This window comes from Micromonospora sp. NPDC050276 (assembly GCF_044459545.1).
Classification (GTDB): domain Bacteria; phylum Actinomycetota; class Actinomycetes; order Mycobacteriales; family Micromonosporaceae; genus Micromonospora.
Genome location: NZ_JBITJA010000008.1, coordinates 356,467 through 412,510, shown reverse-complemented (window position 1 = coordinate 412,510; position 56,044 = coordinate 356,467). Strand labels below are relative to the sequence as shown.

Below are 56,044 nucleotides of genomic sequence, written 5' to 3'. Positions count from 1 at the left end.
GGTGTGGGCTCTGCTTACGGTCGCCCTGCAATTGACCGCTAGCGCAGCCGCCGATTTGTTGGACCTGTGTAGTCCGGGCATTCAGAATAGATTCCTTGTCCGGGTGCTTGCGTCGATAAAATTGCGAACTTCGCTTGCCGTAGCGTCGGCGCTGCGGCAGAATGTAACCGTGAGCAATCGATTACCACTTTTCCGTCCTGGTGAGATTCGTCTTGGTTAGAGTAACCGGCACTCGAGTTCCATGCACGGCCCTTGCCGGTGATACGAGGGTGATCACAAGGGCGTCTGACGTTCCAATTCTAAGACTTGCGGGAGAGGTGAACGCCGTTCTTTCTTCCGATGGTAGATGGTTGGATGCTCAGGTAGGCCTTCTCGGGCAGCGACGGCTCTATGAGATCCGGGTAGGTCGCTATGGCGAGGAGAGGGTCATCCGAGCGGCTGCGGAGCATAGATGGTTGCTGCGACCGAAGGTGGCGCATCAAAGGGTTGAGACAACGACGGTCGGCCTCAGGGTGGGCGATCGTTTGGCGTATTCGTTCCCTCACCCGTTGCCGGGAGTGGTGCCTTCGCGGGCCGGAATTGCACGCGGGTTCGTCTTCGGGGACGGTTCGATCTCGGGTGACGCCCTAGCTCATGCATCTTTCTTCGGAGAAAAGGACGAAGCTCTCATCCGATATTTCGACGACACTGATCGCTTAAGGACTTACTACTACAAATATCTCCCAGGCATGCCAGGGCGAAAGCTTCATGTTTCCTCACGTGAGGTTACCGAACGGCTGCTGGCGAGCGGTGAGGTGAAACGATACCGACGGTTGGGAGGGCTCCCCCGAGAGTGGAAGCGGGAGTACCCTGCACTCGACGGCAACGCCGAGGCGATCTTCGGTTGGCTTTCCGGCTACTTCGCCGCTGATGGCGATGTCGGAATTTCGGGTCGTCCTTCAATCTGGTCAGCAGATCGGAGGAACCTGGAGTTCTTCAAGGAGGCATGCTCAACAATCGGTGTCTGGACTCTCCCTATCAGGGAACGGATTCGTAGAGGTTTCGGGAGGGTCGATGCTAAAATATTCCTGATGGGGATCTCCCGGGCGGACCTCACTGGCGACTTCTTTCTGCTTAACGAACATAGAGAACGTTGGACTGCCAACCGAAATGCCGTGGAGCGGCGGGGATGGACTGTCCGTGGGGTTCGCGAGACCGAGACAGTCGATAGTGTTTTCGGCATATCCATGGCGGCGAGCCCACCGCTCGCCCTGGAAGGGAACATTCTCACAGGTGGCTGCGCTTCGTGAGTATCGTGCCCTGGTGGAGGCCGCCAACCGATTGTAGGTGTGTCACTGTGGCGCACGGGCTGCGTCCACTTGAAGGCTTGCAACCGTGACCTGGGCATTATCCCCGGGTCGATGGGCGCCGGGTCGTACATCGTGCGGGGGCGGGGGAACCCGGACGCGTACTGCTCGGCGTCGCACGGGGCGGGGCGTCGGATGTCTCGGGCGCAGGCCAAGCGGACGTTCAGCACGGCGGACCTGGCCACCCAGACCGCCGGGGTGGAGTGCCGCAAGGACGCCGGGGTGGTCGACGAGATCCCCGGTGCGTACAAGGACATCACCGAGGTGATGGCCCAGCAGGAGGACCTGGTCGAGGTGGTCGCGCACCTCAAGCAGGTGGTCTGCGTGAAGGGCTGAGCGGCCGCGCGGGCCGGTGACCCGGCCCGCGCGGCACCGCCTCAGAAGCCGACGAAGACCCGGCGCAGGTCGTCGAGGGTGACCGAGCCGGTCACCTGGACCCCTTCGGGGGTGTGCTGGGGGCCCAGCCGTCCGGTGGCCAACCGCAGCCACGCCTCGGCCGGGGCCGCCAGCTCGCCGTCGGGACGCTCTGGAGCGTCGACGACCTCGACCTTGTCGCCCAGCCGCAGCCCGAACGTTCGCTCGGGCGCGTGCAGCCGGACCAGCAGGGTGGCCTCCCGCCCGGCCAACTCCTGCGGTCGGCTGGTCCAGGCCAGCATGCCGCCGATCTGGTCGAGCAGCAGCGCCACCGCCCCCGGCGTCACCGCCGCGAACGGGTTGAACGCCACCTCGGCGTCCCACTGGTGCAGGGCGAACTCGCTGAGCCGGAACCGGCCCGCGGTGGCCACGTCGACCGGCTCCGGCAGGAAACCGAGGTCGATCCGCATCGAGGCCCGGGTCTCGGCGTCCAGCGCCTCGTACGCCTCGACCAGCCGCTCGTTGGCGGCGAGGAAGCCGGCGGCGTGCTCGGCCGGGGACATCGCGTCCCAGCGCGCCCAGACGCCGCGGTTGAAGTCGCCGTCCGGGCCGGGCGCGCCGGTGCGGGCGGCGTCCAGCGACGCCAGGTTGATCTCGGCGCCGCTGCCCAGGTGGCTCAGCACCTGCGACACCTGCCACTCGCTGGCCCCGGACGGTCGGAGCAGGTCGTCTTCCTTGAGGTCCCGGACGAGCGCGGCGAGCTCCTCGTGGCCCGCGCGCAGAGCTGTGATGATCTGGTCAGCAGGGGTCGACATGGATCTCCTCAAACGGATTTTCGACGATGGTCGGGACGTTACCGGACGTGGCCGCCGGCCGGGCCGCCCCAGGGTCGGGGGCGCTCCGGCCGGCGGTCACGTCGGTCAGGTCAGCCCATGTGCACGGTGTTGCCGGTCGGGATGTCCTCCTTGCGCACCTTCACCAGCACCAGGGTGGCCAGTCCGGCGAGCACGATCAGCGCCGCGCCCCAGGCGAAGGCCACCCGGTAGCCGTGCACCAGCGCCTCCACCTGGTTGACCGGGTTCGGTGCGCGGCCGACCAGATAGGCGGCGACCGCGCTGGTGTAGAAGGTGTTCAGCAGGGCGGTGCCGAGCGAGCCACCGACCTGCTGGGTGGCGTTGAGCGTCGCGCTGGCCGCGCCGGCGTCGTGCTCCGGCACCCCGACCAGGGCGAGGCTGGACAGCGGGACGAAGGTGAAGCCCAGCCCAAGGCCCAGGATGACCTGCGCGGGCAGCAGGTGGGTGAGGAACGGGGTGTCCACGTCGATCTGGGTCAGCACCAGCATGCCCACGGCGGCGAGCGCCGCACCGGCGGCCATCAGCGGCTTGGCGCCCAGCCGGGGCATCAGCTGGCTGGCGCCACCCGCGGCGATCAGCACGCCGGCGGTGACCGGCAGCGACGCGAGACCGGCTTCGAGGGGCTTGTACTGCAACACGACCTGGAAGTAGAAGGTCAGGAAGAGGAACGCACCGAACAGGCCGGCGCCGATCAGCATCGAGGTGAGGAACGCCCCGCCCCGGTTGCGGTCCAGCAGGATCCGCAGCGGCAGCAGCGGGTGGCTGGAGCGCAGCTCGATCACCACGAAGGCGGCGAGCAGCAGCACGCCCGCGGCGATGAAACCGAGTGTCGCGGTGGCGTCCCAGCCGTCCTCGGCCGCCTTGGTGAAGCCGTACACCAGGGAGACCAGGCCGGCGGTCACCACGATCGCACCGGGTACGTCGTAGCGGGTGTTGCCGTGGGCCCGGCTCTCCGGCACCAACGGGAGCGCGAAGGCGATGGCGATGGCGGCGACCGGGATGTTGACCAGCAGGCACCAGCGCCAGTCGGCGTACTCGGTGAGCACCCCGCCGAGCAGCAGGCCGACCGCCGACCCGCCGCCGGCGATCGCGCCGTACACGGCGAACGCCTTGGCCCGTTCGGTGGCCTCGGTGAAGAGAACGGTGAGCAGCGCCAGCGCGGCCGGGGCGAGCAGCGCGCCGAAGGCGCCCTGCAACGCGCGGGCGGCGAAGAGCATCCCACCGGTGGTGGCCAGACCGCCCAGCGCGGAGGCGAGCGCGAAACCGGTCATACCGACCAGGAAGGTGCGCTTGCGCCCCCAGTAGTCGGCGATGCGACCGCCGAGCAGCAGCAGACCGCCGAAGGCCAGCGTGTAGGCGGTGATCACCCACTGCCGGTTCGCGTCGGTGATCCCCAGGTCGGCCTGGGCCTGCGGCAGCGCGATGTTCACGATGGTGGCGTCCAGGACGACCATCAGCTGTGAGACCGCGATGACCGCCAGTGCGATCCAGCGCCGCGGGTGCGGTGCGCCTGTCGACGCTCCGGCGCTGGGCGCGCCGGGGGCGGTCGAGGTGGTTCCGGGCATGGTGAAGCCTTCCGTGTTGCGAAGTGTCGGTGAATCAGGCCGGCGACGGACGGTCGTGCTGATAGCGGAGCACCGGGATCAGCACCTGATCGACGACCTGGGTGAGGAACGCGTCATCGGCGGGTAGCCCGTGCGCGACGATGCGGGACATGGTGAGCGCGGGTGCCAGATCGTGGAACAGCTCCCGCTCGCCGGCCTCCGGCGGGATCTCCCCGCGGGCGGCGGCCCGGACCAGGATGGCGGTGCTGGCCACCCGCCCCGCCGGCAGCACCTGGTGGCGCACCAGACGTTCCAGTTCGGGGTTGGTCCGCATGGCAAAGGTCAACGCCTGCATCAGGTCGCAGTCGGCCACGCAGATCGCGGCCGTGACCCGCAGCAACTCGATCAGATCCCCGCGCAGGGAGCCGGTGTCGGGCGGGTTGTGTACGCCCACGTGTCGGTCGCGCAGGGCGGCGACGACCAGCTCGGCCTTGCCGTCCCAGCGCCGGTAGATGGTGGCCTTGCTGACGTGGGCGCGGGCGGCGACGGCGTCGATGGTCATCCGGTCGTAGCCGACCTCGCGGAGCAGGTCGATGACCACGGTGAACAGGTCGCTGTCGGTGCAACGCGGAGCCCGGGCGGCCGGCACCCCGGCACCCGCGCCCACCTGCTGACCACCCAGCATCCCAACCCCCCGTGAAACGATCTCGTACTGACCCTAGTTCGCGGTTTGCCGATCGTGCAGGTTTTCGTGAGTTCCGTCGCACGGAGTGGGCGAAACGATCGCGTTTCTATCGGGAGTCCGGCGGGTGAACGGGGTGGTCAGGTGCCGGGGGCGAGGACCACCGGCACGGCCATCGTGTTGATCCGCGCGCCGTCCCGGGCGGACACCTCGTACACCTCGACCGTGCCCTGCTGCTCGCGGACCGTGCGCCAGGTGAGCACGACCCGGTAACCGCCCCGGCAGCCGTTGCCGCAGCTGGCGGTGCCGAAACCGGTGGCCACCTCCTGGCCGGCGGCGTTCAGCACCCGGATGCTCACCGTGGCCTCGAACACGGTGGCGGTGCCGGTGACGACGAGCGGGGCGGAGACGCGTTCGCCGGGGATCGGGCTGGTGACCACGATCGGTGGCAGCAGGTCCGTGTAGTCCGCCCGGTCGACCGGGGCCGCGTCGTCGAGGCGGATCTGACGCACGGTGGGGAACTGGGTGAGCGTCCACACCACCTGCGCCTCGCGCAGCCGTCGGGTGCCCGGGTCGCCGACGGACGGGACCCGCAGCGTCGCCACGCCGTCGGCGATCCGGGTGACCTCGACGCCGCTCGGAAGCAGGGTGGTCATCCCGGTGGCGGCCTCGGCCGGGGTCGGCCCGGCGGCCAGCTCGGTGAGCGCCAACCGGGACGTCGCGACGGTGGCGGGCCGGGTGCGCCGGGTCGGCACGAGCAGCCCGGCGCGGACGTACCACAGCTCGATGGTCACCGGGTCCGGCCGGCGCGTGCCGGTGGACGCCGGCGCCGACGGACGCGGCGGTCGGTCGGCGGGTGGCGGCGTCGGCTCCGCGGCCGGGGTCGGGGTGGGTGCCGGACCGTCGGTGGGTGCGGCGTTCGGCGGCGGCGCGGTGGGCGCCGGCCCCAGGTCACCGGAGCGGGGCGTGCCGCAACCGGCGAACAGGAGCACCGCGACGAGCGCCGGTACGCCCCACCCGGCCCTGCCCCGGCGGCTCATCCCGCACCACCCGCCAGGCCAGCGGTACGCCCGGCCGCCTCGGCGCGGTCGTCCCGGCGCGGCACGTCACCGTGCGACCGGGCGGGACCGTCGGCGGGCAGCTCCAGCCGGAACCGGGTGCCCTCGCCCGGTTCGCTGCGCACACCCAGCACGCCGCCGAGCAGCGCGGCGTGCTCGCGGGCGATGGCCAGCCCGAGCCCACTGCCCGGCGCGGAGCGGGACGTGTCGACCTGGTGGAACCGGTCGAACACGCGGGGCAGATGCTCGGCCGGGATGCCGGGCCCCTGGTCGGTGACCTCGAAGGCGACCAGGGGGCCCGCGCCGGTCACGCTGGCCGTGATCTCTCCACCGCCGTGCTCGACCGCGTTGGCGACCAGGTTGGCCAACACTCGCTCCAGCCGACGCGGGTCGGTGCGCAGCGCGACCGGGTCGCCGGTGACGCGCACCCGCTGCGACCAGCCGCGCGCCGCGACGATGCCGTGCAGCAACGCCACCGCGTCCACCGACTCGACGGCCAGCCGCTCCCGCCCGGCGTCCAGCCGGGAGATCTCCATCAGGTCCTCGACCAGCCGGCGTAGCCGGACCACGTCGCCGACCAGCAGCCGGGCGGCCGGCCGGGCGTCGTCGGGCAACTGGTCGAGGTGCTCACGCAGCAACGACGCCGCGGCCACCAACGCCGTGACCGGGGTACGCAGCTCGTGCGCGACATCGGCGGTGAACCGCCGCTCGCGGGCCTGCGCGGCCGACAGCGCCGCGATCTTCGACTCCAGCGCCTCGGCCATCTCGTTGAACGTGGCCGCCCAGACACTGAACTCGTCGCGCCCGCGTACCGGCAGGCGGGTGGCGAGCAGGCCCTCGGTGAGGGCTCGGGCGGCCCGGCTGGCCCGGCCCACCGGCTCCAACGTGCGGCGGGCCAGCGCGTGACCCACCCCGGCGGCGAGCAGCACCACGAGCACCCAGCCGGCCACCAGCGCGGTCCGCAGCTGGCCCAGGTCGGTGGCGACCTCGTCCTCCACGGTGAGGATGTACAACTCGGCGGTCGAACCGGGGATGCGCCCGCCGACCACCAGCAGCCGAGGACGTTCCGCCGACGCCGAGCGCTGGTAGCCGAGCCGCCCGTCCGCGACGACGGCCCGCAACCGGGTGCCCAGCACCGGGGCGTACGCGGGGTGCGAGGCACGGGCCGGACCGTCGACGAGCACCACGTGCCGACCGCTGGCCTCGAAGCTGGTGAGCAGTTCGGTGCTGCGCTGCTCGGTCAGCGGCAGGAACTGCCCGGCGAGGACAAGGTGGTAGCGGGCGTCGGCGGCGGCCTCGTGCAGCGACGCGTCCAACCAGGACTGCCGCAGCAACAGCCCGGTCCCGCCGGCGAGCAGCCCTGCCGATACGCCGGCGACCAGGACGAACGCGATCGTCAGCCGACGCCGCAGGCGGCCCGGAAGCACCGCGTGTCCGGCCATCGCCGCCCCCCGTCAGGCCGTCGCCAGTTTGTAGCCGGCACCGCGTACGGTCCGGATCAGCCGTGGCTGCGCCGGGTCGTCCTCGATCTTGGTGCGGAGTCGTTGCACCGCGACGTCGACCAGTCGGGAGTCGCCGAGGAAGGCGTGGTTCCAGACCAGGTCCAGCAGCAGCTCCCGGGTGAAGACCTGACCGGGGCGGCGGGCCAGCTCCAGTAGCAACCGGAACTCGGTGGCGGTCAGCTCGACCTCCCGGCCGTGCCGGCGGACCACGAAGCCGCCCGGGTCGATCGCCAGGTCGCCGACCTCGATGATCGTCGACGGGGCCGGCACGCTCACCCGGCGCAGCACGGAGCGGACCCGAGCCACCAACTCGGGCAGGTCGAAGGGCTTGCGCAGGTAGTCGTCTGCGCCGCACTCCAGCCCGACGACCACGTCGATGGTGTCGGTGCGCGCGGTCAGCATCAGGATCGGCACCTGACTGGTTCGCCGGATCTCCCGGCAGACCTCCAGGCCGTCCAGGCCCGGCAGCATGACGTCGAGCACGATGAGGTCGACCGGGTGGGCTCGAAACGTCGCCAGGGCCTGCCGCCCGTCGACGGCGGTGTCGACCCGGAAGCCGGCGCGGCGCAGACCGAGGGCGGTGACCTCCCGAATGGAGGAGTCGTCCTCGACCACCAACACGCGGCCTTCCATCACCCGAGGGTAGACCCGGCGCCACCGTGCGTAGTCCTGGCAAAACGGCCGACATCGGTGGCCGGCTGGCCCCCTGCCGGGCACCGTCCAACCGCTACGGTCAGGTGCCTTCGGCACCCCTGAACCAGCTCACACGAAAGGGCACGACGTGAAACGTCATGGCTGCGTGATCCGACTCCGCCCCGAGCAGCGGGAAACCTACCTGCGGTTGCACGCCGCCGTCTGGCCGAGCGTCGAGAAGACGCTGCGCGAGGCGAACTTCCGCAACTACACCATCTTCCTGCATGACGACCTGCTCTTCGGCTACTACGAGTACGTCGGCGACGACTACGAGGCCGACCTGCGGCTGATCGCTGCGGACCCACAGACGCAGGAGTGGTGGAAGCTGACCGACCCGTGTCAGGAGTCGATCGCCGAGCCCGGCTCGGGGGACTGGTGGGCTCCGATGCGCGAGGTCTGGCACCTGGCCGACGAGGCTTAGGTCGACGGTGTCGATCATGGAGTTGTGGTGCCCGTTGCGGGGACTGGTGGTCGCTTTGTCGCCCACCACAACTCCATGATCGGCGAGGCGGGGAGTTCGTCGACAAAATTTGGGCGTGCTTGTCGATTGGGAGCGGTGCAGTTCGTAGCCCTGGTGAGAGCCCGGCATCGCAACGGGCCGCACACCCACTGGAGGGCACGATGACCGCCACTGCGAACACGACCCACGCCACCACGTCGACGGTCGGTGCGCCGATCCGGACCGGTGTCGCCGCCACGGTCGCCGCGAGCATTGCCACCATGGCCGTCGCCGCCGCCGGCGATCTGGCCGGAATCAGCCTCGACCTGGGCGGCGCCCCGATTCCGGTGACGGGGTTCGGCGTGCTGACCGCTGTCTTCTCGCTGATCGGCGTGATCATTGCCGCGTTGCTGGCGCGTTTCGCCCGGTGCCCGCGGCGCACGTTCGTCCGCACGACTGTGGTGCTGACGGTCCTGTCCCTGGTGCCGGACGTGATCGCCGACGCCGGGACGGCCACCAAGGCGCTGCTGATGCTCACCCACCTGGTCGCCGCCGCGATTGTGATCCCCACTGTCGCGCGACGCCTGGCCGCCTGACCTGTCGCCATCCCATCATCGAGCTACCGGAGGATCGTCATGAAGCAGTACCTGCTGTCCGTGCACTTCGTCGAGGGCGCGCCGACGCCGTCCGACGAGGAGATGCAGACCATGTTCAGGGAGACGGGCCGGATCAACGACGACATGCAGGCCGCGGGCGCCTGGGTCTTCGGCGGGGGACTCACGTCGCCGGACAGCGCCACCGTCGTCCGGGTCGAAAACGGCGCCACCACCATGAGCGATGGGCCGTTCGCCGAGACGAAGGAGCACATCGCCGGGTTCTGGGTCATCAAGTGCACGGACCTGGACGCGGCGCTGGCCTGGGCCGAGAGGTGCTCGGCGGCCTGCGGCCCGGTCGAGGTGCGCCCCTTCGACGACCTGTCCCAGGCCTGACCAGGAGCCGGTGTCCCGACATGGACCTGGCGAGCATCTACCGCGCCGAGTACGGCCGCTGCGTCGCCACCCTGGCCCGCCTCCTCGGTGACATCAACCTCGCCGAGGAGGCCGTCCAGGACGCTTTCACCACGGCGCTGCAGAAGTGGCAGACCCTGCCGCCGAACCCGGGCGCCTGGATCGTGACCACCGCCCGCAACCGTGCCGTCGACCGGCTTCGCCGGGAGTCGACCCGCGAGGCCCGGCACGCCCAGGCCCTGCTGCTGTATCACCAGGATGAGCTCCAGGAGGTGGGACCGGTGAGGGACGACCAACTGCGACTCATCTTCACCTGCTGTCACCCGGCGCTGGCGCCGGAGGCCCGGACGGCTCTCACGCTGCGCCTGTTGGGCGGCCTCGAAGTACCGGAGATCGCCCGGGCCTACCTGGTCCAGGAGGCGACCGTCGCCCAGCGGATCGTGCGCGCCAAGAAGAAGATCCGTGACGCCGCCATCCCGTACCGGGTACCTGCCGAACACGAGCTGCCGGACCGGCTGCCGCCGGTGCTCACCGTTCTCTACCTGATGTTCAACGAGGGCTACGCGTCCACCGCCGGCCCGTTGATCAGAACGGACCTGTGCGCCGAGGCGATCCGGCTCGCCCGCGAACTCGCCGCGTTGATGCCCGACGAGCCCGAGGTCCTGGGGCTGCTCGCCCTGCTGCTGCTGACCGAGGCACGCCGCCCGGCCCGGCTCGACCCGACCGGCGAACTGGTGCTGCTGGCCGACCAGGACCGGTCACTGTGGAACCGGCCGCTCATCGTCGAGGGTCACGACCTGGTCCGCCGTTGCCTGCGCCGCAACCGGCCCGGCCCGTACCAGATCCAGGCCGCGATCAGCGCGGTGCACACCGACGGCGTCGCCACCGACTGGCCACAGGTCCTGGCACTGTACGACCAACTCTTCGCGCTCGTGCCAACCCCTGTCGTGGCGCTCAACCGTGCGGTTGCCGTCGCCGAGGTGCACGGACCGGCGGTGGCCCTCGCCGCGTTGGAGGACGTCGACCTCCCGGACTACCACCGGCTGCCGGCCACCCGGGCCGAACTGTTGGCCCGGCTCGGACGCGACGACGAGGCCCGAGCCGCCTACGACCAGGCCATGACGCTGGCCACCAACGAGACCGAGCGGGCCCACCTGCGGACCCGTCGCAGCCAACTGACACGTGAACGGAGAACATCATGACCGCTACCTACACCGTCGACGTCTTCTCCAGCCTCGACGGCTTCGGAACCAGCAGCGGAAACTGGGGCGGTTACTGGGGTAAGCAGGGGCCCGAACTGTTGGCGCACCGCCTCTCCGTGTACGGCGCGGAGCAGCGCATGGTCTTCGGAGCCGGCACGTACCGGGTGTTCGCGCAGATGCTGGCCGCGAGCACCGAGGAGTCCGAGGTCCGCGACGCCTGGGTGACCCGGATGAGGAGCCTCCCGGCCACGGTGGTGTCGAACACGCTGGAGGGCCCCCTCGACTGGCCGGACGCGACAGTCGTGCGCGGTGACGCCGTCGATGTCGTCGCCCGGCTCAAGGAGGAGTCCGAGGTGCCCCTGCGATCGCACGGCAGCCTGTCGTTGAACCGGGCGCTGATGGCCGCGGGGCTGGTCGACTTCGTCCAGGTGACGCTCTTCCCGGTGATCACCGGTGAGACCGGAACCGAGCCGATCTTCCAGGGGGCGGCCGACTTCGATCTGGAGCTGATCGAGAGCCGGATCCTCGACGGCCGCACCCAGGAACTGGTCTACAGGCCCACCCTGCACGTCTGACCGGCCGCCCGGCTTGGCCATCCGCCCCACCGGGCGGACGGCCAAGCGGTCGACCGGCTCGGATCACCACTGGTGGGCGACGTCGAGCACGATCCGGCTGTGCGTGCCGGGACCGGCGAGCACGAACACGCGGAACGGCAGTCGCGCCCGTACGCCGACCGCGAAGGTGCTGTAGCCCTCGTAGCTGCCCCCGAAGACCACGTCGCGCAGTGTCGGGTAGCGCAGCAGGTTCGCCACGTGCTCGCCGACCGCGTAGGGCACCGTGCCCAGGTGGTCGTCGTCGTACGCCGGCGCCCGCAACGACACCCGCAACAACGCGCCCCCGGCGGTGTACGGCGACAGCGCCAACCCTTCGCCCTCGGTCCACGTCTCGCCGTAGCCGATCGCGTAACCGTCGACCGGGCCGGCGAACTCGAACACCACCCGGTCGAAGCAGTCGTGCCGGCCCGTTCGGACCTCGCCCAGTGGGGCGCCGCTCAGCGCGCCGGCCGACTTCTCCGCGCTGCCCCAGGTGATTCCGCAGTACGGCGCCGAGGTCGTGGTGCCCGCGGCGGTGCTGCTGCCCGCGCTGGCGACCAGCCCGGCGAGGACGACCGCCACCGCGGTCAGTGCGCTCTTGATCCTCATGGTGGTTGCTCCGTTCGGTACCGGGGCCACGTCGCGGCGGCGCTGCCGGTGACCCTCTGTCGTCACCGTCGTCTTGCCGTGGCACGGGCACTTCGCTGCGGCGTAACCGCTGCGTAACAGCCGCCGAGTGCTGCGTCAGCCCGAGCTCGGCAGGCAGCAGCACGTGCGTGGGTGTGCCGGCACGGTCCCGCCGTACGCGGCCCCACCACCGCGTTTCTGCGTGAAGTCGGGCTTCTGACTGCGGATACACGACCCAGCGCCCGATCTTGTGCCGTCGCGGCGGTGTCGAGCGTGCCGGTGTGTGCGTGCGAACCCACGACCCGGTGTGGCGTAGCCGGTGCTCTGGCCCACCACCGCGACGAATTCGACCTCTACGGGGGGCTGTCCGCGGCGGCCGTCCACCCTAACTCGTGCCCGCAACGTCCCGGGTCTGCTCCCCGGTCGCGGGACACACGGCGTCTCCCGTCGCGTCGTAATCTCCATTTCGGACGCATCCACCCCGACGCTTGGCCATCGTCGGGAGTTGCGCTCCGGATGCGTCCGGGGCGACCCGTGCGGTGAGCCTGCTCGACGACCTGAGTCGACCTCGAGCAGTCGCCGCGCTGCCTCTATCAACGACGAAACGGGGAGGAAGACTGTGCGCGAATCCGGCGGGCGAAAGCTCGCGACAGTGCTGGTGTTGGCGGGTGTTCTCGCCATTCCGGGTGGGATCCCGGCCCAGGCCGCCGCAGCGGCGGCTCCGGTGTGCCCGACGCCGGCGGCCCTGCTGGCCGGTCTGCGGGCCGATCCGCTCACCGACGAGGCGGCCGGAAATCCGGTCGTGCTGGAGAGCGTGAGCTGCGCCCTGCCCTGGGCCACCGCGGTGGCCCCGGCGGAGGGCGAGTACGACGCGTCGTTCGTGCTGTTCCGCTACGAGGATGTGGCGGAGCAGTGGAAGGCGCTCAACGTCGGTTCGGGCGGGGTCTGCGACGAGTCGGTGCCGGCCGAGATCGCGGCCCAGCTCGGCGGATGTCAGCTGAACGACCCCGGCGACGAGCTGCCCGACGACGATCCGGTGGACGAGACCGAGGATCCCGGAGCGACCCAGGGCTCCGACGGCGGCGAGCTGTCGACGTTGGCCTCGTCGGTCGGTGGGCCGATCACGCGAGCCGAGATCATGCAGCGCGCCCAGGGTTGGGTAGACCATCAGCCCGGCCCGTACAGCCAGCGGGCGTTCTCCTGGGACCCCACGCACACCCGCAAATACCGGCGTGACTGCTCAGGCTACGTGGGCATGGCCTGGCATCTGAATGCCGACCCCAGCACGCGGACGCTGCACCAGTTCTCCAACCAGATCAGTAAGTCGGACCTGCAGCCCGGCGACATCCTCAACATCGCCGCGACGCACGTCGTCCTCTTCAAGAGCTGGAAGACCGACCGTCGGCACTTCACCTACTACACCTTCGGCTCGACCCCGGTGAAGATCCGGACGGCGGCGATCGACGCCGGGACCATCGACAGCCACCGGGCCACCAGCTACGTGGCACGGCGGTACACGAAGATCGCGGCATCCTCCACGCCGCCTGCCCCGCCGAAGCCGACCGGTCGTGCCGCCCCGACGGTCGCGTACGACCAGGGCGACGGCACGATGCGGATGTACCGCTGGCTGTCCGACGGCGATTCCTTCAACCGCACCAGTGACTACGACTCGGGGCCGTTCCGGTTGAGCGCGGTCGGTGATCGGATGGCCTCGGGCGATGTGGATGGGGATGGCAAGGACGACATCGTGATGGCGTATCAGCAGCCGGACGGTACGTTCTCCTTCTACGTCTGGCGTAACGGCATCCTGGCTGCTCGGGTCTGGTACGACAGTGGGCCGTTCAGCCTCAGCAGGGTCGGTGGTCGTCTCGTGCTCGGCGACTTCAACGGCGACCGTAGGGCTGAGCCGGCGATGGCGTACGACCAGGGTGACGGCACGATGCGGGTGTACCGCTGGTTGTCCGACGGTGATTCGTTCAACCGCACCAGTGACTACGACTCGGGGCCGTTCCGGTTGAGCGCGGTCGGTGATCGGATGGCCTCGGGCGATGTGGACGGGGATGGCAAGGACGACATCGTGATGGCGTATCAGCAGCCGGACGGTACGTTCTCCTTCTACGTCTGGCGCAACGGCAATGCGGCTGCCCGGGTCTGGTATGGCAGTGGGCCGTTCAGCCTCAGCAGGGTCGGTGGTCGTCTCGTGCTCGGCGACTTCAACGGCGACCGTAGGGCTGAGCCGGCGATGGCGTACGACCAGGGTGACGGCACGATGCGGGTGTACCGCTGGTTGTCCGACGGTGATTCGTTCAACCGCACCGCCGACTACGACTCCGGGGCGTTCCGGCTCAGCGTCGTCGGTGACCGGATGGCGGCCGGTGACGTGGATGGGGATGGCAAGGACGACATCGTGATGGCGTACCAGCAGCCGGATGGCACGTTCTCCTACTACGTCTGGCGCAACGGCAACTACGCCGCCCGCGTCTGGTACAACAGCGGGCCGTTCAGCCTCAGCAACGTCGCCGGTCGCCTCGTCCTCGGCAACTGGTAGGCACTCACCCGGGCACGTCCACGGTACGGCCTCCGCACGATTCCGCGGAGGTCGTACCGCTGTGCCCGCCGCCGGCCGCGCCGGTATGACTCTTCCGCTATGCCGGACATCGACCATCGCCGCTCTAATATTCACGTACTTCGATGAACGGTGGCCAATGGCCGCCGGACGACCGCAGGGGAGTGCGTGATGTTCCGACGACAACTGAGACGTGCGGCGCTGGCCATGCTGGTGGCGACCCTGGCGGCAGCCGGGGTGCAACTCGCCACCGGTGCGCCGGCCGCCGCCGTCCGGACCGTCTACTACGACGCGAGCCGGACCGGTGAGTTCCGCACCAACTTCGACCAGGCGGCGCAGATCTGGAACAGCCGGGTCAGCACCGTCCGACTCCAGGCCGGCACCCCGGCCAGCATCACCATCTACGTCGACGACGGTTGGCCCCGCGCGCAGCCGACCGGGCTCGGCTCGGGCCGGATCTGGATGGGTCGCACGGCCGTCAACCAGGGCTACGACCGCAACCGCATCGCCGCCCACGAACTCGGGCACATCCTGGGTCTGCCGGACCGGCGCACCGGTCTCTGCTCGGACCTGATGTCGGGCAGCAGCGCCCCGGTCTCCTGCCGTAACGCGAACCCCAGCGCGGCCGAGGCGAGCCGGGTGAACTCACTGTTCGCCGGCACCCTGGCCGCGCCGGCCGGCACGACGTACACCTGGAACGGCGCCTCGGACATCGGCCCGGCGGTGGTCGGCGGCCGGCCGGCCACGGAGAACTACCCCTTCATGGTGTACGTCTCGGGCTGCACCGGCACCCTGATCAAGGGCAACTGGGCGGTCACCGCCAAGCACTGCTCGACACCCTCCTCGGTGCGGGTCGGCAGCGTCAACCGGACCAGCGGCGGCACGGTGGTCGGGGTCACCCGTGCGGTCAACCACCCGAGCGTCGACGTCAAGCTGCTGCAACTGGCCAGTTCGGTCGGGTACGCACCGGCCCCGATCCCGAGCACATCAGGGGCGGTCGGCACCGCCACCCGGATCATCGGTTGGGGTCAGACCTGCGCCCCGCGAGGCTGCGGGTCGGCCCCGGCGGTGGCCAACGAGTTGGACACGTCCATCGTGGCCGACAGCCGGTGCTCCGGCATCAACGGCCCGTACGAGATCTGCACCAACAACACCAACGGCAACTCCGGCGCCTGCTACGGCGACTCGGGCGGGCCGCAGGTGCGCCGCGTCAACGGAGTGTGGAACCTGATCGGCGCGACAAGCCGGGCCGGCAACAACAACTCCACCTGCGCCACCGGCCCGTCCATCTACGTCGACCTGCCCTCGATCCGATCGTGGATCTCCACTCAGGTCGGCGGTCTCCCGGTCTGACCAACAGGGACACCGCGGGCGGGGGAGTCGACAGACGAACCCCCGCCCCCGGTGTGGCGGTGTCACCCACGCGATCTCACGATGCGGTACGGTGCGTGGCATATCGCACATCGGAGGTGGATTCATGCCTGCCGTCGTCCTCCTCGCTCTGACCCTCGCCCTCGCGCCCGCGCCGTCACCGTCGGTCACGTCGGATCCGGTCGGAGACCTCCTCGGCGGCGTCGGCCAGATCGTCGACGATCTGCTCGGCGGTGGCGGCACGCCAGGTGTGTCGCCGACGCCGAGCGTGGCCCCCACCCCGGCGACCCCGCCGACCCGGCCACCGGCTGTCGACCAGCCCAGCCCGGTGCAGCCCACTGCGGTCCCCGCGCCCGCCGGGTCGGCGGCCGGTGTCCCCGGGCCTGCCGCCTCCGATCGCCCCACCGTTGGTGACGGCACCGGCACCCGAGAGGTCGCCGTGCCGCTGAGCGACGGTGACGTCCCCGAGCCGACCGCCCCGCCAGCGGTCGCCGCCCCCGCCCGCGACGCCTGGCCACCCGTGTCGTACCTGCTGGTCGTGGCGGCCCTCGCGGTACTGGCACTGCTGCTCCTGCGCCGCCGCGCCCCGGCCCCCGCCGCCACCCAGACGCCCGACCCCGGTCCCGTACCGGATTCCCGCCCGGCACCGGATCCCGGCCCGGTGCCGGACAATGTCAGCCGGTTACCGACCAGCCTCAACGCCATCTACGAGATGGGTCGGCTGGATGAGCGACTCGAACAGGAGCGCCGCCGGCGAACCTGAGGGCGCGCCCCCGCCGTCGGTCTCAGCGAGCCGAGTAGGCGCCCTCACGCTGGGGGATCTCGTCGTCGTACGCGCCGACCGGCCCGCTGTAGCGGACCTTGCCCTTCGGGTACGGCCAGGCGTTCGCGGTGCAGCCGTGCAGGCCCAGCGTCTGCTGCTGCATCACCGGCGCCGGCCGGCCCCGCCCGGGGCACCGCTCGTGGCCGTACCCGAGTTTGTGCCCGACCTCGTGATTGACCATGTACTGCCGGTACGTGTCCAGGCTCGCGCCGTAACCCGGCACCCCCTTGACCCAACGCGCCACGTTGAGCACCACCCGGCCGCCGTTGCGGCAGGAGGTGTAGGCGTCCGGCAGATCCTGGCAGAGGGTGTCGCGGGTGCCGGGGGTCGCCAGGTAGATGGTGAAGTCGCTCGGGTCGCCGGGCCCCACCCGGCGTAGCCGCCACGCTCCGCCCGCCGTCCACCCGCGCGGGTCGTTCAACGTCGCGGTGATCGCGGTGGCGATGTCCGCCGCCGGCAGGCCCCGGATGTCACGCTCCACGGCGACCCGGTAGCGCAACAACTGGCCGGCGGTCGCGCGTCCGGGCGTCTTCTCGCCGGGCGCCACCGACCAGCGGTTGCCGCCGGTGGCGGGGTAGCTGACCGGGATGACGGGCGCGGAGCTGGGTTGAACGTCGGTGGTGCCGGTTGGCCGACCGGTGGGTGTCGACGGTCCGTTGGGCAGCGAGCCGGCGGCGACCGGGTCGGTGGCGGGTTGCCCGGCGGCCGGCAGACCGCATCCGGTGAGCAACGCCACCAGCAGCAGCGACGCCATCCGGGTGGGACCCCGGCGGCGGGTAGCCTTCGTCGACATGTCTCTCTCCCCTCGCGCGTCGCTCGGCGGCGGCGCGGAGGAGAAGACGGGTGACCGTGGCGAGAAGTTGATCTGACCGGGGCTCAACCTTTCGCCGGCCTCGCCCGTCTCTAGCTCTGTGGCACGGGGAGGGTTCGCGGTGGCACGGGGTGACGCGGATTTCGTGGAGTTCGCGCGGGCGGCGTCCGCGCGGTTGGTGCACGCCGCGTTCCTGATGACCGGCGACCACCACCAGGCCGAGGACGCCGCGCAGACCGCGCTGGTCCGCACCTACGCGTCGTGGTCGCGGATCCACGACGACGACGCCTACGCGTACGCCCGCCGCACGCTGGTCAACCATCTGGTGGACGGGTGGCGACGGCCGATGCGGGAGTACCCGACCGGCGACGTGCCGGAGCAGCGGAGTGGTGACGTGGCCGACGACGTGGCCACCCGGCGCTGGTTGATCACCATCCTCGGTGCGCTCAGCCCTCGGGAGCGCGCCATCGTCGTGCTGCGCTACTACTTCGACCTGCCGGAGGCGCAGGTGGCCCGGGAACTCGCCGTATCCGTTGGCACGGTCAAGAGCACCAGCTCGCGAGCTCTGCAGAAATTACGCAGCGCCGCGCCGCGTACGGCCGATGAGGAGGCGCGCCGATGAGCGAGCTGGAACGGCTCCGCCACGCCATGCGGGCGACCGAGCGCCCCGACGCCATGCTTGATCTGGCCACCGTGATGCGCGAGGGGCGTCGGCTGCGTACCCGTCGGCGTGTCGCCGGAGCCGGGGCGGCGACGCTCGCGACCGGCCTGGCCGCCGTGGTCGTCGTGGTGGCGGTCGGCGCGCCCCGGCCGGGCGGTCCGGCGCCGACCGAGCGCCCACCGCCGGTCGCCGTCGCTCCGCCGTCGGCCGGTGTCTCGCCGACGCTGGAGAAGTCGCTGGAGCCCACCCCATCGCCGACGGTGGCCCGCGACGTTCCGCCGCCGAAGGTGCTGGGCCAATTGATCGACAGCGGGGTGCGGCACGGCGGCGACCGGCGGGTCTACTACATGGTCCCGGTGTCAGTGCCCGGCGCACCCAAGGTGTCCATCGGCCTGGCCGCCGGTCGCCAAGCTCCGGACGGCTCGCTGAGCACGGACATCCTGGTCAACGACGTCGAAGGCAGCGACCGTCATGCCGGGTTCCACCAGATCGGCTACGACGAGGGCTCAACTGCCGCGCCGGTGCCCACCTTCGGCTACTTCGTGGGCACCGCCCAGCGGATCACCGGCACCATTGACGGTCGGCAGGTCGATGCCCGACTGGCTCGATGGAGCGTCGACAAGCAGGTGGTGATCTTTTGGTTCGAGCCGACTCAGCTCACGCCGGGGGAGCGACTGGACGGAATCATCGCCCGCGACAGCAGCGGTCGCCGACTCTGAGCCGGTGCCGGCGGACCGCTCGCACACCGGGTCAGGCCAGCCGACGCTCGATGGTCACCGTCGTCCCCTCGGCGGTGGAGACCAGCCGTACGTCGCCGTAGGCGTTCATCAGCAGCGCGCCGCGTCCCCGGTCCATCGCCGGCCGGCGGTCCCGCCAGGTGCCGAAGTCCCGAACCGAGATCCGGACCAGGTCGCCACCCACCTGGACGCGCAGCCGCACCTCCGGACGGCTGGGCCGCTGCGCGTGCTCGACAGCGTTGTTCACGGCCTCGGACGCGGCGAGCAGGAGATCCTCCAGCAGGTCCGGGTCGACGTTGAGGTTGCCCAGTGCCTTCCGGACGTCCCGACGCATCGCCGCGGCCGAGGTGGGTGCGGACGGGTACGTCCAGCCGACGTCCAGCAGGTCACCCAGTCCGTCCGGGTCGGCCGACGCCGGCCCGACCGCGGGGCTCTCGCGGACGGGTTCGACCGCCGGGGCCGGCGCGGCGGGGCCGATCGGGGCGGGTCGCGCCGACGGCGCCGCAGCGGGGACCGGCGCGGGGTCGCCTCCGCTGGCCGCCGGATGGGTACGGTCGCGGGCCCGACGGATGCTGGCCCGGATCCGGGCGATCAGCTCGGCCGCGGCGAAGGGTTTCACCAGGTAGTCGTCCGCGCCCAGGCCCAGGCCCTCCACGCTGGCGTCCCCGCCGGCACGGGCGGAGAGCACCAGCGCCGGCAGCGCTCGGGTCGCCGGGTCCGCACGCAGCCGGCGCACCAGGTCGAAACCGTCCAGCACCGGCATCATCACGTCGGTCAGCACGAGGTCCGGCAGGTCGCGGTGGATCTCGTCGAGGGCCTGCCGACCGTCGATGACGGCCCGCACCCGCCAGCCCTGCGCGGTGAGCAGCCGGGTGAGGTACGCCCGCATGTCGGCGTTGTCGTCGGCGAGCAGGATCCGGGCCCCGGCCAACTCGTCCGTCGCCGGCCCGGACGCGCGATCGGGCTCGATCACCGCGTCACCCGGCTCGGTGAGCCAGCCCATCGCCTCCTCCACGGCGGCGCGGGCCGCGTCACCCCGTCCGTCCACCGCCGGGGCGGTGACCGCGGCGCGGTGCGCCGCCGACCAGGGCAACGTCACGGTGAACCTGCTGCCGACGCCCACCCGGCTGGTCACGTGAACGTCGCCGCCCTCCAGTCGGGCCAACTCGTGCACCAGGGCCAGGCCGATGCCGGTGCCCTCGTGACTGCGCGAGCGGGCACCCCGCACCCGGTGGAAGCGTTCGAAGAGTTTCGGCAGGTCCCGTTCGGCGATGCCGATGCCGGTGTCGGCGACGGTGAGGCGCACCTCCTCGTCATCCGCGTCGAGGGTGACCCGGATGCGGCCGATGAACGTGTACTTCAGGGCGTTGGAGAGCAGGTTCGTGACGATGCGTTCCCAGTTCACCGGGTCGACCGCGACCGGCCGGGGCAGTGGTGGGCAGCTCACCTCGAGCGTCAGCCCGGCGCGCTCCACGGCGGCCCGGAACACACCGGCCAGTTCGGCGGTGAGCGCGGCCAGGTCGACCACGCGGGCGTCGCTACGAGCGCGCCCGGCCTCCAGGGTGGAGAAGGTGAGCAGGCTGTTGACCAGCGTCAACAGGCGAGTGGCGTTACGCCAGGCGGTCTCCACCCGCTCCCGCTGGGCCGGTGCCAACGGCGCGGTGGCGTCGGCGAGAGCGTCGGTCAGCGGGCCGAGAATGAGCGTCAACGGGGTACGGAACTCGTGGCTGACGTTGGCGAAGAATTCGGTCTTCACCCGGTCCAGTTCCGCCAACGCCTCGACCCGACGCCGCTCCTCCTCGTACTCCTGGGCGTTGCGCAACGCCACGGAGATCTGCTGGGCGAGGAGCTGGTGGAAGGATCGGTACGCCTCGTCGAGCCCTCGGCTGGGGCTGACCCCCGCGAGCAGGACCCCCAGCGGCTGATCCTCGTCGCCGGAGGGCAACGGCAGCGCCAGCGCGGCGCGTACCGGGTCGTTCCACGGGCCGGCGGGCAGCGGCAGCCGGTCGGCCACGTCGGTGACCGGGGTCGTCCGGCCCGCGGCGGCGTCCGCCAGCCCCCAGACGTACGCGGCCGGGCTCGGGTCGGTCGGCTCGACGGTGTCCGGAAGGGCCACGGCGAGTCCCTCGTCGCCGCCGGTGCAGGCAACCCGTCGCAGCGTCGCGCCGTCACGCAGGTAGATGGCAGCGAACGGCACGTCCAACGGATGGGCGCCGATCACGTCGATCAGCCGAGCGCCGGTGGCGTCCACGTCGACGGTGCGCCCGTCGCCGAGAACGGACAGGTCGCGCAGCAGGCGGAGCCGGCGTTCGCCGACCACCTGCTCGGTGACCTCGCTGCACACGGTCAGCACGCCGACGGTGCGGCCGTCGTCATCGCGGGCCGGGGCGTGCGAGACGCTGAAGTACGCCTCCTCGCGGTAGCCGGCCCGCTCCAGCAGCAGTTGCAGCGCGGGGACCCAGCTGGCCACCCCGGTCGCCATGGCCTCCTCGATCAGCGGGGCGAGCACGTCCCAGCCCTCGGCCAGGGTCACCCGTACGTCGTCGCCGAGCGCGGCGGGGTGCTTGTCGCCGATCAGCGCGGAGTAGGCGTCGTTGTAGAGCTGGGAGAAGCTCTCACCCCAGAGCAGCAGCATCGGGTACCGGGAGGAGAGCACCATCCGAACGGCGGCGCGCAGGCTCTGCGGCCATCCGCTGACCGGGCCCAGCGGCGTGCGGGCCCAGTCGAGTTCTGCCATCAACCGACCGGCGTCACCACCGCCGATGAACAGGTCAGTGCCGGGTCGTGTCACGCTCGATCCGGCCCCATCGCAAGCTCCCGTTCCGGGCCCAACGACCCCTGCCGCGTTACCTACCCATCCTGACACCTCTACTCACCTGTGCTGACGCCGGTACCCACCGTCGAACCGTCGGTGTTCGGTCCTGCTGACCGCGTACCTGAAAGAAGTGGGCCGCCGCCGGGGCTTCCCGGCGGCGGCCCGCCGCGTCGTCGGTCAGGGGAGCTGTGGGTAGAGCGCGGCGACGCCGCCGGCCAGCCCGGCCTGCACCTGGCGGCTGAGGTCGTCAGCGACGATCTCGTACGCGTCGGCCTCGATGCCGTCCACGCCGATCCGGGCGATCACCGCCGGGTCGGACTTCGGGCCGGTGATGTCGGCGGCCATGTCGGTGTCCAGGTAGCCGACGTGCAGGCCGGCGACCCGGACGCCCCGGTCGGCGAGTTGGACGCGCAGCACGTTGGTCATCGCCCACTCGGCGGACTTGGCGGCGCTGTAGGCCGCGTGGGTCGGGGAGCCGAACCAGGACAGCACGGAGAGCACGTTGAGGATCGTTCCGCCGCCGTTGCCGGCGATGACCGGCGCGAACGCCCGGATGGTCGACAGGGTGCCGATGTAGTGGGTCTCCAGCTCCAGCCGGACGAGGTCCAGGTCGCCGTCGAGGAGGTCGGTGCGGGTGTCGATGCCGGCGTTGTTGATCAGCAGGTTCACGCCGCCGGCCAGCTCGGCGGCGGCGGCCACCGAGGCGGGGTCGGTGATGTCGAGGCGGACCGGTGTCACGCCGGGCAGGTCGACGCTGGCGGGGTTGCGGGCGCCGGCGTAGACGGTGGCGCCCCGGGCGAGGAGTTCGGCGGCCAGGTGTCGGCCGAGGCCACGATTGGCGCCGGTGACGAGGGCGGTGCTTCCAGCGATCTTCATGGCCGTCACGCTAGTCGACCTGACTTCTGTTAAGCAAAGTCAGCTATCTCACCAGAGCGGCCTGACCGAATCGGGAATACGACCCGGACGCGCCCACAGCTCGGCCGGTGACGACTCGTATCCTTTCCGCGAACCTCCGCACGAGCCGAGATGGGAGACGGTGTGAGCAACCAGGCCGAAACGTTGGAATTCCAGGCCGAGGCGCGTCAGCTCCTCCAGTTGGTGGTCCACTCGATCTATTCGAACAAGGACGTCTTTCTGCGGGAACTCATCTCGAACGCGTCCGACGCACTGGACAAGCTCCGGCTGGCCACGCTTGTCGACAAGGACCTCGTCGCCGACACCGACGACCTGCACGTCGCCCTGGAGGTCGACCGGGACGCCCGCACCCTCACCGTGCGGGACAACGGCATCGGAATGACCCGGGACGAGGTCGTCCAGCTGATCGGCACGATCGCCAAGTCGGGCACCGCCGAGCTGCTGCGCCAGCTGCGGGAATCCTCCGACGCCCACGCCTCGCAGGAGCTCATCGGCCAGTTCGGCGTCGGCTTCTACGCCGCGTTCATGGTCGCCGACCGGGTCACCCTGCTGACCCGCAAGGCCGGCGAGACCGGCGGCACCCGCTGGGAGTCCACCGGCGAGGGCACGTACTCGATCGAGGCGGTCGACGAGGCGCCGCAGGGCACCACAGTGACCCTGCACCTCAAGCCGGCCGACACCGAGGACAACCTGCACGACTACACCGCCGAGTGGACCATCCGGGAAATCGTCAAGCGCTACTCCGACTTCATCGCCTGGCCGATCCGGATGAGCGTCGAGCGCCCCGGCGCCGACGGCGAGGCCGCCACCCGCGAGGTGCAGACCCTCAACTCGATGAAGGCGCTTTGGGCGCGACCCCGCGACGAGGTCGACGCCGCCGAGTACAACGAGTTCTACAAGCACGTCAGCCACGACTGGGCCGACCCGCTCGAGGTCGTGCACATGAAGGGCGAGGGCACCTTCGAGTACGAGGCGTTGCTGTTCCTGCCCAGCCACGCCCCACTGGACCTGTTCTCCCCGCAGGGCCGCCGAGGCGTCCAGCTCTACGTCAAGCGCGTCTTCATCATGGACGACTGCGAGGCGCTGATCCCGACCTACCTGCGCTTCGTCAAGGGCGTGGTCGACGCGCACGACCTGTCACTGAACATCTCCCGGGAGATCCTTCAGCAGGACCGGCAGATCCAGGTCGTCCGCCGCCGCCTGGTCAAGAAGATCCTCGCCACGGTCAAGGAGCTCAAGGCCAACCACGCCGAGCGCTACCGCACCTTCTGGACCGAGTTCGGCGCGGTGGTCAAGGAAGGGCTGATCGACGACACCGACAACCGGGACACCCTGCTGGAGATCCTGTCGGTGGCCTCCACCCACGACCCGGCCGAGCCCACCGACCTGGCCGGCTACGTGTCACGGATGAAGGACGGCCAGAGCGACATCTGGTACGCCACCGGCGAGTCCCGGGCCGCCATCGAGAACTCGCCGCACCTGGAGGCGTTCCGGGCCAAGGGTCACGAGGTGCTGCTGCTGACCGACCAGGTCGACGAGGTGTGGGTCGAGCGGGTCGGGTCGTACGACGGTCGCCCACTGCGCTCGATCGCCAAGGGCGAGATCGACCTGGACACCGACGAGGAGAAGAAGCAGGCCGAGGCCGAGCGCGAGCAGCAACGACAAGAGTTCGCGGCGCTGCTCGACTGGCTGGGGACCACCCTCACGGACAGTGTCCGGGAGGTCCGGCTGTCGTCCCGGCTGACCACCTCACCGGCCTGCGTCGTGGGCGACGCCCACGACCTCACCCCCACCCTGGAGAAGATGTACCGGGCGATGGGGCACGAGATCCCCCCGACCAAGCGGATCCTGGAGATCAACCCCGGTCACCCGCTGGTGTCCGGGCTGCGCAAGGCCCACGAGCAGGGCAGCGACTCCGCAGCCCTGACCGAGACCGCCGAGCTGCTCTACGGCCTGGCGGTGCTCGCCGAAGGTGGTGAGCTGACCGACCCGGCCCGCTTCACCCGCACGCTCGCCGACCGGCTGGCGCGCACCCTGTAACAGCGGGTTCAGTCCCGTCGGCGGCGCAGCCGCTGACCGTCGACACGCGAACGCTCGGCCGGATCAGCCGGCCGGGCGTTCGCGCGTATGACGACTCGTGCGCGGCCGTCAGGCCGCGGAGGCGGCCTTCGAGCCCCGGTGCGACGCCACCGGACCGGCGTTCCAGCCCCAGCGGGGGGCCGGCACCGAGACGTCGCGGCGTCCGTCCGTGTCGACGTCGTCGCTGTCGGTCCCGTCGATGGTCAGCTCAACCGAGGCGGGCGTGCTGCGGGCCAGGCGCAGGGACTGCTCGGCGCCGGTGCGGGCCGCGCACGGCCAGGGCTGCCCGGCGCACTGCAGGTTGCGGCACTGACCCTCGTCGTCCGCCTCGTGGGCACTCAGTACGTCGATCGCCAGCTGCCAGAGCAGCGGGTCGGTCACGTCGTGCGGGCGTTCGGCGGTGCGGCTCGGTCGGTTGCTGGTGTCGTCGGACATCGTGGGCCCCCCTCGTCAGGCTGTACCTCTCAAGGGTCACCCGTCAGCCGCCGGCTAAACCGCCGACCTGCTGTGATGTGTCTCTGGTCGCAGCTCGGCCGCGGACGCCGCACGCGTATCGGTCAGTCCGGCAGTAGCGGCATCTCCACGCCCGGCTCCCGGCCGAGCAGCACCGCCCGGGTGAGCGCCGCTGATCCGAACCGGTCGCGGACCGCATCCACCGCGGCGTCCAGATCGGACCCGGAGTCCGGCTGGAACGGCAGCTCCGGCTGCACCGGGTTGTCATCGAGGTTGCCCACCGAGACGCCGATGAGGGTGACACCGCGGCGATCGATCTCGGGCAGGGCGGCGCACAGCAGCGCACGCGCGGCGGCGAGCAACGGGGTCGTGTCCGCCGTCGCCTTACTCAGTGTGTGCGAGCGAGTCGCCAGGGTGTAGTCGCCGAAGCGCAGCCGCAGCATCACCGTGCGGCCGGACCGCCCGGCCGCCCGCATCCGCCGGCTGACCCGGTCGACCAGGCCGGCGAGAATGGCGTCCGACTCGGTCGAGGCGTGCGGGGTGCGACTCAACGCGTGCTGCGCGCCCATCGAACCGCGCCGCCGCCCCACCTGCACCGCCCGGGGGTCGCGATTGTGTGCCAGGGCGTGCAGGTGCCGGCCGGCGCCCGCCCCGAGCAGCGACACCAGCGCCGCCTCACCGAGCCGGGCCACCTCCCCGACCGTGCGGATCCGGCGTTCTCGCAGCTTGGCGGCGGTGACTGGACCGACGCCCCAGAGCCGCTCCACCGGTAGAGGGTGCAGGAACGCCAGCTCGGCGTCCGGTGCGACCACCAGCAGGCCGTCTGGTTTGGCCACCCCGCTGGCCACCTTGGCCAGGAACTTCGTGCGGGCCACGCCCACCGTGATCGGCAGGTGGACCCGGTCGCGGACCTCCCGGCGCAGCCGCTCGGCGATGTCGGCCGGTGGTCCGACCAGCCGCCGCAGGCCGCCCACGTCGAGGAACGCCTCGTCGATGGAGAGCCCCTCGACCAGCGGGGTGGTCTGCCGGAAGATCTCGAAGACCGCGCGGCTCGCCGCCGTGTACGCCGACATCCGGGGCGGCACGACGATCGCGTCCGGGCAGAGTCGACGCGCCTGCTGGCCGCCCATCGCGCTGCGCACGCCCCGCGCCTTCGCCTCGTAGCTGGCGGCGAGCACCACGCCGCCACCGACGATCACCGGCCGCCCCCGCAGGCGCGGGTCGTCGCGCTGCTCGACCGACGCGTAGAACGCGTCCAGGTCGGCGTGCAGGATGCTGGCGCCGGGCGACACGTACACATGTTCGCATGGCGCCCGACCGGTGTGGCAGTGAGCTGGGCGAACGCCCCGATCAGTCGAGGCAGAACTCATTGCCTTCGGGGTCGGCCATGATGAGGTGACCGGCGCCCAGCGGGGGAGTGGGCTCGCGCCGACTGAGCCGCTTGGCGCCATGCGAGACGAGCCGTTCGGCCTCCACCTCCAGGGCCGCCATCCGTTCGTCACCCGCCAGCCCAGGGGCGGCGCGTACGTCGAGGTGGACGCGGTTCTTCACCTGCTTGTGCTCCGGCACCCGCTGGAAGAACAGCCGTGGTCGGGAGCCCTCGGGGTCGACCACCGCCGACGCGTCGTTGCGGTTCTCCGGCGGCACACCCATCGCCTCCAGCGCCTGGTCCCAGGACTCGAAGTCTCCGGGCGGGGCCTGCACCTGGTAGCCGAGCGCCTCGGCCCAGAACGTGGCCAACGCGGCCGGGTCGGCGCAGTCGAACGTGATCTGGACGTCGCGGATCACGGAGGATCGCTGTTTCCTGATGTGGTCGGTCATGATCCCAGCCTCTCCCGAATAGCGGACAGTGCTGTTCCGCTATCCGTGCAACGATCGACGAGTGACCGTCGAGGCGACGACCGAGCGGGTGCTGCGGCTGCTGACGCTGCTGCAACGACGACTGTCCTGGACGGCCACCGAGCTCGCCGCCGAGCTGGACGTCACCGACCGTTGCGTACGCCGTGACGTGCAGCGTCTGCGAACACTCGGCTACCCCGTGCACGCGGCGCCGGGCGTCGGCGGCGGCTACCGACTCGGCGCGGGCACCCGACTGCCGCCGTTGCTCCTCGACGACGAAGAGGCGATCGCCACGGCGGTGTCGCTGCGGCTCGCCGCCGGAGGCACGGTCGCCGGGGCGAGCGAGGCCGCGCTGCGGGCACTCGCGAAGCTCGACCAGGTGATGCCGTCGCGGCTCCGCGCCGAGGTGCGGGCGGTGCACGGCGCCACCGACACCCTCATCCGGCCGGTCGCCGAGATCGACGCGGAGCTGCTGGTGACACTGGCGCGGGCCTGTCGGGACGCGGTGCGCGTTCGATTCCGCTACCCAGGTCGGGACGCTGGCGAGCAGGAACGGACGGTCGAGCCGATTCGGATGGTCACGACCGGCCGCCGCTGGTATCTGATGGCCTGGGACGTCGACCGCGCCGACTGGCGTACGTTCCGGCTGGACCGGATGCGGGCGGCGACGGCGACCACCTGGCGTTTCCGGGCACGTGAGCACCCGGATCCGGTCGCCTTCGTGCAGCGGGCGGTGACCGGGGCGCCGTACCGGTACCTCGCCCGGGTGCGGGTGCACGCCCCGGCCGACCAGGTACGCGAGGTGGTTCCGCCCCAGGTGGGGCGGGTCGAGGACGACTGCGACGGGTGGTCCGTGCTGGTCCTCGGCGGCGACAGCCTGGACTGGCTCGCCGCGCACCTCGCCCGCCTGAGCTACGAGGTCGACGTGCTGGAGCCCCCAGAGCTACGCGAGGCTGCCGCCCTCTTGGCCCGTCGCCTCGCGGCGATGGCGGGTGCGGCGCCGAACTAGATCATGGGTCGTCGTCACAGGTCGTCGAACGGGGTGGCGTAGCGGAACTCGCCCCGGATCGACTCGTTCCAGGCGTGCAGCGGTCGAGCCATGAAGTACTGCGGCCCCCACGGCTGCGGCGGGGTGACGCCCAGCTCGACGGCGGGCCGGAACCCGAAGCGCGGGTAGTAGTCGGGGTGCCCGAGCAGCACCACCAGCGGCTCGTCCCGCGCGTCGGCCGCGCCGAGCACCGCGTGCATCAACGCGCTGCCGACCCCGCGCCGCTGCCACCCGGGCAGCACGCCCAGCGGCCCCAGGCCCAACGCCACCGGCGCACCGCCCACCAGGCCGCGGGTGGCCACCACGTGACCGACCACCTGGCCGTCCGAATCGGTCGCCACCAGGGAGTACGCGGGCAGCCAACCCTCGTCGGCACGCAGCGCGTCGACCAGCGTCGCCTCGACCGGTACGCCATCGTCGTCGGTTTTGGCGAAGGCGGCGGAGTGCACCGCCCGGATGGCGTCGACGTCGGCGGGTGTCTCGCGTCTGATCAGCACCGCGCCACCATAGACGCGGTGAGTCGCACTGCTCCACGCGTTTTATCCCAGGCGCCGATGTGCCCGCGGTCGCGCCGGCGCCGGCCTGGCCGTCGGGCCGACGTGTGACGGCGGTGGGTCGTCCCTGGCGGTCGTCGTGCCCGTGGGTCGTGGTCGCCGGGCCGCACGTCGCGGACATGGCAGAAAAGTGGTTGATGCCTGTGAGTCATCAAGATGCCGCACAGTCATCAAGCGATCCGCGATCCGCGATCCGCGATCCGCTGGGCGGCGGTGGCCTCAGCCGACGGCGGTGGCTGAGGGTGGTGCGCTGCCGCCCTGGGGCGCCTCCGGGACCATCAGCCGGATGATCTCCGCCTGATCGGCGGGCGAGGGCAGCCCCCATTCCGGCCGGTAGCCGTACACCTGGTGCAGTGGGGTGGAGCCGGTGCGGCCGTCCAGGATCTCCACGGCGTCGGTGCCGATCAGGCCGGGGTGTTCGACGCCGCAGGCCTCGGCGACCTTGGTCAGGTCCCGGCGCAGTGTGCGCAGGTAGTTGGCCGCCCGGACCGACTTCAACGTCGGGTCCAGGCCCCGGCCGAGCCAGGTGTTCTGGGTGGCGACGCCGGTGGGGCAGGTGTCGGTGTGGCACTTCTGCGCCTGGATGCAGCCGATCGACAGCATCGCCTCCCGACCGACGTTGACCAGGTCGCAGCCGAGCGCGAACGCCACGATGGCGTTGTCCGGTAGGCCGAGCTTGCCGCCGCCGACGAAGACCACCTGCTCGTGCAGGTCGTGCTCGGCGAAGATTTTGTACACCCGGGAGAAGCCCTGTTGGAACGGGAGCGACACGGAGTCGGTGAAGATCAGTGGCGCGGCGCCGGTGCCGCCCTCGCCGCCGTCGATCGTCACGAAGTCCACACCCCGGCCGGTGTCGCGCATCAAGGTGGCCAGCTCCTGCCAGAAGCCCAGGTCACCGACCGCCGACTTGATGCCGACCGGCAGGCCCGTCTCGGCGGCCAGCAACTCCACCCAGTCGAGCAGACTGTCGCAGTCGGAGAACTCGGCGTGCCGGGACGGGCTGACGCAGTCCTGGCCGGCCGGGATACCGCGGGTGGCGGCGATCTCGGCGGACACCTTCGCCCCGGGCAGCAGCCCACCGAGGCTCGGCTTGGCGCCCTGGCTCAGCTTGATCTCCAGCGCCCGCACCGGCGCGCCGGTGACCAGCTCCTTGAGCCGATCCAGGCTGAACCGGCCGTGCTCGTCGCGGCAGCCGAAGTACGCCGTGCCGAGTTGGAAGACCAGCTCACCGCCGTTGCGGTGGTACGGCGACAGGCCGCCCTCGCCGGTGTTCTGCAAGCAACCGGCGAGCGCCGCCCCCTTGTTGAGCGCGGTGATCGCGTTGCCGGAGAGCGAGCCGAAGCTCATCCCAGAGATGTTGACCACCGACTCCGGCCGGAACGCCCGGGCCCGCCTCCGGGCCGCGCCGAGCACCTTCGCGCAGGGCAACCGCACGTCGTGCCCGGCGGTCGGCGACGACGGCGGCACGGCCCGGCCGAACGTGCGGTGCTTGATGATCGGGTACCCGGGGGTGTACTCGATGTCGTTGTCGGTGCCGAAACCGAAGTAGTTGTTCTCCTGCTTCGCCGACGCGTACACCCAGCGGCGCTGGTCGCGGGTGAACGGCCGCTCCTCGTTGTTGCCGGCGACGATGTACTGCCGAAGCTCCGGCCCGATCGCCTCCAGCAGGTACCGGGCGCGGCCGAGCACCGGGAAGTTGCGCAACAGCGCGTGGTCACGCTGGATCAGATCCCGCGCGGCGAGCGCCGCGACGGCGGCGGCTACGGCGGGTACGGCTCGACGGGCCCAGGTCATGCCCGGGACTCTTTCCGCCCTGGCAGTGGATCAAACCGGTGAGCTGGTTGGCGGCGGTGCGGGAGGCACCCGCACCGCCGCCGCGGGCTCAGCGGTGCCGGAACGACTCGCGGACCGACCCGCCGACGATCGTGCACCACGTGCTGGTGCTCAACTTCCCGTTGCGGGGCAGCCCGTGCAGCGCCTGAAGGTCCTGCACCGCCGCGCGGGTGGCGTGGTCGTACGCCCCGGTGACGGTGACCGCGTACCCCTTGGTGGCCAGGATTTCCTGCACGGCCGTGACCGGCGCTCCGGCCGCGTGCTGGTCCAACTCCGGCGCCAGCGTTTCCCAGGTCGGCGGGGTGAGCGTGGCGTCCACGTCCACCGCGATGCCGTTGCGGGCCTGCCAGTCCTGCACGGCCGCGACGGTCGCGGCGTCGAACGTGCCGCTGACGGTCACCGGGTAACCCCGGTAGGCGAGCAGGTGCTGCACCACCCGGACCGAGGGGGAGTTGACGAAGCGCCACAGGTCCGGCCAGCGGCGCGCCGGCACGTCGCCGAGCTTGGTGCCGAGAGCCGCGTACACCCGCCGCCGCAGCTCCGGGAACTGCCGGTAGAAGGCGGCGCCTGGGCACTCGGTGGTGCGGAAGTCCCAGTGGCCGAAGATGTCGTGCGCGTGCAGTCCGTACTGCCGGCAGATCGCGACGCAGAGCTTGACCAGCGAGTCGGTCAAGGCCTTCGGCGGCGTCTCGGTGACGTAGGTGCCCTCGTTCTCGATGCCGATGGCCCGGCCGTTCTCACCCGGGCAGTGCGCCGAGATCATCTGCCGGTCGCCGGCCTCGAGGCGCTCCAGACTGCCCCGACGGCCCTCCAACACGTAGCCGCCACGGCTCACCGTGAAGTGCTGGCCGGTGTCCGACCAGCCGTTGCCGTCCATGTGCAGGTCCTGGCAGTCGTGGGCCAGCTTGACCGCCTGCTCACGGGAGTAGTCGGTGACGTTCGGAAACGCCATGTGGTGCACGATGATCTTGTTGGTGGCGATGGCGCTCACCGACAGCGGGTCCTTCGGCGGGCGGGCGGCCCACTCGTCACAGCTGATGATCCAGTCCAGGTCGGTGCCCGGGGCGGCCTGCGCCGCGCCCGGGAAGGCGAGTTCGCTCCCGACGACGGCGACCGTGGCGGCGCCCAGACCGGCCCGCAGCAGCGTCCGGCGATCCACTTCGGAATGGTCGACGTGCATTGCATCTCCTCCTGCGGCCGACGGCGGGGGGATGAAAAGTAGCTCCAGTGGCCGCACGCACTCCGGAGAATATTGCCAAGACTCGTCCGCGCGCTAGAGGGTTGGCGGGCCGGGTGATCACATTGCGTTTCCGCGCGTCGGGTCGGGGGTAGGTCGGGGCTGACCGTTCCGGCTGCCCCTTAAGGAATGACCAGATGAGTGACAACGTCAGCGACGCGGTGGGTGACGCTCTCCGCTCGGTGATGCTCTTCCTGCCCAAGGCCGTCGCCTTCCTGGCGATCCTGGTGGCAGGATGGCTGATCGCCAAGGCCGTACTGAAGATCGTGGAAAAGGTCCTCGAACGGGTGGGCTTCGACCGCGCCGTCGAGCGCGGCGGCATCCGCCGCGCGTTGAGCCGCTCCCGGTACGACGCCAGCGACATCGTCGCGAAGCTCGTCTACTACGCGGTGCTGCTGTTCACCCTGCAACTCGCCTTCGGCATCTGGGGGCCGAACCCGATCTCCGACCTGCTCGGTGCGGTGATCTCGTGGCTGCCCCGAGCCTTCGTCGCGATCGTCATCGTCGTGGTCGCCGCCGCCATCGCCAACGCGGTCAAGGACATCATCAGCGGCGCGCTCGGCGGCCTGTCGTACGGGCGGGTGCTGGCCACCATCGCCTCGGTGTTCATCCTCGGCCTCGGTGTCATCGCCGCGCTGAACCAGATCGGCGTGGCCACCGCGGTCACCACTCCCGTGCTGATCGCCGTGCTGGCCACGATCGGCGGCATCCTCGTCGTCGGTGTCGGCGGTGGTCTGATCCGTCCGATGCAGAGCCGGTGGGAGTCGTGGCTGACCCGCGCCGAGCAGGAGTCGCAGCTGATCGCCGAGCACGCCCAGGCGTACCGGGCGGGTCGCCGCGACGCCGAGGCCGAACTGGCCCGCGCGTCGACCACCACCGGCGACCCGGAAGCCACCCAGGTGGTGACCCGGCCAGTCGACGCGGACGCCACCCAGGTGGTGGGCGGCGTCGACCCCGACGCGACCCAGGTGGTCAGCGGCGGCACCGACCGCGCGGTGCCCGGGCAGCGCACCAGCGACGACAGTGAGACCACCACGGTCATTCCGCCGCTCGACCGGCGCTGACATTTGGCGGTACGGCGGGGCGGGATCGCGCTGATCCCGCCCCGCCTCGCGTTGTCCGGCACGCCGAAAGCGCTGGCCTCGGCCTGGCGGCTTGTCTAGCATCGCGGACATGACCTGGCGACATTGATCCAGCCGCCTAGGCCGATCCCGTGGGCCACCACGGGCACCGCACGTCCGGTGTCCGTCTCCACTCCCACGGGAAGGCCCCATGATCTCCATCGCCTCGCGCGTGCCCGACCCGGCGCTCCGCCGGCTGACGGCGACCCTCTACGGGTACGCGTTCCTCAGTGACCTCGTCCTGCTCTACCCGCTGTACGTGGTGTTCTTCGCCGACACCGGGCTGTCGGTGGGGCAGATCGCGTCGCTCTTCGTCGTCTGGTCGGCCGCCGGCATCCTGTTCGAGGTGCCCTCCGGCGCCTGGGCCGACGTGCTGTCCCGCCGGCTGTTGCTGTGCCTCGCCCCGCTGGTGGCCGCCACTGGTTTCGCGCTCTGGGTGCTGCTGCCCTCGTACCCGGCGTTCGCGGTCGGTTTCCTGCTCTGGGGCGCCGGTGGTGCACTGGTCTCCGGTGCGCTGGAGGCGTTGGTCTGGACCGAGCTGGACCGCCTCGGCGCGGTCGGCCGGTACGCCCGGGTGCTCGGGCGGGCGCGGACGGCGGGCGTGCTGGGCGTGGTGGCCTCCGGAGTGCTCGCCGGCCCGATGCTCGCCGTCGGTGGGTACCCGGCGGTCGGCGGGGCCAGCGTGCTCGCCTGCCTGCTCGCCACCATCGTCGCCACCCGGTTCCCGGAGCACCGGCCAGCGGACGGCGAGCGTGATCCGGCCCCGGACGACGACGGTGACCTGGGGTGGTGGGACACGCTGCGGGCCGGAGTCGCGCAGGTCCGTACGCGTCCGCCGGTACGGGCCGCCGTTCTGCTGGTCGCCGTGGTGGCTGCCGACTGGGGTGCCCTAGACGAGTACACCCCGCTGCTGGCCCTGGACACCGGCGCCGGGGCGCAGGTCGTACCCCTGCTGCTCCTGTTGCTCTGGGCCGGGGTGACCGTCGGCGGGCTGTTGGCGCCGGCGGGGGAGCGGCTGGGCGGCCGAGGCTACGCGGCACTGCTGGGCCTGGTCGGCGTCGGGCTGGCCGGGGGTGCCCTGCTCCGGCACCCGGCGGGGTTCGTGTTGCTCGCGGTGGCCTTCGGCGCAGCGCAGTTGGCCACCGTGCTGGCCGACGCGCGGCTGCAGGCCCGGATCACCGGAACCAGCCGCGCCACCGTCACATCCCTGGCCGGGATGGCCACCGACGTGCTGATCATCGTGACGTACGCCGGCTATGGCCTGCTCGCCACGGCGGCCGGCAACGCGGTCGCGTTCGCGCTGACCGCCGGGGCGTACGTCGTGGTGGCGCTGGTGCTGCTGACCCGCCGCCGCCGGACGGCCGTGCCCACCGGCGTCGCCGCGACGGTGACGCCTGGCCGGGCTGACCGGGGCCCGGACTGACCGCGGCCCGGCGGCAGCCTCCTCCGGCCGCCGGGCCGCCCGGTCAGTCAGCGGGCCAGGTGCAGGAACGACCACTGGTGGCCGTCGAGGTCCCGGAAGCCGCGCATGTACATCGGACCGTTGGCCATCCCCGGGCCGAGCGACTCGCCACCGGCGACCGCCGCCTGGTCGACCAGTTCGTCGACCTGCCCCCGGCTCTGCGCCGACAACCCGACGACGACCTCCCGGCTGGTCGCCGTGTCCGTGGCGGCGACCCCGGTGTACCTCTCGAACCCCGAGCGGAGGTGCAGCACCAGCCGGGTGCTGTCGGAGATGGTGAGCACCATGCTGTCGCCCTCCGGCTCGGCCTGGTCGCTGGTGAAGCCGATCGCCCGGTAGAACTCGACGGCGGTGGCCAGGTCGCGCACCGGCAGATTGATGAAGGTCATGGTCACCGGAGGTCTCCGTCCGTTTCGAGCAGCGCCTTCAGCGCGGCGAGCCGGTCCCGCCAGTACGCCTTCAACTCCGCGGCCTGCTCGGCCCCGGCCAGCTTCTCGTGCACGACGCTGACCCGGGCCTTCGACTCGCCGACAGCGTCGATGCCGACGACAATCCGGGTGGGGCCACCGGCCCAGTCCGCCCGGAAGCTGCGCGGCGCGGTGGCGGTGCGGACACGTACCTCGACGTCGGGCAACCAGCGGGTGCGTGTGGCCTCGTCGGCGAACGCCTCGAACAGCCGCCGCGCCGGCACGGTCACCGTTCGGCTCGCGCTGGCCTCGAAGCCGCCGCCGCGCCGCTGACCCGGCGCGCGCAGGCCGCGTGCCTGCTCGTACCCGACGGTGATCGTTTGCGCCCACCAGCCCGGCACCTCGTGCTCGGTGACCAGGTGGCGGGCGATCTGGGTGTGCGTCCGCTCGGCGGCGCTCGCGGCGTCGAGCAGGGCGAACCACTCGGCCCAGCCGCGGCCGGTCCGGTCGCGGATCAGCTCGTCGGCGATCCGCTCGGTCTGGGCTGTCGCGGCCGTGGGAGGGGCCGCGGCGGTGGGTTCGGTCTGCGCCGGCGGGGACGCGGCGGTGGACTCCTGAGCCGGTTCGGCGGCCCGGTTGATCAGGTGCCGGCGGGCGGTGGTGTAGCTCTCGCCGGTCTTCTCCATCCGGGTTCGGACCCGGGCCTTGAACGATCTCTGGTTGGTCATCACATGCTCCCGGTCAACGGCACGGTCACCGGGACTCACGCTCCCGCCGACCCCGCCGGAGTGGGGCATGTGGCACCACGTCCCGAGGGCTCCAGGCCCCCTTTGCCTCCGCGTTGCCGGCGGCGTGAGCGCCGGGAGGGAGGTGCGGCGCAGGACTACGCCGACCTCATCCTACGCCTCGACTGGCCGTCGGCGCAGCCGTCAGGGCTGGTCACCGTCGAGGTAGACCCATCGGCCGTCCTCGCGCACGAACCGGCTGTGTTCGGTCATCGTGCCGGGGCGGCCCGCGTCCCGGTAGTGGGCGTGGAACGTCACCGTGCCGGCGGTGTCGAGCAGGCCGCCTCGCTCGGTTTCGACGATCTCCAGTCGGATCCACCGCTGGCCCGGGTCGAGCCGCAGGGACGTGGGCCGGGTGGACGAGTGCCAACTGCGCAGCAGATAACCGGTGTCGCCGAGGGCGAAGGCGCTGAACCGGGAGCGCATCAACGCCTCGGCCGTCGCCGGTGCGTCGCCGCCGTGCACCGGGGCGCAACAGTCCGCGTACGCCCGGCCGGAGCCGCACGGACACACCTGTCCCGTCGTCGCGTTCGCCCGTCGATGCCCCGCACCCTTACCCACGCCACCATCCTCCCCCACCCCGTCCCCGCGTCCCGCGTCCCCGCGTCCCCGCGTCCCCGCGTCCCCGCGTCCCCGCGTCCCCGCGTCCCCGCGTCCCCGCGTCCCCGCGTCCCCGCGTCCCCGCGTCCCCGCGATCTTGCACTTTCTGTCGCGGCATAAGTGATGAAAGGCGTATATCAACAACACAAAGTGCAAGATCGACGGGGCTGGGGCGGTGCGGGGCTGGGGAGGTGCGGGGCTGGGGCGGTGCGGGGTGGGGCTGGGAGGTGCGGGGCTGGGGCGGTGCGGGGTGGGGCTGGGCGGGTGCGGGGTGGGGGGGATCAGAGCCAGCCGGAGCGGCGGAACAGGCGGTACAGGAAGAGGGCCGCTGCCGCCATCAGGGCCACCGCGCCGGCGTAGCCGTAGCGCCAGGCCAGCTCGGGCATGTGGTCGAAGTTCATGCCGTAGATGCCGGCGATGCCGGTCTGGGTGGCCGCGATGGCCGCCCAGGCGGCGATCTTGCGCATGTCGTTGTTCTGCTCCACGGCGAGCTGTGCCAGTCGCGACTGGACGATCGAGGTGAGCAGGTCGTCGTACGCGGCCACCCGATCCACCGCCCGGCTCAGCCGGCCGTCCACGTCGACGAACCAGCGGTGCAGGGCGCGGGGCGGGCCGTCGGGCTCGAGCAGCGTACGCATCGGCGCCTGCAACGGCAGGACCGCGCGCTTGAACTCCACCACCTCCCGTTTGAGCTGGTAGATGTGCTGGATGTCGACGGCGCGGTCGCGGGCGAAGACCGCCTCCTCGACCCGTTCCAGGTCCCGTTCCACGTGCCCGGCCACCTCCAGGTAGGAGTCGACCATGCGGGCGCAGACCGCGTACGCCACCGCCCATGGGCCGGCGGCCAGCAGCGCGGGGCGGCGCTCGATGTCGGCGCGGACGCTGCGCAGCGCCCCGGCGGCGCCGTGCCGCACGGTGATGGCGAAGCGGTCGCCGAGCAGCACCATGACGTCCCCGGTGTCGATGACCTCGGAGGTGTCGGTCAGCTCGTCGTGCTCCACGTATCCGGCGGTGCGCAGCACCAACAGCGTGACCGGCCCGTGCCGTTGCACGGTGGGCCGGTGTCCGTCGGCGAGTGCCTGTTCGACGGTCAGCTCGTCGAGGCCGAAGGTCTGGCCGACCGCGGCGAGCACGGCCGGGCCCGGATCGTGCAGCCCCAGCCACACGAAGGCAGCACGTCCGCGTTGCGCCCGCGCGTACGCGTCGGCGTAGTGCTGTTGACCGGGCTCCCGGCGGCCGTTGACGTAGACGGCGCAGTCGACCACGGCGTCCGGATTGGACCGGCGGGGGGTGGGGGAGTCGCCCTCGACGCGGCCGAGCAGTCGACGGGCCAGGGCGCGTACGCCTCGACCGGCTCGGTCCCGTACCGGTCGCTGATCCACCGCGTGCCTCCCCGTCGCCGCCGCACCACCTCGATCAGGGATGGTGCCACCGCATTCTGCCGAGCCGGGTCCGGCTCCCGACAGCGGGGCGGTGACTCAGGCGGGGCGGCGGCTCGGGCTGGCGGCCCGGCTCAGGCGGTGCGGGTGGCGAAGACCACGACGTTGTCGACGTAGTTGCCGGTCGCGGCGTCGAACCGGCCGCCGCAGGTGATCAGGCGCAGCCCGGCGGCGTCCCCCGGGCCGTAGACCAGCGAGCTGGGAAAGTGCTCCTTGGGGTACGCGCGGACGTCGTCCACGGTGAACGTGACGACCCGGGCGTCGGCGCGGGTGACCTGCACCTGCTGGCCGGCGCGGAGTCGACCGAGGTCGAAGAAGACCGCCGGGCCGGACGGCGAGTCGACGTGCCCTACCAGGACGGCGTTGCCGGTCTCGCCGGGGCTGACCCCGTGCCGGTACCAGCCGGCGAGGGTGGGTCGGTCCAGTGGCGGCACCTCGAGCACCCCGGCGGCGTCCGCGCCCACGGGGACGATGTCGGCGCGTACCTCGATGGCGGGGATCTGCACCCGGACCGGCGCGGCGTGTGGCAGCGGCGCCAGGTCCGGTGCGGGGTGGGTGCGGGTCGGCGCGTGGGCCGGCGGTCGTGGTGGCCGCGCCGGGTCGGCGGTGAGGCCGACGGTGATCAACCCCAGCCCGGTCACGCCGAGCAGGGTGACCACGGCCGGTAGGGTCCGCCGCCACCACACCTGTGTACCTCCGTACGGGATCGTCGGGGTGCCCGCACCGGTGTCACCGGAGCGGGCACCCGTCTCAGGGATGGAACGGCCGCCGATCAGGCGACAGTGGACACCGGACGTCGCCGGCGGATCAGGATCACCGCGCCGGCGAGGGCGGTGCCGAGCAGCGTGCCGCCGGCGGCGAGAGCGCCGGTGTCGCGGTTGTCGCCGCCGGAGCCGGCCGGCGCGCCGCCGATCGGGGTGACGGTGAACGTGGCGCTGCCGGCCGAGCTGCCGTCGCCGCAGGTCGCCGCCACCGTGTACGTACCCAGGGTGAACCCGGCGGTGAAGAGTTCGGCGCTGAGTCCGCCGCCGGCGGCGGCCGTGGTGGATCGGACGTTCTGGTCGCGGTTGGGGCCGGTGACCCGGAAGATGGCGTCACCCGACTTCGGGTTGCAGGTCGTCGCGGTGAGCACGACGGTTCCACCGACCGGGGTGGTGGCCGGTGACACCGTGGTGTCGGCCAGTGCGGCGCCTGGCGGCAGGAGCGTGCCGAGGCCCACGCCGAGCGCCGCCGAGCAGAGTGCTGTTGAGACCTTCATACGCGTCTTCCCTCACTTTTCGTCCGCTGACTGCGTGGGACGTCGTTCGGGTGGCCAACTCCGTGACTAGCACCGGTGTGCCCAACACTAGGTGGGTTGGGTCCTCGATCAGGTGAAAATGAGAAATCCTCGTTGCCGTCACGTGTCCACCCGAAGGCGGGAAGAGCTGCGGGCTGTCGTCGCTGGGTCGATGGCGAGGTATTGCCGGCGACGGCGCGAATACGCCGTGACTGTCAACCGCCGCCCGCGCGTCGGGCGGCGCGCGACCGGGCGCGACGGTGTGGCAGCGTGGTGCGGGTGACCGATGCCGCGCCGCTCGACGTCGACCTCGCGCTGCTCGGTGGCGGTGGCGCGGCGTCGTTGCTGCTCGCCGCGCTGGACCGGCACGACGTCCGGGATCTGCGGATCGCCGTCGTCGACCCGGTGCGCCGACGCGGTCAGGACCGCACCTGGGCGTTCTGGGGCCACCCGGACACCGAGCTGGATCCGCTGCTCAGCGCGAGCTGGCAGCACGTCGAGGTGGCGACGGCGGCGCGACGCCGCGTCCTGGACCTCACCCCCCTGCGGTACGCCATGCTCCGCTCCGGCCCGGTCTACGACCGGGCTGCCGAGGCCGAGCGCCGGCTCGACGCCACCCGGATCGTCGCGCCGGCCGACTCGGTGCGTGACGACGGCACCCGGGTGCTGGTGCGTACCGGCGACGGGCGCACCGTACGGGCCGGCTGGGTGCTCGACTCCCGCCCCCGCCCGCCGGCGCGAGCCGGGCGAACCACCTGGTTGCAGCACTTCCGCGGCTGGTGGCTGGAGGCCGACCGGCCGGTGTTCGACCCGGCGCGTGCGGTGCTGATGGACTTCCGCACCCCGCAACCGCCCCGGGGCGTCTCCTTCGGGTACGTGCTGCCGGTCAGCGACCGCTACGCCCTGGTCGAGTACACCGAGTTCTCGCCGGACCTGCTCACCGACGCCGGGTACGACGCGGCGCTCGCCGGCTACCGGGATCTGCTCGGGCTGGATCCGGCCGGGCTGCGGGTGCGCGAGGTGGAGAACGGGGTGATCCCGATGACCGACGCGCCGTTCCCGGCCCGGCCCACCCCCCGCGTGGTCCGGCTCGGTACGGCCGGTGGCGCGACCCGCCCCACCACCGGATTCACCTTTTCCGCCATGTACCGCCAGGCCGACCAGATCGCCCGCGCCCTCGCCGCGGGCCGAGCGCCGGTGCCCGCGCCGGCGTACCCGCGCCGGCACCGTTGGATGGACGCGGTCGCGCTGCGGGCGTTGGACCGGGGTGGGGTGGGCGGTCCCGCCTTCTTCGACCGGCTCTTCGACCGCAACCCGGCCGAGCGGGTGCTGCGTTTCCTCGACGGTGGCACCACCCCGGCCGAGGAGGTGGCGATCATGAATTCGACCCGGCTGCTGCCGATGATCGCCGCGACCGCCGGTGACGCCGCGCACCGCGTCCGCGACCGGCTGCGCCCCACCCGCCCCGCGCCGGCGATCCCACCCGCCGTGGTGGGCGGCGTGCGGGGCTCGGACCCCGACGGTGGAGCGTCGAGCCGCACCTGACCGGCGTCGTCGCCTGCGCCGCCTGTCGACCTGCCCCGGGAGCGGGGCGCGACGTCCGGCGGTCTGGGGGCTGACGGCGCGGCACGCCAACCCTTGACCGGGGCGCGACGTCCGGCGATCTGGGGGCTGACGGCGCGGCACGCCAACCCTTGACCGGGGTGCGACGTCACGGCGATCTGGCACGGCGACCGCCCGGCGCGCCAACCCCCCGACCGGGGAGTACGACGTCACCGACCGGTAGGTTGCCGGACATGGTGGACGCGGCGGCCGGCAGGGGCGTGCAGATCTGGACCGACGGGGCGTGCAGTGGCAACCCCGGGCCGGGTGGTTGGGGTGCGCTGTTGCGCTACGGCGATCACGAGCGTGAGTTGTGCGGCGGTGAGGCCACGCCCACCACCAACAACCGGATGGAGCTGATGGCGGCCATCCAGGCGTTGGAGAGCCTGAACCGGCCGGTCACCGTCGAGCTGCACACCGACAGCACGTACGTGCGCAACGGCATCACCAGTTGGCTGGCGTCGTGGAAGCGCAACGGTTGGCTGACCGCCGCGAAGCAGCCGGTGAAGAACGCCGACCTGTGGCAGCGGCTGGAGGCGGCCTGCGAACGGCACGAGGTCACCTGGCTGTGGGTCAAGGGGCACAACGGGCACCCGGAGAACGAGCGGGCCGACGGGCTCGCCAACAAGGGTATGACCGAGGCGCGGTCGGCGCTGACCAGCCGCTGAGTCTGGGTCAGCGGGTCGCGTCGGGGTGCCCCGGCATGCTGGAGCCACCGCCGCTGCTGCCGGACGACCCACCGGCCACACCCGAGTTGTCGGGCTCGGTCACGATGTCCGGGCGTACGTCGGTGTCCGCCGGTGCCGGGACCTCGGTGTCCGCCTCGACCTGCACCAGTGGCACCTGGCCGGCCTCGTCCTCGCTGTGCTGCGGGTCGCCTGGCAGCTCACCGTCGCGCTTTCGGTAGCCCACGCCGTGCCCCCCGTCGATGCCGGTCCGCGTCGGCGCTGGCTACCCGGCGTCGTCCCGACCGAAACCTCACGGTCAGCGGCGGCGGCCCCGGCGGGCGGGGGCGGAGGAGCGGGCCGGCTGGCGGGCCGGGGTGAGCGGCAGCGCCGTCCAGTGCGCCGGCCGGGTCAGCGTCGGCGGCAACCCGGTGCGCGTGTCCCCCCGGGCGGCGTCCACCTGGGTCTGGTGCAGGAAGAGAGTGCTCCGCAGGTCCGCGCCCCGCAGGTCGGCCCCGCGCAGGTCGGCCCCGGTGACGTCGGCCCGGCTCAGGTCCGCTCCGCGTAGGTCGGCGCCGATGAGCAGCGCCCCGCGTAGGTTGGCCCGACGCAGGTCGACGCGGCGCAGGTCCACCCCGAGCAGGTTCGCGCCCCGACGGTCGGCGCCGCCGGGGGCGCGGGCGGCGTCACTGGCTCGGGACAGCAGGGGGTTGACCCGGTCCCGGTGGGCGGCGACGTCGACCGCGCGAAGCTGCCCCGGGTCACCCTCGGTGAGCGTCACCGTCTCGGCGCGGGCGCGTTCCAGTTCGGTACGCAGGTCGGCCGGCGGGCGTAGCGCCACCGCCTCGGTGAGGTACCAGAGCAGTTCGTGCAGCGGTCGCAGCACCGCGAACGCCTCCGCCATCGCCGGTAGCGTCTCCGGCGCGTCCCGCCAGTCCCGCCCGCCGAAGGTCACCTGGGCGACCTGCTGCCCGGCGCCGAAGCAGTCGAACACCGTACAGCCGGGGAAGCCGCGTTGCCGCAGCTCGGTGTGGATGCCGCAGCGGTGGTCGGGGCGCAGGTTGGGGCAGGGCGAGCCGGCCGGCTTGTCGATGGCGAAGTCCGCCGACGCGGCGAAGGCGGGCACCACGCAACACAGCCCGAAGCAGCGTCCGCAGTCGGCGCGCAGCTGCGCCGCCCCGGACGGTGGTGCGGTGCTGGATGACACGCCGACGGTCCTCCTGGCGATCAGGGTGGACCACCATTGTTCCTGCGCCGCGCCGGTCGGGGTCACCGTGCGTGCGTGTCGCCGGCCGCCGCGGGGCGGGGTGCCGGGGTACGGGCATCGCCTGGTGGCGGCACCAGTCGGCGGATGTTCCGCTCGCCGTCGCCCGGCCCGTACTTCTGGTCGAAGTGCCGTTTCACCACTGCGGTCGGGGTGCGATCGCCCTCGACGGGCTCGGCCAGCGCGAACACCCCGGGGGCGGCCCCGGGTGCGCGGGGCGGCAGCACGGCTCGCACCGTCAGCGGCCCGGTCACCCGGAACCCGCGGCAGTCGACGTAGTGCTGCCCGTCCACCGTCACGTACGGCACGCGCACCTCGACCACGTCCGACTCGTCGTGGCGCAGCGTGACCATGACCGACCAGTACCGCTCCAGGTCGAGGGTGGCCTGCTCATGCTCCCACAGCTCCTCGAACCGGGCGTGCACGAACCCGCCCCACGGGCTGTCCATGTCCACCTCGAGCTGCGGCACGTTGAACGACAACTTGCCGATCGGGAAGAACGAGATCAGCGCCCGCCCGTCCCACTGGTAGAGCTGGATCGACGGGGACGCGTCGTAGAGCCGGACCTGGAGGCGGTGCCGCAGCCGTGCGTCGAGGGCGTCAGCGAACGCGGCCAGGTGACGCAGGTTGGTGCGGATCTGTCGTGGGACGTCGACCCGTTGCCGTTCCAACTCCTCGGAGCGCTGCTGGGCGGCGGTGCAGTCCGGGTCGAGCAGGAGCAACTGCACCTGGGCGCCGTTGGCGAGCGCCGCGCGCACCGCGCTCAGGGTCTCCTCGCGGTGCCGTTGCTCGAGCAGGATCGTCCAGGTGTCGAGGATGCGCACCCGGCGTCCGGAGCGGTGCAGCCGCGCCACGAACGCCTGCTGGTCGAAGCTCAGGTGCTCCTGCACCCGCGCCTTGCGGGCCTCCTCGAACATCGGGTCGAAGATGACGTACGAGATGGCCGCGAGGACCACGCTGGCCCCGAGGTTGAGCAGCAGGTCGCTGAGGAAGCCGGTGCTGCGCCAGGCGGCCAGCAGCATGACCACGGCGGTCGCGAGCAGTGCTCCACCGACAACGAAGGCGCGTCGTTGCCGGCCGCCCCGGCCAGCCCACTCGGGCATCCGGTCCCCTTCCGCCGTCGGGCCGGCTCCGTCGCCGCCTCGTGATCACCGAAATTCGGAGGATACGTGCCCGCTTTTCTGGGCGCTGTCCCGTTCGGGACGCGCCAGTTCGCCGCTCGCACCGTCTCCACCGCCCATAGGGTGACGGTAACGGAGTCGGGCGACTGCGGAGGGTGCGCGGGATGGGCGAGGGTGGCGGTCAGACCGATCGCCAGTCGTCGTTGGTCAACGCTGCGGCCTGGGGGCCCATCAGCAGCATGCCCCCGTCGACCGGCCAGGACGCGCCGGTGACGTAGCTGGCGGCCGGGGAGGCGAGCAGTGCGACCACGGCGGCCACCTCCCGGGCGTCGCCGGGCCGACCCAGCGGCACCCCGGGCCGTTCCTGGGTGAACGGGTCGACGTCCTCCTGACCGGTCATCGGTGTGGCGATCTCGCCCGGGGCGACGGCGTTGACGGTGATCCCGTCGGCGGCCAACTCCTGGGCCATCACCCGGGTCAGCAGGCCGAGCCCGCCCTTCGCGGCACAGTACGCGGCGGAGCCCACCCGGGGCGCGTGCTCGTGCACGCTGGTGATGTTGATGATCCGCCCGCCGGCGCCGGTGGCCCGCATCCGTCGCGCGGCCCGCTGGGCACACAGAAAGGGCGCGTCCAGGTCGGCGGCGAGCACGTCGCGCCACTGCTCCCACCCGGTCTCGACGAACGGCGTCGAGGCGCCGGTGCCGGCATTGTTGACCAACACCCCGATGCCGCCGAGCCGGTCAGCCAACTCGTCCACCACCGCCGCCGCGCCCGGCAGTCGGGTCAGGTCCACCTCGGCGACCTCGCAGCGCCGTCGGGTCGCGCGGACCTCGGTGGCCGTGCGTTCGGCGCCGTCGGGATCGCCGTACCAGGTGATGCCGATCTCGAAGCCGGCCGCGGCCAGGGCCACCGCGCAGGCCTTGCCGATGCCGGAGTCCGCTCCGGTGACGACGGCGATCCGTGGGTAGTTCTCGTAGCGCTGCGGCATGCTGCCGCACTACCCCGGCAGGGCCGGCCCAATCGCCACGGGGACCACGACTGGTGTGCTGACGGCGTACCGGACGTGCTGTGGCTGGCCGGTCTCGGCGTCCCGGTGTACGCCCCGGAGGGCGCCCGGCTGCCGGACCTTGTCCCGTTGCCGGCGGCGGCGTACCCGATCCACGACGCGCAGCTCAACGACCGCGGGCTGGCCAGCGTCGCCGGCTGGTTCGCCGAGACGATCCCTGGCTACCGCCACCTCGTTCCCGGCGACACGGCCTGACCGCTGTCGCCACCGGCCGTCGGGGTCCGGAACTCGGGCGCGGCGGCGGTGAGCACCGCGGCGGTCGTCGGGGCGGACCACCCGTCGGTCAGTTCGGTCACCAGGGTGGCGACCAGCCGGGTCACGGTCGGCTCGGCATCCGGGTGCAGCGCCTCGGCGACGATCAACACCGACGAGGTGCCGGCCCGGACGGCGGACCAGCCGCTTTGCCGGTTCGTCCACCGCCGGGCGTGCGCCCGCCCGGTGGAGTCGACGAAGGTCACCTCGCCCGCGTCGGGATGCTCGGTGTCGCCAGCGAAGCTGAGGTACGCCTCGTCGCCGTGTGCCGGCCGGACCACCAGGTCGCCGTCGACCCGGTCCAGGTCGAGCGCGGCGACCGGGATGGCGTACGCGGCCGAGATGGCATTGCAGAGGTCGACCAGCGGGTGTACGCGGGGCAGTTCGCCGTCCAGGCGCAGCCGACGCAGCAGTGCCTCGGCGGCGCACCGGTACTTGGTGGGCCGCAGCCCCATGGCCGCGTACGCCCGCCGCCACGCCTGGATCTCCGGAAACCCGCTCTCGGTCCCGTCGGCGGTCAGCCGCCGTCGGGCCTCGGTGAGATAGCCCGCCGTGCGTTCCGCCACGTCGGCGGTGGCGGTGATTCCGGAGGCCAGTACCACCCCGGCGACCAGATCGGGGTACGCGTCGCGAAGCTGTGGCGAATGGTGAAACCGCACGGTGTTCCTATCGTTCGGTGAGGGCGAGGGTCAGGCCGAGCGCGACGAACGTGCCGGCGGCGGATCGGCGCAGCCAGTCGGTGACCCGGGGTCGGGTCAGCACCCGGTCGCGCACCCGGGCCGCGAAGATGCCGTAGCCGCTGAACACCACGAAGGTGAGCAGCATGAACACCGCGCCGCAGCCGAGCATCGCCCGGGTCGAGCCCGGTGCCGTGGTGTCCACGAACTGCGGCAGGAACGCGACGAAGAACATCGTCGGCTTCGGGTTGAGCAGGTTGACCAGCACCCCGGAGACGATCACCCGGATCGCCGGGCGGGGTGGGGCGTCGGTCGTCACCGCGAAGGCGTCGCGATCCCGCGCGATGGACCAGGCCAGGTAGAGCAGGTAGCCGACGCCGAGGTAGCGGACGGTCTCGAACGCCGTGGCGCTGGTCTGCATCAGCGCGGCCAGCCCGGTCATCGCGGCCAGCAGGTGCGGCAGCGTTCCCAGCGTGCAGGCGAACGCGGCGAGCACCCCGGCCCGAGCGCCGCGCGACAGGCCGGCGGAGAGCGTGAAGATCACCCCGGTGCCGGGGGTGACCACCACGATCAGGGTGGTGATCAGGAACGGGATGGTCACGATCGTCCTCCGGTGGAGTTCGCAGGTCTGGCTCCTGCTCACTCTGCTGCCACAATGGTCCGATGGGCAGAGCCAAACCGACGGCGTCCGAGAGGTCCATATCGGCCGGGTCCGACTTCCTGCACCTGACCATCACCGACGCAGCCCCGGGCGGGCGCGCCGACTGGCTGACCGACCGGCTGCGGCAGGCCATCGCCGAGGGTCGGGTGCCGGTCGGTGACCGGCTGCCTCCCACCCGGGTGCTCGCCGCCGACCTCGGGGTCTCCCGGGGCGTGGTCACCGAGGCGTACCAGCGCCTGACCGAGGAGGGGCACGTCGCCGGTCGGGGCCGGGCCGGCACGGTGGTGGTCGCCGCGCCGGCCGCGCCCACCCCCGCCCCGGCCGGCGCGCCGGCACCGGTCGCGACCTTCCCGCCGGCACCGGGCACCGACATCTTCGACGCGGTACGCGCCGCGCACGCGGCCATCGACCTGACGCCCGGCGTACCCGACCTGGCCGCCTTTCCCCGCGCGGACTGGCTGCGCGCCGAACGGACCGTGTTGCGTCGCCTCGCCGCCGCCGACCTCGGCTACGGCGACCCCTGTGGCACGCCCGCGCTGCGCCAGGCCGTCGCCGCCTGGTTGGCCCGCAACCGCGGCATCAGCGTCGACCCCGCCGAGGTGATCATCGTGGCCGGCGTCTCCCAGGCGCTCGGGCTGCTCGCCCAGGCACTCACCGCGGCCGGCGTCGACCGGATCGCGGTCGAGGACCCGGGGTCGCTCGGCGTGCGGCAGCACCTGAACAACTGGCGGATGGACACCCCGCCGATCACGGTCGACGACGCCGGGCTGCGGGTCGACGAGTTGGCGGCCAGCGGCGCACCGGCCGTGATGCTGACCCCCGCGCACCAGTTCCCGACCGGCGTGGTGCTCGACGGCGACCGCCGCCGCCACCTCGTCGCCTGGGCGCGGGCCGGTGGCCTGATCATCGAGGACGACTACGACGCCGAGCACCGCTACGACCGTCCTCCGGTGCCGGCGCTGCGCGGCCTGCTGCCCGCGCAGGTCTGCTACGCCGGCAGCGTCTCCAAACTGCTCGCCCCCGCCCTGCGGGTCGGTTGGCTGCTCGTGCCGCCGCGACTGCGCGAGGCGGTGGTGGCCGCCAAGCGCAACGCCGACCTGGGCAACGCCGTGCTACCCCAACTGGTGCTGGCGGAGCTGATGACCTCCGGCGCCTTCGAGCGGCACCTACGGCTGCTACGCCGTCGACACATCCGACGGCGGGACGCGATGATCGCCGCGCTGGCCCGCGAGCTGCCATCGGCGACGGTGCACGGCGCCGCCGCCGGCCTGCACCTGATGATCACGCTGGACGACGCGGTGGTCGACACCGAGCTGGCGGCGGCGACGCTGGCGCGCGGGGTGAAGGTGCAACCGCTGTCCTGGCACTGCCAGCGGCCATACCGGCCGGGCCTCGTGCTCGGCTACGCCGCCCGTACGGCCACCGAGATCGAGGACGGCGTCGCCGCGATCGCCGCCGCGCTCGGCTCCGGCTAGGAGCCGCCGGTCCATTGTGCCCGGCGGCGTATCCTTCGCCCGTGGGACTGCGGTTCGAGACGCGTGGGTCCGACTCGCCGTGGGTCGACACGGTGTGGACCTGCACGAGCGAGCAGGTCACCGCGATGACGTCCGTCGCGGGGGTGCGGTGGGGCCTGGTGTTCTGGGAGCAGGCCGGCCGGTCGTACGCGAGCATCACCGGTCCCGAGACCCGGACCGGCACGGCGCCGGTGCCGGAGGGCGCGACCTTCACCGGCATCGAGTTCGCCGTGGGCACCTCGTTGCGGGCCGTGCCCACGACGGCGCTGGTCGACGGCGGCATCGAGCTTCCCGACACCACGCGCCGGACGTTCCGGCTGGACGGCGCGCGCTGGGAGACGCCCGGCCCCGACGACGCCGAGGCCTTGGTCGACAGCCTCGTCCGGGCCGGAACCGTGGTCCGTGACCCGCTCGTTGCCGAGCTGCTGCGGGGTCACCGCCCGGCCGTCTCGGAGCGCACGGTCGAACGCCGGTTCCGCGCCGCGACGGGACTGACGCGCGGCGCGGTCCGGCAGATCGAGCGGGCCCGTACGGCGGCGGAGCTGCTAGCTACCGGCGACCCGGCCGCCGACGTGGTCGCCAAGCTCGACTACTTCGACGAACCGCACCTGGCCCGGGCACTGCGCTCCTACGTCGGACGCACCGTCCGGCAACTGCGCGAGGGCACCGTCGGCGCGATCGCCCTCGACCTGGATCAGCGCTTGACGTCGTAGATCAACTTGAGGATCCCGTTCGAGTAACTCTCCGACTCCCGCAGCGTCAGCATGTGCTTGTCTCGGTCGGCCCGGCCGAACAGGCTCTTCCCGGCACCGAGCAGCACGGGGAAGACGAGCAGGTTGTACTGGTCGATCAGCCCCTCATCGGACAGCCGCCGGGCCAGCTCCGCGCTCCCGTGGATGAAGATCGCGCCGCCCTCGCCCTGCTTGAGCGCGGCGACGTCCCCGGTGGAGCGCAGAATCGTCGTCGGCCCCCACCCGTCGACGAGCGCGTCGTCGGAGAGCGTGCTCGACACCACGTACTTGGGCAGCTCCTTGTAGCTGGCGTGGTCCTCCGAACCGGGCCAGACCGGCGCGAACGCCTCGTAGCTGCGACGGCCGAACATCAGCGCCGTCGTGTCGGTGAGCTCCTCGCCCTTCAGCGACCAGGCCTCTGGGACGAACTCGAGGTCCTTGAACACCCAACCGCCGCTGCGGTGCTCCTCACCGGGCCCGCCGCCGGGCGAGTCCACGACGCCGTCGAGCGACATGAAACCGGTGTAGACCAGGTCGCGCATTGTGTGTCTCCTCATCCTCGGGCGGGCTGCTGCGTCCACGCTAGAGCCCGGTCGCGGCGCTGTCTTGGACGGAAACGACAGCGTGTCCAAACAGCTGCCGGGCCTGGCGGCCCCGGTGATCGGGGCCCCGGCCGACCGGATGGGCCGCTCAGCCCAGGAACAGCTGGACCAGGACCAGCACGGCGAGCAACGCCGGCCCCCGTGACCCCTGACGCAGCAGGTCGACCGGGATCATCCCGAACGGCGTGTTGACCGTCGCGCCGCCGTAGTCGATCGGCGGGCGGGTGCCGGCCCGGAACGCGGCGGCGACCACCCCGAGCGCCAGCGTCGGCGCCAGCCAGGCCGGGCCCGGGTCGACGGTCGGCAGGGTCAGCAACCACCACAGGCCCGCGCCGACGGCCGGCACCACCACGTGGATGCCACGCAGCAGGTTGTCGCTGCCGCCGAGCGCCCGGCGCAGACCGGGTGACCGGTTGACCGCCCGCAGACCGCCGGTCAGCCGGTCGGCGGCGAGGTACGCGAACACCACCTGCGCGGCCCCGGCCAACCCGGGCAGGGCGAGCGCGGCCGCGTACTGCACCCCGATCAGGGCCGCCCAGATCAGCACGGCGCTCGGGTGGCGGTGCAACCGGCGTACGTCGGCCTGCAACAGCGCCCACCAGCCGGGGCCGGGCCAGAACCGCCGGCTGCGAACGCGGCCGATCCGACGCCAGCGGCGGCTCTCCACCAGACCGGCGAGCAGGCTCGGATCCAGCAGGATCGTGGCCGTGGCGGCGGCGTTGGCGAACTGCGCGCCGGTGGTCAGGGTGGCCCGGTCGACCCGGGGCAGCGCGCGTACCGCGAGGATCGTGCCCACGCCCACGAGGGGCACCGCGGCGGCGAACAACGCGATGGTCGGCGTCGTCGTCGGCCGGGGCAGCCCGTCGCCGAGGCGGCCGACCAGCACCACCAGGGCGGTGATCACCGCCGCCGCCGCCATCGGCACCGCCCCGACCAGGGCCGGCCAGCGTCGATTCGACCGGCTGCTCTGGGCGACGACGCTGAGCGCCAGCGCGGCGGCACCCCACCCCGCGCCGGCCGCCGCCGCCCAGCCCAGGGCGGCCGGGTCGCTGACCCCACCGAGCGCCGCCACGGCCACCCCGAGCGCCGCGGTGCCGGCCGCCGCGCCCACCAGCAACAGGACGAAACGCGGCGCCAGCCACGCCCGCCGGTCGACCGGCGCGCTGGTCGCCCAGCTCTGCGTGGCCGGGGTGACCAACAGCGGGCCGAGCGCGCGGAGGCCACGCCAGGCGAGCCCGGCGCCGGCCAGCAGCGCGGCGACCGCCAGCCACCACCGCACCCCCGGCTCGGCCCGCCCGACCGTCGGGGAATCCAGCAGGTCGCGGCTGGCGCTGATCGCGAACCAGCCGTACATGCCCACGAACAGGACCATGACGTACGCGTCACCGAGCACGTCGCCGAGCGAATGGTCGTGGTGCCGGCTGCGGGCCCGGCGCAGGTGTGTCCGTACCTGCCGGGCGGTGGGTACCCCGGCGGGCGTGTCGGCGATCGTGGCCGGCGCGGCGGTCACTTGCCGATCTCGATGCGCTCGTCGACCACCGTGTCGATCAGCTCCGGGTCGTGCGAGGCCAGCAGCACGGCCGTGCCCGCCGCCCGTTCCCGGAGCAGTCGGTCGGCGAGCCACTGTCGCCCGCGCACGTCCAGCCGCTGCTCGGGCTCGTCCAGGATCAACACCCGGCGGGGCCGGACGAAACACGACGCCAGCGCCAGCCGGCGGCGCTGCCCGCTGGACAGCGTCACCGGCAGCTGGTCGCGGGCCGGCTCCAGACCCAGCTCGGCGAGGACCTCATCGACCGGCTCGGCGTCACCCCCGTGGGCGTACGCGACCAGCTGTAGGTGCTCGACCACGGACAGGTCGGGGAAGAAGTCGATGTCGTCCAGGGCGGCCGCCACCAGCGCCCGCACCTGAGGATCGGTCTCGTCGGCCCGGCGCCCCTGCACCAGCACCTCGCCCGCGTCCGGCCGGTCGGCGCCGACGACACAGCGCAGCAGGGTGGTCTTGCCGCTGCCGTTGGGGCCCAGCACCACCGCGATCCGGCCCGCCGGGAGCGTGAAGCTCACATCGTCGAGCACGACCAGGTTGCCGAAGTTACGGCTGAGTCCTCGAACCGAGAGCGCGTCCACGATCACAGAGTCTCCCAGAGCCCTGCCACCGACCAACCCGAGCGACCTACGTCACGCGGCTGTCAGCAGGCCCTAGTCGGGCGTCGGCGGCCGCCAACCCCTGGGTGTCGGCGACCTCCTCGGCCACCGCCGCCGCGTCCGCCCAGTGCCGCCGCGCGTCGGCCCGGTCGCCCAGCGCCGCGCAGGCGTCACCGAGGTAGAGCAGGGTGCGCGCCAGCCCGGCGGTCGGCCGCGTCTCCTCGCGCAGCCGGCGGCTCTCGGCCAGCAGCTCGTACGCCGTCCGCGCCTGCCCCGGGGTGCTGCTCAACAGCGTCGCCCCGGCGTTGAGCAGTGCCGTCGCCCGACTGGTCCGGTCGTTGACCGACTCGTACTCGCGCAGGGCGGCCCGCCACGCCTGGGCGGCGTCCAGGTGCTCGCCGAGCGCCGCGTGCACCAGCACCAGATTGGTCAGCGCCGCCGCGTACCCGCGCGCGTCACCCACCGCCCGGAAGGTGTTCGCCGCCCGCACCAGGTGGTGGTGCGCGGTGTCCGGTTCGCCCCGAGCCAGCTGTGCCGCGCCCAGGCCCAGGTCGGTGAGAGCGTGCCCGGCACGGTCGGCGCCGGAGCGGTGCCGGCGGGACATCTCCAGGTGCTCCACCGCGTCATCGAGCTGCCCCAGGTCGAGCAGGGCCAGGCCGAGGTTCATCCGCGCCTGGGCGTTGCCGCGCCGCCCGCGTTCGTTGACCGCGAGGGTCAGCGCCGCCGCCGCCCCCTGGGGGTCGTGCCGACGTCGGCGCAGCACGCCCAGCTCGTTGTGCGCCCACCCGGCGATCTCCGGGCGGTCGTCGGCGGTCGGGGTGGCCAGCACGGTGCGACAGACCTGCTCCCACTCGTCCAGCCGCTCGGCGTACGCCAGCCACCCGCACAGCGCCACGGCCAGCCGGAACCACCACCGGCGGACCCGGCGGGGCAGGGTCTCCTTCGCGCCGGCCGGCACCCGCACCACCGCCAGCAGCAGCTCCTGGTGCAGGTCGAACCAGCCGTACGGGTCGTCGTCCAGCGGCAGCGACCACTCCCGGTCCGCTGCGGAGCCGAGCACCGCCAGATTGGCCGCGTGCCGTTCGGCCCGCCGGGCCAGGTGCCGGGTCAACCGGGCCTGCGCGGCGACCCGGACCCGAGCCGGATCCGCGTCCCGCAGGTGCAGTCGGGCGCTGCCGGCCAGCAACGGGCGGATCTCGTACCGGTCGCCGGGTGCGCCGACCACGAACGCCGCGGCGGCCAACCGGTCGAGCAGCGCGGTCACCAGCTCGGGGTGCCGTCCGGCCAGCGCGGCGATGGCCGGCCGGTCCACCGGAGCGGGGACCAGCGACATCAGCCGGTACATCCGTCGGGCCTCGCGCGGCAACGCCCCGTACGCGACGTCCCGTTCGGTGACCAGACGCGCCGCCGGCGAGACGGCGAGCCGTTGGTGTGGTGGCGTCTGCACCGCCCGGCGCAGCGCGTCCAGCACGTCGGAGTGCCGCCAGCCGTGCTGAGCGGTGCGGTAGCCGAGCGCGCGGACGGTGCGCGGCTGTCGGCCGCACAGGTCGACGATGTCGCGGACCGCCGGGTCGGTGCGGGGGTCGGCGCGACGCACCCGGGCGGCGGGCGCGGCCCCACCCGCGGTCGCGAACAGCTCCACCGCCTCGGACGTGCCCGGTTCGGCGATCCAGTGCGCGACCACACCCTCCAGACCGACCAGTGCCGGACCGCCGGCGAGCAACAGCCGACAGGTGCGCGCGGTGGGCGGCAACAGGGGACGGACCTGGTCGGGGCGGTCGACGTTGTCCAGCACCAGCAGGATCTTGCGACCGTCGAGCTGGCCGCGCAGCGCGTCGGCGGCGGCGGCCAGCGCGTCCCGCCGGCCGGAGGTCGGCGGGGCGGTGCCCAGGATCCGGGCCAGCGCGGTGAGCACCTGCCGGGCCGAGCGGGGTCGGCCGCGCCGCCGCAGGTCCAGGTAGTACTGCCCGTCCGGGAAGTCCTCCCGGCACCGGTTGGCGGCCTCGACGGCGCACGCGGAGGTGCCGACCGCGCGCCGGCCCAGCACCGCCACCGCGTGCTCCCGGGCGAGCAACCCGACGACGGCGTCGACGTGCTCGCCGCGACCGGTGAACTCCGCCGTGTAGGGCAGGGTGGGCGCCCCGGTGGTCGGTGTGGTCAGCACATCCGTCGGCTCGGGGCCGACCTCCCGGCCGGTCCGGCGGCGGCGCACCTCGTACACCACGTAACCCACGACGCCGCCGACGGCCAGGACGATGGTCACCGGCCCGAGCACGCTGGCCGCCAGCTCGGAGAGGAGATTGCCGGCCAGGTTGCTGGCCACGTTGGCGAGGATGCTGCCGACCACGCCGCCGATCGCGATCAGCGCCGGCCAACGCGAGCCACTGCGGGCACCGCCCGGCCCGGTCACCGCACACCCCCGGAGACGAGCCCGGCGACCAGGTGCCGCCGGGACAGCACCACCAGCAGCACCGGCAGCACCGAGGCGAGCACCGAGCTGGCGGCCAGCGCGCCGCTGTTGCTGACGAAGCTGCGGGTCTGCTCGGCCAGGAACGGCCCGAGCGGCGACGCCCCCGGCCCACCGAACAGCCGACCCACCACCAGGTCGTTCCAGACCTGGACGAACTCCAGCACGCCGACCGCGACCACCGCCGAGCGGTTGTGCCGGGCCAACCGGCGCAGCGTGTGCCACCACCGACGCCCGCCCAACCGGGCGTCGCGGACCTGCTCGACCGGCAGGTCGGCGAACGCGTTACGCAGCACCAGCACCGCGAACGGCACGCCCAACGCGACGTGCACCAGGGCCAGCCCCTGGGCCGTGCCGGAGGAGAGCACCAGGCCCAGCACCTCGTTGACCGGCCCGGCGATGACCTGGATCGGCACGACGCTGGCCGCCAGCAGCAGCAGCCCGGTGGCCTGTGCGGCCGGGCCGGTCAACCAGGCCAGCGGGTACGCGGCCAGCAGCGCGACCACCAGCACCGTGGCGGTCACGGCAGTGGCCAACACCAGCGTGAAGGCCAGCGTGCGCCACAACTCGGTGCCGGTGACCAGATTGCGGTAGGACTCGGCATTCGGGGGTGCCGACCACCAGCCGCGCGCGGCGGCGTCCACCCTGCCGTGGGCTGACGTGGCGACCAGCACCGCCAGCGGCACCAGCCAGGCGATCGCGGCACCCGCCGCGAGCAGCCGGAACACCCGCCGGGGTGGGGCCACCGGGCCGGGCTCTGGTGCCGCCTCGACGCGCGGCGGAGGCCACGCCTGGCGGACGAAGAGCGCGGCCACCATGATCCCGCCGACGACCGCCACCAGCCACACCACGCCGAGCGCCGCGCCGTCGCCGGTGGTGGTGCCCCCGGACGTCTGCCAGATCCGCAGTGCGAGCACGGAGGCCTCGTCGCGGACCGAGCCGGGGGTCATCACCAGGATGAGGTCGAACGTGCGGCTGGTGCCGACCGCGACCAACGCGAAGACCACGGCGGTCGTCCGCAGCAGCAGCGGGCGCCACTGCGCGTCCCACAGCACATGGCGGCGGCCACCGCCGTAGGCGCGGACCGCGTCGGCCAAACTCGGCGGCACCGCGTCCAGCGCGGATCGGAACACCAGCACCGCCAACCCGACCCAGGCCCAGACGAACGCCGACATCAACGCGACGGTGACCATCCCGGGCCCGAGCAACTGCGGCGCGTCGTCGATCGAGCGGCCGATCAGCCGGGTGGCGACCAGGGTGGCCAACCCTCGGCTCGGGTCCGGGTCGTACATCAGCCGGAAGGTGACCCCGGTGACGACCAGCGGCAACGCCACCGGCACCAGCAGGATCAACCGGACCAGGCCGCCCTCCTGGGAGCGGCGGGACGCGGCGGCGAGCAGATAGCCCAGTGCCGTGACCACCGCCGGCACCACCAGGGCCCAGAGGAGCGTCCGGCCGACCACCGCACCGGTGCCCGGAGCGGCGAGCGCGGTCCGGAAGTGCGCCGCACCGACCCAGCGACCGTCGGTGGTGACGCTGGCGTGCATGGTCCGCAGCACCGGCCACAGCACCAGCCCGCCGAGCAGCACCGCGGCCGGCAGCAGCAGTGCCGAGGTCGCCCCCGCCGCCGGATACGCCCGACCGCGGCGGGCTGGCCCGACGTCGTCGAGGACCGCCAACTCGCCGAGGACCCGTACCTGGCTCATCGGCCGCCCCCCGCGCTGTCGGCCGCCGCGGCGAGCAGGCCGGTGGCCCGGCGGATCGCCTCGCTGGCGCGGACCCCATCGGTGACGTCGGCGAAGAAACCCTGCATGATCCGCCAGATGCCGACCCCGTCCGAGCCGGTGAACGCGCCGGGCAACTGGTCGGAGAGATCGAAACGGAGGGTGCCAGGGGCCCGCATCTCCATGGCGAGCCCCTGGGCGACGCCGTCCTTGTAGCTGCTGATCGAGACGTTGGTGTTGGGGGAGAGATAGCCGCCCTCGCGCAGCCACGGCTGGAACGACTCGGCCCTGGTGAGCCATTCGACCAGCTCGACGCCACCCCGGGCGTCGGCGAACGCCACGGCCGCGTCCCCGCCGACGATCAGCGGGCCACCGCCGGACCGGGTGCCCGGGAAGCGGAACGTGACCGGTGCCTCCGGCCCGCGCTGGAACGGGCCGACGACGTCGGCGGTGAAGTCGGCCCCGAGGAGCATCACCGCCCGTCGGGTGTGCACGACCTGGATCACCGCCTCCTCGTACTGGGTGAGCAGGGCACGACGGCCGCCGCCGACGAACGCGCCGTCGATGCTCCAGAGCCCGGCCAACCGGTCCAGGGCCTCCCGCACCGGCTGGCCCTGCCAGTCGGCGCCCGGCTGGGCGAGGGTGTGGTAACTCTCGGGCGCCACGTCGGCCAGCACGTTCTCGAACCAGTCGGTGAGCACCCAGCCGTCCGCGGCGCCGATGGCTAGGGGCGCCGGGCCGCCGTCGCGTCGGGCGCGCGCCCCGAGCTCCTTGGTCCGTTGCACCAGCGCGTCCCAGTTGGCCGGCTGCGCGGCCAGCATGG

The 56,044-nt window shown here is 72.4% G+C and carries 54 protein-coding genes and 1 pseudogene (1 of these 55 cut by a window edge); 21 read left to right on the top strand and 34 right to left on the bottom strand.

The window, feature by feature from the left end; all coding sequences use genetic code 11:
* Nucleotides 1-350 precede the first annotated feature (350 nt).
* Both ACIBF8_RS20685 and ACIBF8_RS20680 read left to right on the top strand, forming a co-directional pair.
* Complete coding sequence (locus tag ACIBF8_RS20685; RefSeq protein ID WP_396784869.1) at nucleotides 351-1,289, top strand: LAGLIDADG family homing endonuclease; 939 nt, start codon at nucleotides 351-353, stop codon at nucleotides 1,287-1,289.
* 84 nt (nucleotides 1,290-1,373) lie between these two features.
* Nucleotides 1,374-1,682, top strand: a pseudogene (locus ACIBF8_RS20680) (RtcB family protein); the annotation flags it as partial.
* A gap of 41 nt (nucleotides 1,683-1,723) precedes the next feature.
* Here ACIBF8_RS20680 and ACIBF8_RS20675 read toward each other — a convergent pair.
* The 6 genes from ACIBF8_RS20675 to ACIBF8_RS20650 all read right to left on the bottom strand — a co-directional run bounded on the left by ACIBF8_RS20675 (nucleotide 1,724) and on the right by ACIBF8_RS20650 (nucleotide 7,973).
* On the bottom strand, nucleotides 1,724-2,515 hold the full coding sequence (locus ACIBF8_RS20675) for a maleylpyruvate isomerase family mycothiol-dependent enzyme (RefSeq protein WP_396784868.1): 792 nt from the start codon (nucleotides 2,513-2,515) through the stop codon (nucleotides 1,724-1,726).
* Nucleotides 2,516-2,625: 110 nt separating this feature from the next.
* A complete protein-coding gene (locus ACIBF8_RS20670) occupies nucleotides 2,626-4,119 on the bottom strand; it encodes a DHA2 family efflux MFS transporter permease subunit (RefSeq protein WP_396784866.1) in 1,494 nt (497 codons plus the stop codon).
* A gap of 34 nt (nucleotides 4,120-4,153) precedes the next feature.
* Nucleotides 4,154-4,783 carry a TetR/AcrR family transcriptional regulator gene (locus ACIBF8_RS20665; RefSeq protein ID WP_396784864.1) on the bottom strand — a complete coding sequence of 210 codons (630 nt, stop codon included), beginning with the start codon at nucleotides 4,781-4,783 and terminating at the stop codon, nucleotides 4,154-4,156.
* A 137-nt stretch (nucleotides 4,784-4,920) separates the two neighbouring features.
* Entirely contained in the window at nucleotides 4,921-5,820 is a 900-nt protein-coding gene (locus ACIBF8_RS20660; RefSeq protein ID WP_396784863.1) for a Gmad2 immunoglobulin-like domain-containing protein, read from the bottom strand.
* On the bottom strand, nucleotides 5,817-7,280 hold the full coding sequence (locus ACIBF8_RS20655; protein WP_396784862.1) for an ATP-binding protein: 1,464 nt from the start codon (nucleotides 7,278-7,280) through the stop codon (nucleotides 5,817-5,819). Before ACIBF8_RS20655 ends, ACIBF8_RS20660 begins: the two co-directional genes overlap by 4 nt.
* A 12-nt stretch (nucleotides 7,281-7,292) precedes the next feature.
* Nucleotides 7,293-7,973, bottom strand: coding sequence for a response regulator (locus ACIBF8_RS20650; protein WP_396784861.1), 681 nt, complete (start codon nucleotides 7,971-7,973; stop codon nucleotides 7,293-7,295).
* Between the two features lie 166 nt (nucleotides 7,974-8,139).
* Between ACIBF8_RS20650 and ACIBF8_RS20645 the strand changes: the two genes are divergently transcribed.
* From ACIBF8_RS20645 to ACIBF8_RS20625, 5 genes are all read left to right on the top strand, one after another.
* Nucleotides 8,140-8,454: an L-rhamnose mutarotase gene (locus tag ACIBF8_RS20645; RefSeq protein WP_225855080.1), complete on the top strand. Its 315-nt coding sequence runs from the start codon at nucleotides 8,140-8,142 to the stop codon at nucleotides 8,452-8,454.
* 200 nt (nucleotides 8,455-8,654) lie between these two features.
* The gene (locus ACIBF8_RS20640; protein ID WP_396784860.1) at nucleotides 8,655-9,068 is read left to right on the top strand and encodes a DUF6069 family protein; all 414 of its coding nucleotides are present in this window, start codon (nucleotides 8,655-8,657) and stop codon (nucleotides 9,066-9,068) included.
* Nucleotides 9,069-9,107: 39 nt separating this feature from the next.
* Nucleotides 9,108-9,461: a YciI family protein gene (locus tag ACIBF8_RS20635; RefSeq protein ID WP_396784859.1), complete on the top strand. Its 354-nt coding sequence runs from the start codon at nucleotides 9,108-9,110 to the stop codon at nucleotides 9,459-9,461.
* Nucleotides 9,462-9,481: 20 nt separating this feature from the next.
* Complete coding sequence (locus ACIBF8_RS20630) at nucleotides 9,482-10,681, top strand: RNA polymerase sigma factor (RefSeq protein WP_396784858.1); 1,200 nt, start codon at nucleotides 9,482-9,484, stop codon at nucleotides 10,679-10,681.
* Nucleotides 10,678-11,256: a dihydrofolate reductase family protein gene (locus ACIBF8_RS20625; RefSeq protein WP_396784857.1), complete on the top strand. Its 579-nt coding sequence runs from the start codon at nucleotides 10,678-10,680 to the stop codon at nucleotides 11,254-11,256. Before ACIBF8_RS20630 ends, ACIBF8_RS20625 begins: the two co-directional genes overlap by 4 nt.
* A gap of 63 nt (nucleotides 11,257-11,319) precedes the next feature.
* On the opposite strand, the gene ACIBF8_RS20620 is transcribed toward ACIBF8_RS20625, so the two are convergent.
* On the bottom strand, nucleotides 11,320-11,883 hold the full coding sequence (locus tag ACIBF8_RS20620) for a hypothetical protein (RefSeq protein WP_396784856.1): 564 nt from the start codon (nucleotides 11,881-11,883) through the stop codon (nucleotides 11,320-11,322).
* A gap of 637 nt (nucleotides 11,884-12,520) precedes the next feature.
* On the opposite strand from ACIBF8_RS20620, the gene ACIBF8_RS20615 reads away from it, so the two are divergent.
* The 3 genes from ACIBF8_RS20615 (at nucleotide 12,521) to ACIBF8_RS20605 (ending at nucleotide 16,601) form a co-directional block, all read left to right on the top strand.
* Nucleotides 12,521-14,449 carry an FG-GAP-like repeat-containing protein gene (locus tag ACIBF8_RS20615; RefSeq protein WP_396784854.1) on the top strand — a complete coding sequence of 643 codons (1,929 nt, stop codon included), beginning with the start codon at nucleotides 12,521-12,523 and terminating at the stop codon, nucleotides 14,447-14,449.
* A gap of 189 nt (nucleotides 14,450-14,638) precedes the next feature.
* Nucleotides 14,639-15,820 (top strand): snapalysin family zinc-dependent metalloprotease, encoded by a 1,182-nt coding sequence (locus tag ACIBF8_RS20610; protein ID WP_396784853.1) that lies wholly within the window; start codon nucleotides 14,639-14,641, stop codon nucleotides 15,818-15,820.
* Nucleotides 15,821-15,944: 124 nt separating this feature from the next.
* Nucleotides 15,945-16,601 (top strand): hypothetical protein, encoded by a 657-nt coding sequence (locus tag ACIBF8_RS20605; RefSeq protein WP_396784851.1) that lies wholly within the window; start codon nucleotides 15,945-15,947, stop codon nucleotides 16,599-16,601.
* Between the two features lie 22 nt (nucleotides 16,602-16,623).
* Here ACIBF8_RS20605 and ACIBF8_RS20600 read toward each other — a convergent pair whose 3' ends face one another.
* A complete protein-coding gene (locus ACIBF8_RS20600; protein WP_396784849.1) occupies nucleotides 16,624-17,454 on the bottom strand; it encodes a DUF3152 domain-containing protein in 831 nt (276 codons plus the stop codon).
* 139 nt (nucleotides 17,455-17,593) lie between these two features.
* Between ACIBF8_RS20600 and ACIBF8_RS20595 the strand changes: the two genes are divergently transcribed.
* Nucleotides 17,594-18,094, top strand: coding sequence for a SigE family RNA polymerase sigma factor (locus ACIBF8_RS20595; RefSeq protein WP_396784848.1), 501 nt, complete (start codon nucleotides 17,594-17,596; stop codon nucleotides 18,092-18,094).
* Nucleotides 18,091-18,852 carry a hypothetical protein gene (locus ACIBF8_RS20590; protein ID WP_396784847.1) on the top strand — a complete coding sequence of 254 codons (762 nt, stop codon included), beginning with the start codon at nucleotides 18,091-18,093 and terminating at the stop codon, nucleotides 18,850-18,852. The genes ACIBF8_RS20595 and ACIBF8_RS20590 overlap by 4 nt, the downstream gene beginning before the upstream one ends.
* Nucleotides 18,853-18,883: 31 nt before the next feature.
* Here the strand turns inward: ACIBF8_RS20590 and ACIBF8_RS20585 are convergent, their stop codons facing one another.
* Together ACIBF8_RS20585 and ACIBF8_RS20580 are read right to left on the bottom strand one after the other, a co-directional pair.
* The gene (locus tag ACIBF8_RS20585) at nucleotides 18,884-21,661 is read right to left on the bottom strand and encodes an ATP-binding protein (protein ID WP_396784845.1); all 2,778 of its coding nucleotides are present in this window, start codon (nucleotides 21,659-21,661) and stop codon (nucleotides 18,884-18,886) included.
* Nucleotides 21,662-21,862: 201 nt separating this feature from the next.
* Nucleotides 21,863-22,561, bottom strand: coding sequence for an SDR family oxidoreductase (locus ACIBF8_RS20580; protein WP_396784843.1), 699 nt, complete (start codon nucleotides 22,559-22,561; stop codon nucleotides 21,863-21,865).
* Nucleotides 22,562-22,711: 150 nt separating this feature from the next.
* Between ACIBF8_RS20580 and htpG the strand changes: the two genes are divergently transcribed.
* On the top strand, nucleotides 22,712-24,640 hold the full coding sequence (gene htpG, locus ACIBF8_RS20575) for a molecular chaperone HtpG (protein ID WP_396784842.1): 1,929 nt from the start codon (nucleotides 22,712-22,714) through the stop codon (nucleotides 24,638-24,640).
* Between the two features lie 108 nt (nucleotides 24,641-24,748).
* Here htpG and ACIBF8_RS20570 read toward each other — a convergent pair whose 3' ends face one another.
* From ACIBF8_RS20570 to ACIBF8_RS20560, 3 genes are all read right to left on the bottom strand, one after another.
* A complete protein-coding gene (locus tag ACIBF8_RS20570) occupies nucleotides 24,749-25,114 on the bottom strand; it encodes a hypothetical protein (RefSeq protein WP_396784841.1) in 366 nt (121 codons plus the stop codon).
* Nucleotides 25,115-25,236: 122 nt separating this feature from the next.
* Nucleotides 25,237-26,424, bottom strand: a complete 1,188-nt coding sequence (gene dinB / locus ACIBF8_RS20565) for a DNA polymerase IV (protein WP_396784840.1) — start codon at nucleotides 26,422-26,424, stop codon at nucleotides 25,237-25,239.
* Between the two features lie 58 nt (nucleotides 26,425-26,482).
* Complete coding sequence (locus ACIBF8_RS20560) at nucleotides 26,483-26,953, bottom strand: VOC family protein (RefSeq protein WP_396784838.1); 471 nt, start codon at nucleotides 26,951-26,953, stop codon at nucleotides 26,483-26,485.
* A gap of 61 nt (nucleotides 26,954-27,014) precedes the next feature.
* Here ACIBF8_RS20560 and ACIBF8_RS20555 point away from each other — a divergent pair, with 61 nt between their 5' ends.
* Nucleotides 27,015-27,980, top strand: coding sequence for a helix-turn-helix transcriptional regulator (locus ACIBF8_RS20555; RefSeq protein ID WP_396784837.1), 966 nt, complete (start codon nucleotides 27,015-27,017; stop codon nucleotides 27,978-27,980).
* Nucleotides 27,981-27,994: 14 nt separating this feature from the next.
* Here the strand turns inward: ACIBF8_RS20555 and ACIBF8_RS20550 are convergent, their stop codons facing one another.
* From ACIBF8_RS20550 to ACIBF8_RS20540, 3 genes are all read right to left on the bottom strand, one after another.
* Complete coding sequence (locus ACIBF8_RS20550; protein WP_396784835.1) at nucleotides 27,995-28,516, bottom strand: GNAT family N-acetyltransferase; 522 nt, start codon at nucleotides 28,514-28,516, stop codon at nucleotides 27,995-27,997.
* Between the two features lie 276 nt (nucleotides 28,517-28,792).
* A complete protein-coding gene (locus tag ACIBF8_RS20545) occupies nucleotides 28,793-30,367 on the bottom strand; it encodes a glutamate synthase-related protein (protein WP_396784833.1) in 1,575 nt (524 codons plus the stop codon).
* An 88-nt stretch (nucleotides 30,368-30,455) separates the two neighbouring features.
* Entirely contained in the window at nucleotides 30,456-31,565 is a 1,110-nt protein-coding gene (locus ACIBF8_RS20540) for a peptidoglycan-binding protein (RefSeq protein ID WP_396784831.1), read from the bottom strand.
* Nucleotides 31,566-31,780: 215 nt separating this feature from the next.
* On the opposite strand from ACIBF8_RS20540, the gene ACIBF8_RS20535 reads away from it, so the two are divergent.
* Together ACIBF8_RS20535 and ACIBF8_RS20530 are read left to right on the top strand one after the other, a co-directional pair.
* Nucleotides 31,781-32,707, top strand: coding sequence for a hypothetical protein (locus ACIBF8_RS20535; RefSeq protein WP_396784829.1), 927 nt, complete (start codon nucleotides 31,781-31,783; stop codon nucleotides 32,705-32,707).
* Between the two features lie 208 nt (nucleotides 32,708-32,915).
* Nucleotides 32,916-34,187 (top strand): MFS transporter, encoded by a 1,272-nt coding sequence (locus ACIBF8_RS20530; protein ID WP_396784828.1) that lies wholly within the window; start codon nucleotides 32,916-32,918, stop codon nucleotides 34,185-34,187.
* 47 nt (nucleotides 34,188-34,234) lie between these two features.
* Here ACIBF8_RS20530 and ACIBF8_RS20525 read toward each other — a convergent pair whose 3' ends face one another.
* The 6 genes from ACIBF8_RS20525 to ACIBF8_RS20500 form a co-directional block, all read right to left on the bottom strand.
* Nucleotides 34,235-34,615 (bottom strand): VOC family protein, encoded by a 381-nt coding sequence (locus tag ACIBF8_RS20525; RefSeq protein WP_396784924.1) that lies wholly within the window; start codon nucleotides 34,613-34,615, stop codon nucleotides 34,235-34,237.
* 2 nt (nucleotides 34,616-34,617) lie between these two features.
* A complete protein-coding gene (locus ACIBF8_RS20520; protein ID WP_396784826.1) occupies nucleotides 34,618-35,361 on the bottom strand; it encodes a hypothetical protein in 744 nt (247 codons plus the stop codon).
* Between the two features lie 201 nt (nucleotides 35,362-35,562).
* A complete protein-coding gene (locus ACIBF8_RS20515; RefSeq protein ID WP_396784825.1) occupies nucleotides 35,563-35,979 on the bottom strand; it encodes a YchJ family protein in 417 nt (138 codons plus the stop codon).
* Nucleotides 35,980-36,299: 320 nt separating this feature from the next.
* Complete coding sequence (locus ACIBF8_RS20510) at nucleotides 36,300-37,400, bottom strand: magnesium and cobalt transport protein CorA (RefSeq protein ID WP_396784824.1); 1,101 nt, start codon at nucleotides 37,398-37,400, stop codon at nucleotides 36,300-36,302.
* Nucleotides 37,401-37,531: 131 nt separating this feature from the next.
* Entirely contained in the window at nucleotides 37,532-38,116 is a 585-nt protein-coding gene (locus tag ACIBF8_RS20505; protein WP_396784823.1) for a class F sortase, read from the bottom strand.
* A 113-nt stretch (nucleotides 38,117-38,229) separates the two neighbouring features.
* The gene (locus ACIBF8_RS20500; protein ID WP_396784821.1) at nucleotides 38,230-38,715 is read right to left on the bottom strand and encodes a hypothetical protein; all 486 of its coding nucleotides are present in this window, start codon (nucleotides 38,713-38,715) and stop codon (nucleotides 38,230-38,232) included.
* 297 nt (nucleotides 38,716-39,012) lie between these two features.
* Here ACIBF8_RS20500 and ACIBF8_RS20495 point away from each other — a divergent pair, with 297 nt between their 5' ends.
* Nucleotides 39,013-40,278: a lycopene cyclase family protein gene (locus ACIBF8_RS20495; RefSeq protein ID WP_396784819.1), complete on the top strand. Its 1,266-nt coding sequence runs from the start codon at nucleotides 39,013-39,015 to the stop codon at nucleotides 40,276-40,278.
* A 251-nt stretch (nucleotides 40,279-40,529) separates the two neighbouring features.
* The gene (gene rnhA / locus ACIBF8_RS20490) at nucleotides 40,530-41,003 is read left to right on the top strand and encodes a ribonuclease HI (protein WP_396784817.1); all 474 of its coding nucleotides are present in this window, start codon (nucleotides 40,530-40,532) and stop codon (nucleotides 41,001-41,003) included.
* Nucleotides 41,004-41,010: 7 nt separating this feature from the next.
* On the opposite strand, the gene ACIBF8_RS20485 is transcribed toward rnhA, so the two are convergent.
* From ACIBF8_RS20485 to ACIBF8_RS20470, 4 genes are all read right to left on the bottom strand, one after another.
* A complete protein-coding gene (locus ACIBF8_RS20485; RefSeq protein WP_238648548.1) occupies nucleotides 41,011-41,247 on the bottom strand; it encodes a preprotein translocase YidC in 237 nt (78 codons plus the stop codon).
* Between the two features lie 72 nt (nucleotides 41,248-41,319).
* On the bottom strand, nucleotides 41,320-42,207 hold the full coding sequence (locus tag ACIBF8_RS20480; protein ID WP_396784816.1) for a pentapeptide repeat-containing protein: 888 nt from the start codon (nucleotides 42,205-42,207) through the stop codon (nucleotides 41,320-41,322).
* Nucleotides 42,208-42,269: 62 nt separating this feature from the next.
* Nucleotides 42,270-43,367: a DUF5919 domain-containing protein gene (locus ACIBF8_RS20475; protein WP_396784814.1), complete on the bottom strand. Its 1,098-nt coding sequence runs from the start codon at nucleotides 43,365-43,367 to the stop codon at nucleotides 42,270-42,272.
* A 199-nt stretch (nucleotides 43,368-43,566) separates the two neighbouring features.
* Entirely contained in the window at nucleotides 43,567-44,373 is an 807-nt protein-coding gene (locus tag ACIBF8_RS20470; RefSeq protein ID WP_396784812.1) for an SDR family oxidoreductase, read from the bottom strand.
* A gap of 75 nt (nucleotides 44,374-44,448) precedes the next feature.
* On the opposite strand from ACIBF8_RS20470, the gene ACIBF8_RS20465 reads away from it, so the two are divergent.
* Nucleotides 44,449-44,646, top strand: a complete 198-nt coding sequence (locus tag ACIBF8_RS20465; protein ID WP_396784810.1) for a hypothetical protein — start codon at nucleotides 44,449-44,451, stop codon at nucleotides 44,644-44,646.
* Here ACIBF8_RS20465 and ACIBF8_RS20460 read toward each other — a convergent pair.
* Both ACIBF8_RS20460 and ACIBF8_RS20455 read right to left on the bottom strand, forming a co-directional pair.
* Complete coding sequence (locus ACIBF8_RS20460; RefSeq protein ID WP_396784809.1) at nucleotides 44,613-45,362, bottom strand: B3/4 domain-containing protein; 750 nt, start codon at nucleotides 45,360-45,362, stop codon at nucleotides 44,613-44,615. The two genes, ACIBF8_RS20465 and ACIBF8_RS20460, sit on opposite strands and share 34 nt — an antisense overlap.
* A 7-nt stretch (nucleotides 45,363-45,369) precedes the next feature.
* Entirely contained in the window at nucleotides 45,370-45,981 is a 612-nt protein-coding gene (locus ACIBF8_RS20455) for a LysE family translocator (protein WP_396784808.1), read from the bottom strand.
* A gap of 62 nt (nucleotides 45,982-46,043) precedes the next feature.
* Between ACIBF8_RS20455 and ACIBF8_RS20450 the strand changes: the two genes are divergently transcribed.
* Nucleotides 46,044-47,516, top strand: coding sequence for a PLP-dependent aminotransferase family protein (locus tag ACIBF8_RS20450; RefSeq protein WP_396784807.1), 1,473 nt, complete (start codon nucleotides 46,044-46,046; stop codon nucleotides 47,514-47,516).
* A gap of 41 nt (nucleotides 47,517-47,557) precedes the next feature.
* Nucleotides 47,558-48,268: a helix-turn-helix domain-containing protein gene (locus ACIBF8_RS20445; RefSeq protein WP_396784805.1), complete on the top strand. Its 711-nt coding sequence runs from the start codon at nucleotides 47,558-47,560 to the stop codon at nucleotides 48,266-48,268.
* On the opposite strand, the gene ACIBF8_RS20440 is transcribed toward ACIBF8_RS20445, so the two are convergent.
* The 6 genes from ACIBF8_RS20440 to ACIBF8_RS20415 all read right to left on the bottom strand — a co-directional run.
* Entirely contained in the window at nucleotides 48,250-48,828 is a 579-nt protein-coding gene (locus tag ACIBF8_RS20440; protein WP_396784804.1) for a dihydrofolate reductase family protein, read from the bottom strand. The genes ACIBF8_RS20445 and ACIBF8_RS20440 overlap by 19 nt on opposite strands.
* A gap of 148 nt (nucleotides 48,829-48,976) precedes the next feature.
* A complete protein-coding gene (locus ACIBF8_RS20435) occupies nucleotides 48,977-50,398 on the bottom strand; it encodes a DUF6297 family protein (RefSeq protein ID WP_396784803.1) in 1,422 nt (473 codons plus the stop codon).
* Nucleotides 50,395-51,018: an ATP-binding cassette domain-containing protein gene (locus ACIBF8_RS20430; protein ID WP_396784802.1), complete on the bottom strand. Its 624-nt coding sequence runs from the start codon at nucleotides 51,016-51,018 to the stop codon at nucleotides 50,395-50,397. The genes ACIBF8_RS20435 and ACIBF8_RS20430 overlap by 4 nt, the downstream gene beginning before the upstream one ends.
* A gap of 40 nt (nucleotides 51,019-51,058) precedes the next feature.
* Nucleotides 51,059-53,440, bottom strand: a complete 2,382-nt coding sequence (locus ACIBF8_RS20425) for a hypothetical protein (RefSeq protein ID WP_396784801.1) — start codon at nucleotides 53,438-53,440, stop codon at nucleotides 51,059-51,061.
* Nucleotides 53,437-55,203 (bottom strand): hypothetical protein, encoded by a 1,767-nt coding sequence (locus tag ACIBF8_RS20420; protein ID WP_396784799.1) that lies wholly within the window; start codon nucleotides 55,201-55,203, stop codon nucleotides 53,437-53,439. The genes ACIBF8_RS20425 and ACIBF8_RS20420 overlap by 4 nt, the downstream gene beginning before the upstream one ends.
* Nucleotides 55,200-56,044 carry the 3' portion of a hypothetical protein gene (locus ACIBF8_RS20415; RefSeq protein ID WP_396784798.1) on the bottom strand. It continues 433 nt past the right edge of the window, so the window shows 845 of its 1,278 coding nt (coding positions 434-1,278); the start codon falls outside the window, past its right edge; it ends in the stop codon at nucleotides 55,200-55,202. Before ACIBF8_RS20415 ends, ACIBF8_RS20420 begins: the two co-directional genes overlap by 4 nt.

Coding starts and splice junctions, on each gene's coding strand:
- ACIBF8_RS20630 (WP_396784858.1), top strand. CDS start 9,482: ATGGACCTGGCGAGCATCTACCGCGCCGAGTACGGCCGCTGCGTCGCC.
- ACIBF8_RS20590 (WP_396784847.1), top strand. CDS start 18,091: ATGAGCGAGCTGGAACGGCTCCGCCACGCCATGCGGGCGACCGAGCGC.
- ACIBF8_RS20420 (WP_396784799.1), bottom strand. CDS start 55,203: ATGAGCCAGGTACGGGTCCTCGGCGAGTTGGCGGTCCTCGACGACGTC.
- ACIBF8_RS20605 (WP_396784851.1), top strand. CDS start 15,945: ATGCCTGCCGTCGTCCTCCTCGCTCTGACCCTCGCCCTCGCGCCCGCG.
- ACIBF8_RS20470 (WP_396784812.1), bottom strand. CDS start 44,373: ATGCCGCAGCGCTACGAGAACTACCCACGGATCGCCGTCGTCACCGGA.
- ACIBF8_RS20535 (WP_396784829.1), top strand. CDS start 31,781: ATGAGTGACAACGTCAGCGACGCGGTGGGTGACGCTCTCCGCTCGGTG.
- ACIBF8_RS20655 (WP_396784862.1), bottom strand. CDS start 7,280: ATGGCCGGACACGCGGTGCTTCCGGGCCGCCTGCGGCGTCGGCTGACG.
- ACIBF8_RS20650 (WP_396784861.1), bottom strand. CDS start 7,973: ATGGAAGGCCGCGTGTTGGTGGTCGAGGACGACTCCTCCATTCGGGAG.
- ACIBF8_RS20660 (WP_396784863.1), bottom strand. CDS start 5,820: ATGAGCCGCCGGGGCAGGGCCGGGTGGGGCGTACCGGCGCTCGTCGCG.
- ACIBF8_RS20610 (WP_396784853.1), top strand. CDS start 14,639: ATGTTCCGACGACAACTGAGACGTGCGGCGCTGGCCATGCTGGTGGCG.
- ACIBF8_RS20570 (WP_396784841.1), bottom strand. CDS start 25,114: ATGTCCGACGACACCAGCAACCGACCGAGCCGCACCGCCGAACGCCCG.
- ACIBF8_RS20545 (WP_396784833.1), bottom strand. CDS start 30,367: ATGACCTGGGCCCGTCGAGCCGTACCCGCCGTAGCCGCCGCCGTCGCG.
- ACIBF8_RS20620 (WP_396784856.1), bottom strand. CDS start 11,883: ATGAGGATCAAGAGCGCACTGACCGCGGTGGCGGTCGTCCTCGCCGGG.
- ACIBF8_RS20500 (WP_396784821.1), bottom strand. CDS start 38,715: ATGAAGGTCTCAACAGCACTCTGCTCGGCGGCGCTCGGCGTGGGCCTC.
- ACIBF8_RS20635 (WP_396784859.1), top strand. CDS start 9,108: ATGAAGCAGTACCTGCTGTCCGTGCACTTCGTCGAGGGCGCGCCGACG.
- ACIBF8_RS20670 (WP_396784866.1), bottom strand. CDS start 4,119: ATGCCCGGAACCACCTCGACCGCCCCCGGCGCGCCCAGCGCCGGAGCG.
- ACIBF8_RS20600 (WP_396784849.1), bottom strand. CDS start 17,454: ATGTCGACGAAGGCTACCCGCCGCCGGGGTCCCACCCGGATGGCGTCG.
- ACIBF8_RS20450 (WP_396784807.1), top strand. CDS start 46,044: ATGGGCAGAGCCAAACCGACGGCGTCCGAGAGGTCCATATCGGCCGGG.
- ACIBF8_RS20560 (WP_396784838.1), bottom strand. CDS start 26,953: ATGACCGACCACATCAGGAAACAGCGATCCTCCGTGATCCGCGACGTC.
- ACIBF8_RS20525 (WP_396784924.1), bottom strand. CDS start 34,615: ATGACCTTCATCAATCTGCCGGTGCGCGACCTGGCCACCGCCGTCGAG.
- ACIBF8_RS20475 (WP_396784814.1), bottom strand. CDS start 43,367: ATGCCCGAGTGGGCTGGCCGGGGCGGCCGGCAACGACGCGCCTTCGTT.
- ACIBF8_RS20675 (WP_396784868.1), bottom strand. CDS start 2,515: ATGTCGACCCCTGCTGACCAGATCATCACAGCTCTGCGCGCGGGCCAC.
- htpG (WP_396784842.1), top strand. CDS start 22,712: ATGGGAGACGGTGTGAGCAACCAGGCCGAAACGTTGGAATTCCAGGCC.
- ACIBF8_RS20520 (WP_396784826.1), bottom strand. CDS start 35,361: ATGACCAACCAGAGATCGTTCAAGGCCCGGGTCCGAACCCGGATGGAG.
- ACIBF8_RS20580 (WP_396784843.1), bottom strand. CDS start 22,561: ATGAAGATCGCTGGAAGCACCGCCCTCGTCACCGGCGCCAATCGTGGC.
- ACIBF8_RS20640 (WP_396784860.1), top strand. CDS start 8,655: ATGACCGCCACTGCGAACACGACCCACGCCACCACGTCGACGGTCGGT.
- ACIBF8_RS20625 (WP_396784857.1), top strand. CDS start 10,678: ATGACCGCTACCTACACCGTCGACGTCTTCTCCAGCCTCGACGGCTTC.
- ACIBF8_RS20665 (WP_396784864.1), bottom strand. CDS start 4,783: ATGCTGGGTGGTCAGCAGGTGGGCGCGGGTGCCGGGGTGCCGGCCGCC.
- ACIBF8_RS20530 (WP_396784828.1), top strand. CDS start 32,916: ATGATCTCCATCGCCTCGCGCGTGCCCGACCCGGCGCTCCGCCGGCTG.
- ACIBF8_RS20440 (WP_396784804.1), bottom strand. CDS start 48,828: ATGCGCGACCTGGTCTACACCGGTTTCATGTCGCTCGACGGCGTCGTG.
- rnhA (WP_396784817.1), top strand. CDS start 40,530: ATGGTGGACGCGGCGGCCGGCAGGGGCGTGCAGATCTGGACCGACGGG.